Origin of the sequence: Petrimonas sp. (assembly GCF_963921705.1) — a bacterium.
GTDB classification, from domain to species: Bacteria; Bacteroidota; Bacteroidia; order Bacteroidales; family Dysgonomonadaceae; genus Petrimonas; species Petrimonas sulfuriphila.
In genome coordinates, this window is sequence record NZ_OY997410.1 from 3,460,075 (window position 1) to 3,517,745 (window position 57,671).

Annotated in this window: 46 protein-coding genes and 1 CRISPR repeat array (2 of these 47 only partly in view); of the genes, 26 read left to right on the forward strand and 20 right to left on the reverse strand. The window is 44.8% G+C overall.

The annotated features are described in order from the left end of the window. From AACM02_RS14585 to AACM02_RS14615, 7 genes are all read right to left on the reverse strand, one after another. Positions 1 to 339 carry the 5' portion of a Do family serine endopeptidase gene (locus tag AACM02_RS14585; RefSeq protein WP_214063808.1) on the reverse strand. It extends 1,185 nt beyond the left edge of the window, so 339 of the gene's 1,524 nt are visible here — the first part of the coding sequence; it begins with the start codon at positions 337 to 339; the stop codon falls past the left edge of the window. A 201-nt stretch (positions 340 to 540) separates the two neighbouring features. Then, positions 541 to 1,716 (reverse strand): glycosyltransferase, encoded by a 1,176-nt coding sequence (locus AACM02_RS14590; protein WP_339117383.1) that lies wholly within the window; start codon positions 1,714 to 1,716, stop codon positions 541 to 543. Between the two features lie 2 nt (positions 1,717 to 1,718). After that, positions 1,719 to 2,876, reverse strand: coding sequence for a diaminopimelate decarboxylase (gene lysA, locus AACM02_RS14595; RefSeq protein ID WP_339117384.1), 1,158 nt, complete (start codon positions 2,874 to 2,876; stop codon positions 1,719 to 1,721). An 86-nt stretch (positions 2,877 to 2,962) separates the two neighbouring features. Then, positions 2,963 to 3,877 carry a tRNA (adenosine(37)-N6)-dimethylallyltransferase MiaA gene (gene miaA / locus AACM02_RS14600; protein ID WP_339117385.1) on the reverse strand — a complete coding sequence of 305 codons (915 nt, stop codon included), beginning with the start codon at positions 3,875 to 3,877 and terminating at the stop codon, positions 2,963 to 2,965. Then, on the reverse strand, positions 3,877 to 4,644 hold the full coding sequence (locus AACM02_RS14605; RefSeq protein ID WP_339117386.1) for a TPM domain-containing protein: 768 nt from the start codon (positions 4,642 to 4,644) through the stop codon (positions 3,877 to 3,879). The genes miaA and AACM02_RS14605 overlap by 1 nt, the downstream gene beginning before the upstream one ends. Continuing rightward, the gene (locus AACM02_RS14610; RefSeq protein ID WP_214063345.1) at positions 4,634 to 5,059 is read right to left on the reverse strand and encodes a TPM domain-containing protein; all 426 of its coding nucleotides are present in this window, start codon (positions 5,057 to 5,059) and stop codon (positions 4,634 to 4,636) included. The genes AACM02_RS14605 and AACM02_RS14610 overlap by 11 nt, the downstream gene beginning before the upstream one ends. 16 nt (positions 5,060 to 5,075) lie before the next feature. Next, on the reverse strand, positions 5,076 to 5,654 hold the full coding sequence (locus AACM02_RS14615) for a LemA family protein (RefSeq protein WP_332457022.1): 579 nt from the start codon (positions 5,652 to 5,654) through the stop codon (positions 5,076 to 5,078). Positions 5,655 to 6,012: 358 nt separating this feature from the next. Between AACM02_RS14615 and rimP the strand changes: the two genes are divergently transcribed. From rimP to AACM02_RS14660, 9 genes are all read left to right on the forward strand, one after another. Further along, the gene (rimP, locus tag AACM02_RS14620) at positions 6,013 to 6,477 is read left to right on the forward strand and encodes a ribosome assembly cofactor RimP (protein WP_214063347.1); all 465 of its coding nucleotides are present in this window, start codon (positions 6,013 to 6,015) and stop codon (positions 6,475 to 6,477) included. An 83-nt stretch (positions 6,478 to 6,560) separates the two neighbouring features. Continuing rightward, the gene (nusA, locus tag AACM02_RS14625) at positions 6,561 to 7,844 is read left to right on the forward strand and encodes a transcription termination factor NusA (RefSeq protein ID WP_332457021.1); all 1,284 of its coding nucleotides are present in this window, start codon (positions 6,561 to 6,563) and stop codon (positions 7,842 to 7,844) included. 54 nt (positions 7,845 to 7,898) lie between these two features. Then, positions 7,899 to 10,880, forward strand: a complete 2,982-nt coding sequence (gene infB, locus AACM02_RS14630; RefSeq protein ID WP_339117387.1) for a translation initiation factor IF-2 — start codon at positions 7,899 to 7,901, stop codon at positions 10,878 to 10,880. A 147-nt stretch (positions 10,881 to 11,027) separates the two neighbouring features. Next, entirely contained in the window at positions 11,028 to 11,549 is a 522-nt protein-coding gene (locus AACM02_RS14635) for an OmpH family outer membrane protein (RefSeq protein WP_214062259.1), read from the forward strand. Between the two features lie 20 nt (positions 11,550 to 11,569). After that, positions 11,570 to 12,412, forward strand: coding sequence for a glutamate racemase (murI, locus tag AACM02_RS14640; protein WP_332457019.1), 843 nt, complete (start codon positions 11,570 to 11,572; stop codon positions 12,410 to 12,412). A gap of 3 nt (positions 12,413 to 12,415) precedes the next feature. Next, positions 12,416 to 13,033, forward strand: a complete 618-nt coding sequence (locus tag AACM02_RS14645; protein ID WP_332457018.1) for a CvpA family protein — start codon at positions 12,416 to 12,418, stop codon at positions 13,031 to 13,033. Positions 13,034 to 13,045: 12 nt separating this feature from the next. Then, on the forward strand, positions 13,046 to 13,738 hold the full coding sequence (locus AACM02_RS14650) for a phosphatidylserine decarboxylase family protein (protein ID WP_332457017.1): 693 nt from the start codon (positions 13,046 to 13,048) through the stop codon (positions 13,736 to 13,738). After that, positions 13,719 to 14,429, forward strand: a complete 711-nt coding sequence (gene pssA, locus AACM02_RS14655) for a CDP-diacylglycerol--serine O-phosphatidyltransferase (RefSeq protein ID WP_339117388.1) — start codon at positions 13,719 to 13,721, stop codon at positions 14,427 to 14,429. The genes AACM02_RS14650 and pssA overlap by 20 nt, the downstream gene beginning before the upstream one ends. A 75-nt stretch (positions 14,430 to 14,504) precedes the next feature. Further along, complete coding sequence (locus AACM02_RS14660) at positions 14,505 to 14,753, forward strand: hypothetical protein (RefSeq protein ID WP_214025220.1); 249 nt, start codon at positions 14,505 to 14,507, stop codon at positions 14,751 to 14,753. A gap of 75 nt (positions 14,754 to 14,828) precedes the next feature. Here AACM02_RS14660 and AACM02_RS14665 read toward each other — a convergent pair whose 3' ends face one another. After that, on the reverse strand, positions 14,829 to 16,133 hold the full coding sequence (locus AACM02_RS14665; protein WP_339117389.1) for an acetylxylan esterase: 1,305 nt from the start codon (positions 16,131 to 16,133) through the stop codon (positions 14,829 to 14,831). 312 nt (positions 16,134 to 16,445) lie between these two features. On the opposite strand from AACM02_RS14665, the gene AACM02_RS14670 reads away from it, so the two are divergent. The 9 genes from AACM02_RS14670 to gldN all read left to right on the forward strand — a co-directional run bounded on the left by AACM02_RS14670 (position 16,446) and on the right by gldN (position 26,710). Next, entirely contained in the window at positions 16,446 to 17,705 is a 1,260-nt protein-coding gene (locus AACM02_RS14670) for a pyridoxal phosphate-dependent aminotransferase family protein (RefSeq protein WP_214025222.1), read from the forward strand. A 5-nt stretch (positions 17,706 to 17,710) separates the two neighbouring features. Further along, positions 17,711 to 19,042 carry a pyridoxal-phosphate dependent enzyme gene (locus AACM02_RS14675; RefSeq protein ID WP_332457014.1) on the forward strand — a complete coding sequence of 444 codons (1,332 nt, stop codon included), beginning with the start codon at positions 17,711 to 17,713 and terminating at the stop codon, positions 19,040 to 19,042. A 52-nt stretch (positions 19,043 to 19,094) separates the two neighbouring features. Beyond that, positions 19,095 to 19,892, forward strand: a complete 798-nt coding sequence (locus AACM02_RS14680) for an SDR family oxidoreductase (protein ID WP_339117390.1) — start codon at positions 19,095 to 19,097, stop codon at positions 19,890 to 19,892. Positions 19,893 to 19,917: 25 nt separating this feature from the next. Continuing rightward, positions 19,918 to 21,006 (forward strand): VOC family protein, encoded by a 1,089-nt coding sequence (locus AACM02_RS14685; RefSeq protein ID WP_339117391.1) that lies wholly within the window; start codon positions 19,918 to 19,920, stop codon positions 21,004 to 21,006. Positions 21,007 to 21,076: 70 nt separating this feature from the next. After that, on the forward strand, positions 21,077 to 22,057 hold the full coding sequence (locus tag AACM02_RS14690; protein WP_339117392.1) for a PorP/SprF family type IX secretion system membrane protein: 981 nt from the start codon (positions 21,077 to 21,079) through the stop codon (positions 22,055 to 22,057). A gap of 62 nt (positions 22,058 to 22,119) precedes the next feature. Then, positions 22,120 to 23,532 (forward strand): SUMF1/EgtB/PvdO family nonheme iron enzyme, encoded by a 1,413-nt coding sequence (locus AACM02_RS14695; protein ID WP_339117469.1) that lies wholly within the window; start codon positions 22,120 to 22,122, stop codon positions 23,530 to 23,532. A 21-nt stretch (positions 23,533 to 23,553) separates the two neighbouring features. After that, positions 23,554 to 24,162, forward strand: coding sequence for a gliding motility protein GldL (gene gldL / locus AACM02_RS14700; protein WP_214062363.1), 609 nt, complete (start codon positions 23,554 to 23,556; stop codon positions 24,160 to 24,162). Then, entirely contained in the window at positions 24,159 to 25,715 is a 1,557-nt protein-coding gene (gldM, locus tag AACM02_RS14705; RefSeq protein WP_339117393.1) for a gliding motility protein GldM, read from the forward strand. The genes gldL and gldM overlap by 4 nt, the downstream gene beginning before the upstream one ends. Positions 25,716 to 25,762: 47 nt before the next feature. Continuing rightward, a complete protein-coding gene (gldN, locus tag AACM02_RS14710; RefSeq protein WP_339117394.1) occupies positions 25,763 to 26,710 on the forward strand; it encodes a gliding motility protein GldN in 948 nt (315 codons plus the stop codon). 10 nt (positions 26,711 to 26,720) lie between these two features. Here the strand turns inward: gldN and AACM02_RS14715 are convergent, their stop codons facing one another. The 8 genes from AACM02_RS14715 to nifJ form a co-directional block, all read right to left on the reverse strand. Continuing rightward, on the reverse strand, positions 26,721 to 27,347 hold the full coding sequence (locus AACM02_RS14715) for an NAD(P)H-dependent oxidoreductase (RefSeq protein ID WP_214062360.1): 627 nt from the start codon (positions 27,345 to 27,347) through the stop codon (positions 26,721 to 26,723). Between the two features lie 23 nt (positions 27,348 to 27,370). Continuing rightward, positions 27,371 to 28,687 (reverse strand): UDP-glucose/GDP-mannose dehydrogenase family protein, encoded by a 1,317-nt coding sequence (locus tag AACM02_RS14720; RefSeq protein WP_339117395.1) that lies wholly within the window; start codon positions 28,685 to 28,687, stop codon positions 27,371 to 27,373. Between the two features lie 33 nt (positions 28,688 to 28,720). Beyond that, on the reverse strand, positions 28,721 to 29,953 hold the full coding sequence (locus AACM02_RS14725) for an FtsX-like permease family protein (protein ID WP_214062358.1): 1,233 nt from the start codon (positions 29,951 to 29,953) through the stop codon (positions 28,721 to 28,723). 1 nt (position 29,954) lies between these two features. Further along, the gene (gene rbfA / locus AACM02_RS14730) at positions 29,955 to 30,287 is read right to left on the reverse strand and encodes a 30S ribosome-binding factor RbfA (RefSeq protein ID WP_214062357.1); all 333 of its coding nucleotides are present in this window, start codon (positions 30,285 to 30,287) and stop codon (positions 29,955 to 29,957) included. 6 nt (positions 30,288 to 30,293) lie between these two features. Then, positions 30,294 to 30,929: an O-methyltransferase gene (locus AACM02_RS14735; RefSeq protein WP_339117396.1), complete on the reverse strand. Its 636-nt coding sequence runs from the start codon at positions 30,927 to 30,929 to the stop codon at positions 30,294 to 30,296. A gap of 3 nt (positions 30,930 to 30,932) precedes the next feature. After that, positions 30,933 to 32,405 carry a pyruvate kinase gene (gene pyk, locus AACM02_RS14740; protein ID WP_339117397.1) on the reverse strand — a complete coding sequence of 491 codons (1,473 nt, stop codon included), beginning with the start codon at positions 32,403 to 32,405 and terminating at the stop codon, positions 30,933 to 30,935. A gap of 58 nt (positions 32,406 to 32,463) precedes the next feature. Further along, on the reverse strand, positions 32,464 to 32,895 hold the full coding sequence (aroQ, locus tag AACM02_RS14745) for a type II 3-dehydroquinate dehydratase (RefSeq protein ID WP_214062354.1): 432 nt from the start codon (positions 32,893 to 32,895) through the stop codon (positions 32,464 to 32,466). A 133-nt stretch (positions 32,896 to 33,028) separates the two neighbouring features. After that, complete coding sequence (nifJ, locus tag AACM02_RS14750; RefSeq protein WP_339117398.1) at positions 33,029 to 36,595, reverse strand: pyruvate:ferredoxin (flavodoxin) oxidoreductase; 3,567 nt, start codon at positions 36,593 to 36,595, stop codon at positions 33,029 to 33,031. Positions 36,596 to 36,933: 338 nt separating this feature from the next. On the opposite strand from nifJ, the gene AACM02_RS14755 reads away from it, so the two are divergent. Then, positions 36,934 to 39,102: a bifunctional alpha,alpha-trehalose-phosphate synthase (UDP-forming)/trehalose-phosphatase gene (locus AACM02_RS14755; protein ID WP_339117399.1), complete on the forward strand. Its 2,169-nt coding sequence runs from the start codon at positions 36,934 to 36,936 to the stop codon at positions 39,100 to 39,102. 24 nt (positions 39,103 to 39,126) lie between these two features. Then, positions 39,127 to 40,215 carry a mechanosensitive ion channel family protein gene (locus AACM02_RS14760; RefSeq protein ID WP_214062797.1) on the forward strand — a complete coding sequence of 363 codons (1,089 nt, stop codon included), beginning with the start codon at positions 39,127 to 39,129 and terminating at the stop codon, positions 40,213 to 40,215. Here AACM02_RS14760 and AACM02_RS14765 read toward each other — a convergent pair. Then, positions 40,202 to 41,995: a glycoside hydrolase family 15 protein gene (locus AACM02_RS14765; protein ID WP_339117400.1), complete on the reverse strand. Its 1,794-nt coding sequence runs from the start codon at positions 41,993 to 41,995 to the stop codon at positions 40,202 to 40,204. The genes AACM02_RS14760 and AACM02_RS14765 overlap by 14 nt on opposite strands. Positions 41,996 to 42,033: 38 nt before the next feature. Further along, positions 42,034 to 43,074 (reverse strand): asparaginase, encoded by a 1,041-nt coding sequence (locus AACM02_RS14770; protein ID WP_332456995.1) that lies wholly within the window; start codon positions 43,072 to 43,074, stop codon positions 42,034 to 42,036. Between the two features lie 191 nt (positions 43,075 to 43,265). Here AACM02_RS14770 and AACM02_RS14775 point away from each other — a divergent pair, with 191 nt between their 5' ends. The 6 genes from AACM02_RS14775 to AACM02_RS14800 all read left to right on the forward strand — a co-directional run bounded on the left by AACM02_RS14775 (position 43,266) and on the right by AACM02_RS14800 (position 50,109). Then, the gene (locus AACM02_RS14775) at positions 43,266 to 43,685 is read left to right on the forward strand and encodes an OsmC family protein (RefSeq protein ID WP_332456994.1); all 420 of its coding nucleotides are present in this window, start codon (positions 43,266 to 43,268) and stop codon (positions 43,683 to 43,685) included. 110 nt (positions 43,686 to 43,795) lie between these two features. After that, positions 43,796 to 45,055, forward strand: a complete 1,260-nt coding sequence (locus AACM02_RS14780) for a phosphoglycerate kinase (protein ID WP_339117401.1) — start codon at positions 43,796 to 43,798, stop codon at positions 45,053 to 45,055. A 99-nt stretch (positions 45,056 to 45,154) separates the two neighbouring features. After that, entirely contained in the window at positions 45,155 to 45,469 is a 315-nt protein-coding gene (locus AACM02_RS14785; protein WP_339117402.1) for a hypothetical protein, read from the forward strand. Between the two features lie 48 nt (positions 45,470 to 45,517). After that, positions 45,518 to 46,687 (forward strand): DUF418 domain-containing protein, encoded by a 1,170-nt coding sequence (locus AACM02_RS14790; protein ID WP_214062568.1) that lies wholly within the window; start codon positions 45,518 to 45,520, stop codon positions 46,685 to 46,687. 218 nt (positions 46,688 to 46,905) lie between these two features. Then, positions 46,906 to 49,368 (forward strand): phenylalanine--tRNA ligase subunit beta, encoded by a 2,463-nt coding sequence (gene pheT / locus AACM02_RS14795; RefSeq protein ID WP_339117403.1) that lies wholly within the window; start codon positions 46,906 to 46,908, stop codon positions 49,366 to 49,368. A gap of 30 nt (positions 49,369 to 49,398) precedes the next feature. Then, complete coding sequence (locus AACM02_RS14800) at positions 49,399 to 50,109, forward strand: YebC/PmpR family DNA-binding transcriptional regulator (protein WP_332456990.1); 711 nt, start codon at positions 49,399 to 49,401, stop codon at positions 50,107 to 50,109. A gap of 92 nt (positions 50,110 to 50,201) precedes the next feature. Then, a CRISPR array of direct repeats spans positions 50,202 to 56,821; the repeat unit is 37 nt; unit sequence GTTTCAATCCTTGTTGTGCTGGATGTAGTTCTGGAAG. A 195-nt stretch (positions 56,822 to 57,016) separates the two neighbouring features. Here AACM02_RS14800 and cas4 read toward each other — a convergent pair. Together cas4 and cas2 are read right to left on the reverse strand one after the other, a co-directional pair. Further along, a complete protein-coding gene (gene cas4, locus AACM02_RS14805; protein ID WP_321715543.1) occupies positions 57,017 to 57,589 on the reverse strand; it encodes a CRISPR-associated protein Cas4 in 573 nt (190 codons plus the stop codon). Next, a protein-coding gene (gene cas2, locus AACM02_RS14810) for a CRISPR-associated endonuclease Cas2 (protein WP_339117404.1) crosses the window boundary here: on the reverse strand, positions 57,589 to 57,671 show its end. Its footprint extends 208 nt past the window's final position; the window shows 83 of its 291 coding nt (coding positions 209–291); its start codon lies beyond the right edge, outside the window — the gene reads right to left on this strand; the stop codon is at positions 57,589 to 57,591. The genes cas4 and cas2 overlap by 1 nt, the downstream gene beginning before the upstream one ends.

Sequence of the window (57,671 nt, forward strand, 5' to 3'; positions counted from 1 at the left end):
GGTATTTCTTTCTCCAAAACCGAAGAAAAAATCAAACGGATTCATATATTGCTGTTGGCTGACGGATTTCACCTTTACGTGGACAACTCCATTCACCGACTTGGCAGCGGCTTCTGTAAAATCTGGATACCCTTGCTGGGTAGTCAAATTAGCCAATCTCACGTTTTTGTCCTGATCAAAAGAATCAGCGTATTCACTTTGTCTGACACTCCCGGAAGAATTTAAAATTCCTTTCGAATTATTTTTCGTAACAGTATTGTACCCAAAAAGAGTAATTACCGAACTGAGTATAGCGACAATAACAATTGTCACCATGTTTTTTACGTTTCCAGTATTCATATTCTTATTTATTAAGTTTGAATTTTAACACTTACACAAATGTAGAAACAAAAAGCGTACAAGAGTTTAACTCAAAGATTCTTTTTTGACACTTTTAACTAAAAGAAGAATCGATTAACCCGCTTTAACCGTAAAAAAAAACAATTTCAAAACTTTTAAATGTCAGATTGGCAGAAAATCGTCTGAAAGTCACAGCATCTCTTATTTTCTCAATCGGTTCCTTTTGTTGGCGTATTTCCTGAATTTGAAGTTATTGAAAGGTTGAAAAAGATCAAAAAAGAATAGGTTGACATGGTATTTTCCGGCATTAAAGAGCCGGCTGCTTTTACCGATTACGTATAACTGAACCACAAACCTGACAATCAGGAAAAAGACACTTAAAACGATGAGCGGGTAATTACCAAAGACCATTCCGTACGTAATTCCTGAAACAACAGAGAGATAGAACAAGTATTTCGAAAATGTTTCGAAACCAAAAACTAAAGACGATACTCCTTTATAAAACTGTTTGGTGTACAAATACTTGGACTTCAAAGCCCTCCAGGTAAAAAAATTGTTCACTACATCACTTTGCGTCATGCTTTCCGGCGATACCACCACCCCTACACTCTTCTTCCCGGCTATCTTATTAATGAACAAGTCATCTTCACCCTCGTCGATGTTCAAAACCGACGAGAATCCTTTCTCCTCGAAGAATATTTCCTTTCTGTAAGCCAGGTTCCTGCCGATCCCCATAAATGGCTTTCCGAGAACAGCGAGCGACAAATACTTCAACCCGTGGATCAGGTTGTCGTAAAGTATGAACTTTCTCATTGCAACCTTCTTCCCAACCTGTAATTTACAAAACCCCAATACAATATCCCTACCTTTAGAGAATTCACGGCCAAACTCCCGGATCCAATGATCCGAAGCCGGCACACAGTAAGCTTCCGTAAACAATAAGATATCGTTTTTTGCCGCCTTGATCCCTAAGGTCAATGCAAGTTTCTTCCCGTTCACATCCTCTGCTTCAGCCGGCACATAGGTATGGTAAAGATGGGGGTATTTTTGATTAAGGCCTTTGAGCAATACATCCGTCTCATCCGTCGACCCCATGTTTACCACGATTACCTCAAAATCAGGATAATCCTGTTCCAGTATAGCCGGAAGGTATTTCTCCAAATTTTCAGATTCATTTTTTGAAGCAATAACCACCGAAACGGAAGGTAGATTTTCTGAAAGCGGCAGAGATTTGTTCCTTTTCTGTTCGTAAACATACGGTTTTCTGTAAACCAACAAATAGTAAACCAATTGAATACTAAAAAAAAGCAAAACAGCTCCCGAAATAATCCAAAAGGGAAGTGGAAAATTGAAATTAAAAATGTACGGTAAATCCATAATTACAACGAGTCAGAAAAATAAGACCGGGGCAATGCGCGGCAATTGTACATCGACGCCATCGTCTCTCCGTAAGCACCGGCAGAACGGATAGCGATAAAATCTCCCCGCCGGGAATGATTCAACAACACAGCCTCCCCAAAAACATCACTCGACTCACAAACGGGGCCGACAACATCGTAAGTTTCGTACTCTTTGTCTGAACTGATGTTTTCGATATGATGGAATGCCTGATAGAGGGCAGGGCGGATCAAATCGGACATTCCGGCATCCGTGATCAGAAACTTTTTGGTGGTACCCTCTTTCACGTATGTGGTCCTCGCGATAAGAGACCCACACGGTGCGACGAAAGATCGCCCCAACTCAAAATGAAGTGTTTGATTTTCCTGAAGTTTCAAGTACTTGGCAAACAATCTGAAATAAGCTTCAAAATCAGCAACAGGACAATGATTGGGATGATGGTAATTAATTCCCAAACCACCCCCTACGTTAAGAACTTCGAAAGAAATACCCCGCTGAGAAAACCAGTTCTGTAATTCAACGGCTTTCACACACAAATCCTCAAACGACGATAAATCCGTAATCTGCGAACCGATGTGAAAATGCATCCCGATCAACTTCAAATGCTTGCTTTTCTCGATCAAATCAATAGCCTTCGGTAAATCCGGTTCGTTAAGCCCAAACTTATTTTCTTCCAGTCCGGTGGTGATATACCGGTGTGTGTGAGCATCCACATTCGGGTTGATTCGCAGCGCAACAGGAGCCACATTTCCTGTTTCAGAAGCCAGCCGATCGATGGCCTCCATTTCAGGCAATGACTCCACATTAAAGCAAAAAATACCATTATCCAACCCGATCTTGATCTCTTTGTCGGTTTTCCCTACTCCGGCAAAAGCTATTTTCGACGCGGGAAATCCGCAATCCAGGGCTTTAAGTATTTCGTTTCCGCTCACACAATCCGCTCCAAAACCATAAGACGCTATTTCGCGCAATATCCTCGGATTGGCGTTTGCTTTCAATGCGTAATGAACAATGTAATTCTTGCCTTCGACCTCCTTTTTTACCGCGTCAAGTGTTTGACGCAGCAAATCCATGTCGTAATAATAGAATGGCGTTTCCAAAGAATGAAATTTTTCGACGGGAAATTGACCTTTGATCATCGATTTTTATTTTATAGAATGTAAAAAATGGTGCCGGCAAAAATACATTTTTTTGCCGATATTTCGGGAATTTACACGGTTTAAATTCAGGAATTCCGGATAAGGACAAGCGCTTTTTCGATTTTTTCATCCACCGGCAGCAAAAAATCCAGCCAATGAATGGTAAAACCACGCCTCTCCATACCGCGGAACCAGGTCATCTGACGCTTGGCAAACTGATGAATGGCTATTTCGAGTTCCGAGAACATCTCCTCGAAATTAATTTTACCAGTTACGTACAGCGTTACAAACTTGTATTCAAGTCCGTAATAAATAAGATCATCGGGAGAAACACCCTTATTGAGCAGGGACTGTACCTCTGCAACCATTCCTTCATCCAACCTTTTTTTCAGGCGTGAAGATATTTTTTGCCTTCGGGATTCCCGGTCGATGTCCAGCCCGATGATAACACTCTCAACTGGAGGGTAATCAAGTTCCGAAGCCGGATGTTTACATTGGAAATCCGCAATTTCTATAGCGCGGATTGCCCGTTTTTTTGTGTCGGTATCGGTGGTATTGTGAAGCGGTTTGTATGAAGAGAGAATCCGCGTAAGTTCATCCAGCGATTTAGTTTCCAGCCTTTTCCTCAGGACGGCATTCTCGGGAACATCGGGCAGGCGGTACCCTTTCAGGACAGATTCAATATAAAGCCCGGTACCTCCGCACAGTATCGCTGTCTTGTTGCGCGATAAAACATCGCTGTAAACCTTATGGAAATCGTGCTGGTAATTGAACAACGTGTACTTGTCGCCCGCATCACGAATGTCGATAAGGTGGTAAGGGACCGGATTGTCTCCAATCCGGTAATCAGCCAAGTCTTTTCCCGTACCTATATCCATTCCGCGGTATACCTGACGCGAATCAGCACTGATAATTTCGCCGTCGAGCCGTGAGGCGAGATGAGCTGCAAACGTAGTTTTTCCACTGGCCGTAGGACCAAGAACGGTTATGAGTTTCTTCATCACCAGCTTCCTCCTGCTCCACCACCACCGAAACTTCCGCCGCCACCGCCACCAAAGCCACCGCCACCGAAGCCACCGCCCCAACCGGAACTTCGGCCTCCTGAAAACGGTGGAAAAAACAGAGGGCCTCCACCGGCCCTGTGATGTCCGTCACCGTCTATGTGCTGATCCCCACCCCGGGAGAAAAGAGAAAACAAGATAAAAACAACGACAAAAAGCAAAACAATTGCCCAAATAGGAACCCCTTCAGGTTCACCGGCATCTGCATCAAATTCCCCCGACAACCGGGCGATAATTGCATCAACTGCGGCGTTTACTCCTCCAAAATAGTCGTTCTCCTGAAAATAGGGAATCATGTTGTTGCGTACAATCCTACCGGCGAAAGCATCGTTGATGGAACCCTCCAGCCCATAACCGGTGGCAATAAACGCCTGCCCCCTGCTATCAGCGGTTTTAGGTTTTATGAGGATCAGCAACCCGTTATCTTTACCCTTTTGCCCGATACCCCACTTTTCACCCAGTACAAATGCGTAATCCGATGCCGGGTATCCGCCCAGATCGTTCACAGCCACCACGTAAATCTGAGTGGATGTAGAATCGTTGTATGTTAGTAACCGCTGTTCCAACGCCTGTTTTTCGGCAGCAGAAAAAATGTTGGCAAAATCATTTACCAGGCGGTACGGATAAATCGGATCAGGAACATCCTGTGCCGAAATTCCCAAGGACAGTAAAAAAAACAATACAATAAAGGCAAGCCTACTCTTCATCCCATATAACATCGTCGCACAATTCATTTACATCGTTCTCCGAAACCGGATAACGGGAATTTACCAACTCTCCAACTTTACCCACACCCCGACAGATCCCCTCGCAAATACGTCCGTTTTTAAAAAAAGAAAACATCTCTTCAAGCACCGAATCCCAGAAGCCTTCCTGAGCTGCCTCATCTATTCCTGAGTCACCTACAACGGCAGCCTTGTGATTGTCGGGGGCTACATAAATCAACACCGAATTACGCAATGCGGTAGTATCCATTTTTAGCTGTTTGAACTTCTTGTAAGCGGCATCCAGGGGATTCTCCTTACATTTTTTCGCAATGCAGACTCTAATCTCTGCAGAAGTCCTGCCCTCTGCGGCCCGAATGGATTCAACCACCCTGTTTAATTCTTCCGGAGTTAACATAATCGGGGCAAGGCGTTTAAAACTGAACCTGGGGAGCCGTTTCCGCTCCGGGAGAAGACTGGAAATACCCTTTTGGCTTGAAACCAAACCATCCGGCATAAATAACACGCGGGAACTGACGGATATAAGCATTAAAATCCTGAGCCGTTTGATTAAACTTGTTTCTCTCCACCGAGATGCGGTTTTCGGTACCTGCCAATTCGTCCTGAAGAGCCAAGAAGTTTTGATTTGCCTTCAGTTCGGGATAATTTTCCTGAATAAGTAGCAATCGTCCGATAGCAGAACCTAGCTGGCTTTGAGCTTGCTGGTACTGCTGAATACTTTCTTCGGTCAAACTTTCTGGATCAACTGTCATCTGCGTTGCTTTAGCGCGGGCTTCCGTTACTTGTGTAAAAGTTTCCTGCTCGTGCTCGGCATACCCTTTAACAGTTGCCACCAGGTTGGGGATTAGATCGGCACGGCGCTGATATGCGTTCTCCACATTTGCCCATTGTGAATTAACGCCTTCCTGTTTGCTTACCATCGTATTGTAACCACAACTCGAAAGAGCAACTCCCATAACGGCTAATACTAAAATGTACGTTAAATACTTCATCGTTTGTAATTTATTTTAGTTCTGTTTATATCTTCCAGGAGACCTGGCGCATTAACACTCCTAAATTCCCTCAAAAACCGCGCCAATTTTCCAGGCCGCCTGCATCCCTTTTAACCGTCCTTATGCTGGCAGGTTTTATCTTTTTAGAAGTTTTTTAAATCTTTTAATTAACGTTTAACTATCCGTTTTTGTTTTATTTCTCACACAACATCTACATATGAGCATCTTTGAATTAATCCGATCGACAACAGAAAAAAACCCAAACATTTTGTCAATCCATTAGAAAATAATATCTTTGTACCGGTAAATGACGAGGGGAGCACTGGAATGCTCCTTTTTTGTTTGTTTGCATGTGCACATGATGGAGAAAAACGAGATAAAAGCAATGGCTGAAGAGTTTTTAAAAGACTCTTCCGACTACCTTGTCGATGTTATTGTTGCCGCCGGCGGCACGATAACCGTCGAAATCGATAACGATAACGGTGTTAACATAGACGACTGTGTAAAACTGAGCCGCTACCTCGAATCGAAACTCGACCGAGACGTTGAAGATTTCGAGTTGACAGTTACTTCTGCCGGATTGACATCTCCGTTTAAAACCCCTCGTCAATATAAAAAATACGAAGGAAAAGAGATTGAAGTGCTTACCCGGAAAGGTGAAAAACTCAAGGGAACCCTAAAATCCTCAACAGAGAAGAACTTCTCCGTTGAGGTCGCCAGAATGGTCAAGCCGGAAGGAGCAAAGCGAAAAACTGAGATAAAAGAAGAACTGATCTTCCCTTACGACGAAGTAAAATACACAAAATACATCATTAAGTTTTAGCGACTGTTTCTTACAACAAAAAGAAGTTAGAAATCAGAAGCAGGAATAAAAAACTCGAAACCCAAAACAAAAAATTATAGAATATGGGCAAAAAGAAGGAAACAATCAGCCTGATAGATACATTTTCAGAATTCAACGAACTGAAGAATATTGACAAAGCCACCATGATAAGTGTGCTAGAAGAGTCATTCAGAAGCGTGATTGCCAAATCGGTGGGTACGGATGAAAATTTTGACATCATCATCAATCCCGACAAGGGAGACCTGGAGATATGGCGCAACCGGGTTATCGTTGAAGACAACGAGCTCCAGAATCCCAACATGGAAATCAGCCTGACCGAAGCGCACAAAATCGATGAAGATTTTGAAGTGGGTGAAGAGGTTACCGACGAACTTCAACTGGAAGACTTTGGCCGAAGAACCATATTAAATCTTCGTCAAACCCTGGCTTCAAAAATCCTTGAACTCGAAAAAGACAATCTTTACAACAAATACAAAGAAAAGGTAGGAGAGATCGTATCGGGTGAAGTTTATCAGGTCTGGAAAAAAGAACTGCTCCTTCTCGACGACGAGCATAACGAACTTATTCTGCCCAAAACCGAACAGATCCCCAGCGATTTTTTCCGTAAGGGAGAACATGTTCGCGCTATAGTTGCCCGGGTTGAAAATAAGAATAACAACCCGAAGATTATCCTTTCGCGTACATCGCCCATATTTCTCGAAAGATTGTTCGAAATGGAAATTCCTGAGATTAACGACGGACTTATCACCATCAAAGGTATTGCCCGTATCCCGGGAGAACGGGCCAAAGTGGCTGTTGAGGCCTACGACGACCGCATTGATCCGGTTGGAGCCTGTGTGGGGATGAAAGGGTTCCGTATTCACGGAATTGTACGTGAGCTTCGCAACGAGAATATTGATGTTATCAACTATACGAACAACACCAATCTGTTTATTCAGCGAGCACTTAGCCCTGCAAAGATCAACTCTATCTCCGTTAAGGAAGAAGAACGCCGTGCCGAGGTATTTCTCTATCCCGATGAAGTTTCACTGGCAATCGGTAAAGGCGGGGCAAATATTAAACTGGCATCTATGCTGACAGGATACAACATAGAAGTTTTCAGGGAAATCGATGATTTCGACGAAGAGGATATCTACCTGGACGAATTCCGCGATGAAATTGACGGATGGGTAATCGATCAGCTCAAACGAATCGGTTGCTCAACGGCCAAAAACGTGTTGGCAATGCCGCGTGAAAGGCTCATCAAGGAAGCCGACCTGGAAGAGAACACCGTGGACGAGGTATTGAAGATTCTTCGTTACGAATTTGAAGATGAAGATACTACCGACGAAGAGCCGGAGATTTAAGACTGTTAAACTGTTCACAAAACCAATAAATTAAGAAAGGACAAACTCAACTATATGGCTGAAAGATTAAGTAAAGTTGCTAGGAATTTAAATGTAGGGATCAACACGTTGGTTGAATTTTTGCACAAGAAAGGAATTACTGTTGAAGCAAATCCTAATACAAAGATTGAGGAAGAACAGTATAATTTGTTGGTGGCCGAATTCAGCAAAGACAAGAAAATTAAAAAAGAGGCCATTGAAAATCTCGAAAGGATGCACCGGAAGGATGATAAACGGGAAACAATTGCCATCGAAGGGTACGAAATAGAGGAAAAACCCAAGAAGAAAATAGAAAAAGAGACCATAAAAGCTGAAATCCCGGATGACTTGAAACCAAAATTCAATGTCGTAGGAAGCATCGATTTAGACGAGCACAAGAAACTGAAAAAAGAAACCGAAGCTAAACAAGAAGAAGTTGAGGTTGAAGTTGAAGTTGAGGTTGAAGTTGAGGTAAAAGAAGTAAAACCGGAAGAGCCTGTACAAAAAGTTGAAGAGGTTGAAACAGTTACACCGAAACCGGTGGAGCCGAAGGAAATTGAAGTCCCCCACGATGAAGCACCTGTTGTAACGGAGGCCCCTTCATCTGAAGCCGAAGAAACCCCGGAAGAAGTGGTGAATGAAACGGCAAATAAGGAACGGGAAGACTACTCCCCCCAGGAACAAGAGACAGAAGCAGAAGAAGATATAACTCTGCACGAGAAGGAGAAGGGCCCGGACGAAATATTTCGGATACGTAAAGAACTGAAAGAACCCAATATCGTGGTGAAAGGCTCCATCGATCTGGAGTCTATAAACGACAGGACCCGTCCACCCCGGAAATCAAGGGCACAACGCAAGAAAGAACGCCTGGAGCGTGAAAAAGAGCAAAATGCCAAGAAAGCGAAAGAAGAAGCCGTAAAAAGCCTGAAAAAAGAATCGATCGAAGAAAAAGAAAAGAAGAAAGGGGCGGTAATCAATACAGCGGAGGAAGACAGTAAAAAGAAAAAACGCAAACGCATAGATAAAGGCAAAGTCAATATAGAAAAAGCCGGAGCTCACGGAGAAAGCACCCGTCGGGATAAAAAAGTTCTCCGAAAACCGATAAAAGCCGAAGTAAGCGAAGAAGACGTTCAAAAACAAATAAAGGAAACACTTGCCCGGTTGACCGAAAAACGCGGGGGAAAAGGCGGAGCAAGGTATCGCCGCGAAAAACGGGAGGCCGTTTCTCAGCGACAACGCGAAGAAATCAAACAACAGGAACGCGAAAGCAAGATATTGCAGCTTACCGAGTTTGTTACGGCAAATGACCTGGCAAACATGATGGACGTCCCCGTTACCAGCGTTATCGCTACCTGCATGAACCTGGGCGTTATGGTGGCTATCAACCAACGCCTGGATGCAGAAACAATCAATATTGTTGCCGATGAATTCGGCTACAAAACCAAATTCGTGAGCGCTGACGTTATCGAAGCCATAGCTGAAGAAGAGGATAATCTCGAAGATTTGCTACCACGCCCGCCAATCGTTACCGTTATGGGACATGTTGACCACGGCAAGACATCCCTGCTCGACAGCATCCGCAACACCAACGTTATTGAAGGGGAAGCCGGAGGAATCACCCAGCATATTGGCGCGTACAACGTGAAACTGCCTGACGGCAGAAAAATCACGTTCCTGGATACTCCCGGCCACGAGGCATTTACCGCTATGCGTGCCCGCGGGGCTAAAGTAACGGACGTAGCTATCATCATTGTAGCTGCCGACGACAATGTGATGCCCCAAACCGTTGAGGCCATTAACCACGCCGGGGCCGCAGGTGTCCCCATTGTTTTTGCCATCAATAAAGTGGATAAGCCGGGAGCAAATCCTGAAAAAATAAAAGAGCGACTGGCTGAGATGAATTACCTGGTAGAAGATTGGGGCGGAAAATACCAGTCACAAGACATCTCTGCCAAAAAAGGAACAGGCATCAACGAATTGCTCGAAAAAGTGCTGCTCGAAGCAGACTTGTTGGAACTTAAAGCAAACCCCAACCGGAAAGCATCGGGCTCCATTGTGGAATCGTCACTCGACAAAGGCCGGGGCTACGTGGCAACTGTCTTGGTTGAAAACGGAACGCTCAAGCAAGGCGATGTGTTATTGGCCGGATCATACTACGGACGCGTAAAAGCGATGTTCAACGAGCGGAACCAGAAAATCAACGAAGCAGGGCCGTCAGAGCCGGCGCTGGTGCTCGGGCTGAACGGCGCACCGCAGGCCGGAGATACGTTCAACGTCATGGAGAGCGACCAGGATGCGCGCAACGTTGCCGCACGCCGTGAACAGTTACAGCGCGAACAATCGCTGCGTACGCAGAAAATGCTTACCCTGGATGACATCGGCCGCAGGATAGCTATCGGAAACTTCCAGCAGCTGAACATCATTGTAAAAGGTGATGTGGACGGTTCGGTAGAAGCACTTTCAGATTCGCTCATCCGCTTGTCTACCGAAGAAATTCAGGTTAACGTGATTCACAAAGCTGTAGGCCAAATCTCTGAATCGGACGTTACCCTCGCGGCAGCATCAGACGGAGTTATTATTGGATTCCAGGTCCGTCCTTCTTTGGGAGCAAGGCGTGAAGCGGAGAAACAAGGTATCGATATCCGTTTGTACTCCATTATCTACGACGCAATCGAAGAGGTCAAGGCCGCCATGGAAGGTATGCTTTCCCCCGATATTAAAGAAGAAATTACAGCAAACGTAGAGGTGCTTGATGTCTTTAAAATCACTAAAGTAGGTACTGTAGCCGGTTCAATGGTGCGGGACGGAAAAATAAAACGTACCCATAAAATTCGTCTTATTCGGGACGGAATTGTTATCTTTACCGGCGAATTGGATTCACTGAAACGATTCAAAGAAGATGTCAGGGAAGTTGCGTCCGGGTACGAATGCGGTATCAGTATCAAAAACTTCAACGACATAAAAGTGGGCGACATCATTGAATCTTACGAACAGATAGAAGTAAAAAAGACTTTATAACCAGTTGACATTGTAATTTTAATTCCTTTACTTAGCCGCATCCCGCCGGAAGCGGGGTGCGGCTAAAACACACAAGGAGGAAATTACAATTGCCAACTCAGGTTACGGTATAAAACAAAATTTATTTACATCTAAAATAGGATTATTATGAACAAAACAAAGTTGATAAGCTTGGGTGTTCTATTTTTAATACTGAGCGCCACCCTTTCGGCCCAAAATCCACAGGTAGCGGTTGCTTATGTGAATACAACCGATCTTCTGAGTGCTTTCCCGGCAAAGGAAGAAGCCACACAAAAACTCGTAGCATTGAGTGAAAACTATAAAAAAGAACTCGAGCTGATGCAAAACGAATACAACAAAAAATATTCAGATTACATCACCTATCAGGGTTCATTGGCCGAAAACATCAAATTACGCAGGATGCAGGAGTTGACTGAACTGGAAAACAAGATGCAACAGTTTATGCAATTGGCTCAAAAAGACATCGAGCAGCAGGAAAAAGCTATGCTTGAACCGTTAAAGAAACAAATTTCCGATGCCATCCGTCAGGTAGGTGTCGAACATAATTTCACGGTTATCTACGACCTTGCCAATCCGGGAATTGCTTTTGTGAACCCGGTAGCAGTGGATGCCAATCCTTTGGTAAAGGCAAAACTGGGAATCAACTAAACTTATTATCGCCAAAAAGTGTGATAGCGGGTACTGAACAACAACAATCGCCTATCGGTATTTTTGATTCCGGGTATGGCGGGCTTACCGTATTGTCCGAAATCAAATCGTTACTTCCTCAATACGATTACATGTATCTGGGTGATAATGCCCGGGCACCCTATGGGAACCGCTCCTTCGAGATCGTGTATCAATTTACAAAAGATGCCGTAAAATGGTTCTTCGGGCAGAACTGCCACCTGGTTATTTTAGCCTGCAACACCGCATCGGCAAAAGCGTTGCGGACCATCCAACAGGTCGACTTACCCGCAATGGATCCATCGAGAAGGGTGCTGGGCGTCATTCGCCCTACGGTCGAATCCGTTGCCGGTTTCACAAAGACAGGCCATATCGGTGTGTTCGGGACATCAGGCACCATAAATTCCCAATCGTACGATATCGAAATTACCAAACTGCATCCCCACCTGAAAGTGACGGGTGAAGCCTGTCCCATATGGGTCCCACTGGTGGAAAACAATGAATTTGATAAACCCGGAGCCGATTATTTTGTAAAACAACACATCCACAACCTGCTCAAAAAGGATGATAAAATCGACACCATTATCCTGGGTTGCACACATTACCCACTCTTGATCACTAAAATAAAACAGTTTTTACCCCAGGGTATTCAAGTTATATCGCAAGGGAAATACGTGGCGGAAAGCCTGAAAGAGTACCTTCAACGTCACCCGGAAATGGAGAAAAGATGCTCCAAAGACGGCACAGTTAGATATTTCACGACCGACCTACCCGGGAAATTTGCAGATATGGCGTCCTTATTTCTGAAAGAGAACATTGAAGCTCAAAAAATAAACATCGATTGAATTATGTTAAACGGGTTTGATCTCATCATACTTATTTTTCTGCTTGTCGCATTCGTAAACGGATATAGGAAAGGGCTGGTTATGATGCTCGTTGGGTTGGCAACCGTCATTCTCGCTGCCGTTTTCGCCGGCAAGCTGGCTGTTACCGTTCTGCCTTACCTCCAAAAAACGTTCGATTTCTCTCCACAGGTTACCCATGTACTCTCCTACGTGGCTGCTTTCCTAGCCATAGCGGCTGTTGTCTCATTAATCGGTTTTCTCGTACAAAAAGTGTTCGAATCGGTAAACCTCAACTTTATCAACCGGATTCTCGGAGGTGTGGTTTCCATGGGGACAACCGTTGTTGTTCTAAGTATTCTGCTCAATCTTATTCTTATGCTCGACGGAGAAGAAAAAATCATTAAACCCAATATAAAACAGAAATCCTTTTTTTACGAAAAGGTCCGTGTTGCAGTACCTGCCATCGTTCCCTACCTGAATAAGGAAGTGTGGGAAGAATTTGTTCCGGAGAAATACAGAAAACAAATCGAGAACTCAGGCAGCATAAACTACGATACGGAAAACGGACAACCCATTGATTCCGCTTTTCAGAAAAAATATTTCGAAACCGATTCTATTTAAAAACCTTACATCATGCTAATTCACAAGGAAGGGAGAAAAACGCTGTTTGTCACAACCGTTATTTTGGTATTATTAAACGGATTTATGTTCCGTTTTTTCCCGGAAAGTCCCTTTTCTTTTATCCTGTTGTTTATTTCAGTAGTGGTTTTTGCCCTGATGATGAATTTCTTCAAAAAGCCAAGCCGCGTTTACGAAGGGGACTTGCTGGATTATGTGAATGCACCTACCGACGGGAAAATCGTAGTGATTGAAAAGATTTTTGAAAAAAAATACTTTAACGAAGAGCGGATACAAATTTCCATCTTTATGTCATTTTTTAATGCACACTCAAACTGGATACCCGTCACGGGAAAAGTAGTGCATTATTCACACGAAAAAGGTAATTTCCACGCAGCATACTTGCCTAAATCAAGTCACGAGAACGAGAGAAGCAACATCATCATTGAGACACCCGACGGGCACCGTGTACTTACCCGGCAAATCGCCGGTGCGGTGGCGCGTCGAATTGTCACCTACGTCAGGGAAGGCGAATATTATCATATCGGAGACCGCCTGGGTTTTATCAAACTGGGCTCCAGGATGGATGTCTTTCTGCCCATCGACAGCGAGATCCTGGTTCAAATAGGCGATGAGGTCAGAGCCAACGAAACACTGCTGGCACGGTTACCGCAAAGACTAAAAGGGGATGAAAAAACAAATTCCTAATATAATTACCTTGCTGAACCTGTTTTCAGGTTGTATTGCCATGGTCATGGCATTCAAGGGAAATTTCTCAGCGGTCGTCATGTGGGTCATACTGGCAGCCGCCTTCGATTTTTTCGACGGATGGACCGCACGGTCACTGGGGGTCTCTTCCAAGATCGGAGTAGAATTGGACTCCTTGGCCGACATAGTCAGTTTCGGGGTTGCACCTGCGTCTGCCGTCTTTATGCTGTTGGAGGAATTTACACTTTTCCCCTCTTTTCTTGCCCAACCGGAACCGATCATCCCCTACCTGGCTTTCCTGATCCCGGTTTTCTCGGCCTACAGGCTGGCAAAATTCAACATCGACGATCGCCAGACAACTTCATTTCTCGGCCTTCCTACACCCGCCAACGGATTATTTTGGATCAGCTACGTGTACGGTACGCATCAGGCGGCTGTCACCAACGGATTTTATTTCTACCTGACTGTAGTTTTTATTCTGGTTCTCTCAATACTGATGGTTTCCGAGATCCCCATGTTTTCACTCAAAATAAAAAGCTTGAAGATCAGAGGAAATGAGAGACAGCTATTGCTCGTTGTTGTGATAGTTGCGTTTGTTTTACTTTGGGGGATTACGGGGGTAGCTTGGGGAATTCTGGTGTACATTGTTATGTCAATTGCCACAATGAGAAAAAACAAACTCATTCGTTAATTTTTTAAAAGCGTTGAAATACATTTAATTATTCCTCTTATCTTTACACATATTTTTGAATTAAATGACTAGAACATGGGATTTTTAATTAAGGTCTTACTGGTATTTGCAGTTATTTACATGGTAATCAATTTTTTGGGGCGTGCCCTTTTCGGAACCAGACGAAAACCTCAAGCCAACCCCCACAGCCGTCATTCGCAACAACAACAGAATGAACCGGAAACACAGGAAGCACGGATCCTCGATTATCAGAAAAAAAGTTTTGAAACTACCGATGCCATTGATGTGGAGTTTGAAGAGATCAAACAGAAAGAGCGGAGGTAACATCCATTCTTGTTATATAGAGTACAGCCGTTTGATAAATATCAGGCGGCTCTTTTATTTTACAGATGGGTTTGATTATTTCCCAAGTATGTTAAGAGCAAATTCATAAGCCATCCCCCACTGCTCAGGGTATGTCCAGTGCCCTGTTTCTTCAACAAGGAAAAGGGTTTTCGGAGCCGTGATCACGTTGTAAGCAGCATACATGGAGGTAGGCGGACAGGTTACATCATTGTATCCCCATGAATAAAATCCGGGTACTTTCAAATGACGCGCAAAATTAACAACATCATAATATTTGCTGGTTTCAATTTTCTGCGGTGAATTGTTGAACGAAAGGTTAGCTGCATTGAAAAAATGAGGCCATCCTCCCGCACGATTGTGCAAATAACCTGTAACATCGGAAAGAGCAGGGTAAAAAGCGACCAGCCCTTTTATCCGGTTATCCAAAGCAGCGGTAACGATAGACAAAGCACCGCCCTGACTTCCACCCAGCACGACAATATTATTTCCATCGAATTCAGGTAAACTGAAGATATAATCCACTGCACGTACACAACCTAAATAAACACGTTTATAATAGTAACGATCTTTGTCATCCAGGTTATAATTCTGATAACCATCGAGCGATGCCGTTCTGATGTTATCGTACACGGATGCATCCATTGTTACCGGAATGCCATGAATACCGATCTCAAAAGTAATAACACCTTTTTCTGCGTTACCTGTATCTCCATTGTAGGGGCGCACTCCCGCTCCAGGTACACGCAAAATAGCCGGATATTTTCCTGCTGCCTTGGGAACGCACAAAATACCAAACAAACGGGTGCCTGACTTATAGTTTTGTATGTTTACCTCATACACATTTATTTTTTCCGTGCAACGCTCGGGTAACAACCTCACCTTTGCATCCATGGGTATTTTTGCATTCGCAGCCTTTGCTTCATCCCAAAATCCGATAAAATCCTTTGGTTCATCCGTTGTCGGACGAATCCCTTCAGGATTAAAAGCAGCCGTTGCCAATCCTGCATATTCTTTTCCCTCGTATGTGGCCACCACTCTACAACGTAAAAATCCAGCCTCTTTCAGGGTGCCGCCATCAATGGTCGCTGTCCCGTTTTTCAACACGATATTTTCTTTCTTTAAAGGAGGCATCATCTCGGGGCCGACTTCGTACCAAACAGATACATTCTGCACGGGGATATTGTTCTTGGTGACGGACAGGTTAAATTTGGCCTTTTCATTGGGCTTATATACCCAGTCACTCTTTTCAGGCGCTATATTCACGTCAATCAGGGTTTGTGCAGGTTGCGCCAAAAGACTTGAAACGAAAACGATAATGAAAATTGAGGATGCAACAATTTGCTTTGAGAACTTCTTCATGTTATTTATTTTTTGATGGAGCCTGAAAGTTTTCTACAGTTATTTTTACCGAATTCAAGACTGTTTTGAATCTTTTCAGCTCGTCCTGGAAACTGTTTTGTTTTTTCACAAAACAAAAGTAATAAATTATGATCAGTAAAATAATCAGGGACAAACAAAAAAGACGGAAATTTCACAAATTCAGAAAGAAAGATTATTTTTGTACAAGAAATCAAGAAGTCGTAAGTCAAGGATTCTAATCCTATAGCATAAATTAGTCTTGGTTCTTGATTTTCAAAGTCTAATTTTTTTTAATCAAACATTTAAAATTTTATGTTAGATATTTTTGACCGGCTAAAAGGTATGGAAGGTCCGCTGGAGCAGTATCGCCAAAAAGCAGAAGGCTATTTTATGTTTCCTGAACTCGAAGGAGAGATTGGACCCAGAATGAAGTTTCACGGACGTGAAGTAATAACCTGGAGTTTAAACAATTATCTCGGACTAGCCAATCATCCCGAAGTAAGGAAAGCGGATGCGGAAGCTGCAGCAACATGGGGAATGGCTTATCCTATGGGTGCCCGAATGATGTCCGGTCAAACAAAATACCACAAAGAACTGGAAGAACGCCTCGCCAAATTCGAGAAAAAGGAGGCTGCTTATCTTCTCAATTACGGATATCAGGGAATGGTCTCCATCATCGATTCGCTTTGTACACGTCACGATGTGATTGTATACGACTCCGAGTCGCACGCCTGCATCATGGACGGCATATTCCTTCACAAAGCCAAAGGCGGAAAGAGTTTCGTTTTCCCGCACAACGATATGGAGCGTGCCGAAAAGATGCTCCGCTTCGCCACCAAACAGGCCGAAGAAAATAACGGTGGAATCTTGTTAATCACCGAAGGGGTTTTCGGAATGTCAGGTGATCTGGGCAACCTGCCGGGAATTGTAGCGTTGAAAAAACAATTCAACTTCCGGTTAATGATCGATGACGCACACGGATTCGGAACGATGGGAAAAACGGGAGCAGGAGCGAGTGAACATTTCGGATTGATGAACGAAGTGGATATTTACTTCGCCACATTTGCCAAATCGATGGCAGGTATTGGGGCTTTTGTAGCCTCGGATAAAGCCGTTGTCGATTCGCTGAAGTACAACATGCGTTCCCAGATTTTCGCCAAATCTCTCCCGATGCCTATGGTAATCGGCGCGCTCAAACGGTTGGATATTCTCCAAAATCGACCCGAAATAAGAGAAAATCTATGGAAAATAGCCAAAGCACTCCAGGATGGCCTTGTGGCCGAAGGGTTTAACATCGGGAATACGCAATCCCCGGTCACCCCTGTCTATTTCAGTGGATCGGTACCCGAAGGGACAAATATTGTGATTGATCTGCGTGAAAACCACAATGTTTTCTGCTCCATCGTTGTCTATCCGGTAGTGCCGAAGGGTGTTTTAATGCTCCGCCTTATACCTACGGCATCACACACGATGAAGGAAGTAAACGAAACCATAGACGTTTTCAAAAAGATAAAAGTCAACCTCGAAGCAGGAAAATATATTTCTGACGAAATGCGGTCGATGACCATGTAATAGAAATGAGACTACGCGTAAAAAGGCAAAAAAAGTACTACCTGAAATGTGCCGGATGCGGTTTTGTGACACCCAGTTTCAAAGCATGGTTCGATCAGTTTCAGAAGTGCCCCAATTGCGGCAGTAAGCACTCCGAAGTTTGGTATAACACCTCTTACAAACGATTACCCCGTTTTATCAAAGGGAATCCGCAAAATTTCTGGCACTACTTTCCTTATTTGCCGTTGGTGCTAAAAAGGCACATCATTACCCGGTACGAAGGGACCGTTCCTATCGAACGGTGGCATTTTTTGGAAGAGTTTGCCAAAAAAGAATACGGGTTAACCCTTGAGGTCCACGCTTACCGCAACGATTTGAACGGGGGAACAGGTACATTCAAAGATGTTGCCGCAGCACTTGCAGCGAGCATATTCAAAGAAAATAACCTGAAACAATACTGCATTGCTTCCACCGGAAACTCGGCTACCGCATACGCTAAGTACCTGTCCATTGCCGGAGTGAACTGTTCGGTTTTTATGCCAGAAGACGCTATCCGGGCCTCGGAGGCCACCATCAGTTCTTTCGGGCAACAGGTCTTCCGCGTAATGGGTGATTATGCCAAGGCCAAGGAAGTGGCCGCCGAATACGCCCGGCGTCACCACATACAGATGTCCACCGGGAACATCGATCCCATCCGGATCGAAGCCAAAAAGACAATGGTTTTTGAATGGTTGCGTCAACTCGGGAAAGCACCCGATGTATATATTCAGGCCATCAGTGGAGGTACAGGTCCATTAGCGATTGATAAAGGAATACGTGAGATCGGTCACCTCTATCCTGATCTTCAGAATCCACGCTTTATCATGGTGCAATCCGACGGTTGCGACCCGATGGTTCAAGCGTGGGAAAAAGCAGAAGCCGAAGGCTTTCCTGAAGGTTTCGAGAAAAATTATCCCGTCATCGACAATCCAAAAACCAATGTTCCCACGCTGGCGACCGGAAATCCGGCTACCTACCCTATCATTTCGAAATTAGTCCGGAAAACCGGCGGTTCATTCGTCAGGATGCGCGAATCGAAGCTGATTCCGCTGGGGAAACTGATCGCTTACGAGCAGAAAATGGTTCCGGGGCCTGCATCAACTGTTTGTGTGGCCGGCTTTTTTAATGCATTGAAAAAAAACCTGATCAACGACGGAGAGACGGTAATGGTTAACATCGGGGAAGGGGCTGTTCGTGCACCCTATTTCCTGGAGCAGATGATCTACACCACACAGGAAGTCACCAATGCCGATGAGTGTGCACCCCACGAAATCGACGGTTACCGGGATCAGCTTTGGAAAGATGTATTAAATGATTAATTTTCACAATAACCTGACGATCTAGTGTCTTTCTCTCGTTGTTCCTAAAACTATGCAAAAAAGTACAAATAAAATTATATGGATCACTGGCGCTTCGTCGGGTATCGGCGAAGCCTGCGCGTATATATTCGCAGCTGAAGGGAACAAGTTGATTCTGACAGGCACCCGTGAGGGCCAATTGAAAAAAGTACAGCAAAAGTGCATCGATTTGGGTGCGGAGTGTGAGATTTTGCCTGCCGACCTATCCCAAACAGAACAATTGGATACCCTTACCGACCGGGCACTGTCCTTCTTTGGCAAAATTGATGTGATGTTCCATAACGCAGGAATCAGTCAACGTGGCAAATCGGTGGACACTGATTTCTCGGTGGACAAGAAAATCATGGACATTAATTTTTTTGCTCCCGTAAAGATTACCAAACGATTGCTTCCGGCAATGATTGCCGGTGGAGGCGGAACCCTGGCAGTAACCACAAGCATCTCCGGCAAGTTTGGATTTCCGTTGCGTTCTGCGTACGCCTCGTCAAAGTTCGCGCTCTATGGATTTTTTGAGACCGTGCAGGGCGAGTATTACGATCAGGACATCCGCGTAGTGATGGTTTGTCCGGGACGGGTGAAAACCAACATCTCCTGCAACGCCCTCGAAGCCGACGGCACCAGACATGCCCAAATGGATACCGGACAAGCGGAGGGTATACCGGCAGAAAAAGCCGCCCGAAAAATTGTGAAGGCCATCTGGAAGCAGAAACCGGAAGTGCTGGTCGGCGGAAAAGAGTTGCTGATGGTTTATATCAAACGGTTTTTTCCGGGATTGGCAAGAAAAATAGTGCGGAAAATCAGGACAACGTAACCCTTTCACTTTTTGTAAAACAACTATGGAGAATAAGTATATTATTTCAGGCATTCAGCAAGTCGGTATCGGTGTGGAAAACCTCCACGAAGCGTGGAAATATTACATCGACGTGTTTCATATGGATATCCGCATCCTGGAAGACAACAAGGTAGCGGAACTGATGCTTCCATATACCGGAGGGGTACCCCAGCGCCGTCACGCGGTAATCGCTGTGAATCTGCAGGGTGGTGGCGGTTTTGAAGTATGGCAGTATGCCGGAAGAAAACCAAAACGGCTCGGTTTTGAATTGAATATGGGCGATCTGGGTGTACTGGCGTGCAAAATAAAAAGTAGGGATGTGGCGAAAACCTTCGGGGAGTTTTCCCGGGATCCAAAAGTCAATATCGTCACCAAACTGAGTCAGGACATAGACGGTAAACAAACTTTCTACGTGAAGGACCCTTACGGGAATTTGTTCCAGATTGTTCAAGACGAATATATTTTCAAAAACGAAGGCCGGTCTACCGGAGGTGCAGTAGGTGCTCTAATCGGTGTAACCGATATCGAGAAGGCAATGGTTGTCTACAAAGACATCCTGGGCTACGACAGGGTCATCGCCGACGAAACCGGTGTTTTCGCGGATTTTGAAGGATTGCCTTCGGGCAGTCAGCGGTTCCACCGCCGGCTGCTCACCCACTCCCAACCTCGAAAAGGGAGTTTCAGTGAACTGTTCGGGCCGTCATACATCGAGCTGGTACAACCCCTGGAACGTTCGCCGCGCAAACTCTATGAAGGACGTTTCTGGGGCGATCCGGGATTTATCCAGATCTGCTTCGACATCCGGAACATGGATGCATTGGGGAAACACTGTGCCGAACTGGGGCATCCATTTACCGTAGATACCACCCAAAAGTTCAAAGAAGGTGCTTCGTTTGATATGGGCGATGCCGCCGGGCAATTCGCTTACATCGAGGATCCGGACGGGACACTGATCGAGTTTGTGGAGACACACAAAGTTCCGGTGATGAAGAAACTAGGATTGAGCATCAACCTGAAAAACCGTAATCCCGAAAAACCGCTTCCAAAATGGATGCTGAAAATGCTACGGTTCGGGCGTGTAAAAGGTGATTAATCCCTACGAAAGTGAAATAAACCCGTGATGAACCGCACAATTTTTTCGCCGGTTTTCCGTTATACTTTCAATGGAAAACCGGCGATTAATTTTTTTGTCTGCATTTTTCCTGTTCTGCATTGCTCAAATGCAAGCGCAATGGGATGTTCCGTTCAATCAATTCTGGACGGCAAAGACTTATTACAACCCGTCTTTTGCCGGCGAAACCGGTAAAATCCAGATTTCGGGAATCTATAATTACCGGTGGACAAACATTAAAGATGCGCCCAAACATCTTTTTCTTTCGATGGATATGCCGGTTGAGTTTTTGGGCCTACAACACGGCATCGGTATTCAAACGCTTTCAAACGTCACCGGAAATAAACAAAACACCCTCTTTGCCGCCCAATACACGTTTAACCAAAAATTCGGAAAGGGAATACTCCGTATCGGCGTTCAGGCGGGAATGCTGAATCTCAATTTCGATGCAGCTTCTCTACAGCTGACCACCGACTCTGCGAAAAACTACCGGAAAATCATCAGGGCCCAGCCTACGGATAGAAAATCCCTCGACCTGAATGCCGGAATTTCGTGGACAACCCGGAATTTTCACGCCGGTCTGGCAGCTATGCACCTTAACCAACCGTCGTTTTACCCACTGCGAAGTCCCGGCCCACCGGAAAACGCGAAGGCCGATTCAATCCATTCAAGAATTCCCCTTTCGTATAATTTCATGGCCGGATGCAATATAAACGTTTTTCATCCGTTAGTTGAAATACAGCCAATGGCTCTTCTGATGACGAGCTTAACCGACACCCGGTTGCATACAGCCGTACGTATGGTATATGGCAAGAAGTACTCGGCAGGTGTGTCTCGAAACGGTAAAGAAGGATGTTCCTTATTCGCCGGGGCTATTATAAAGAATATTGAAATGGGTTATGCTTACAGCATGTATACATCTGGCATAGGAAAAGGAAGCGGTGGTAGTCACGAAGTGAGCTTCAGGTACCGGTTCCCGATAGATTTGTTCAGGAGAGAACCGATGCCTTACAAAAGTATCCGGCTTCTTTAAGATCTAACGTTTAAAGTTTTATCCTAACTCTTGGCTCTAATGTCTTTTTAAACTGTATGACAATAAAAAAATTAATTGTTCCGATCCTGATTCTCATTGTGCTGGCCTCCTGCGGCCGGCGGGGTATTGGAATAAGCACGGGAGGTGAACTGACTGGGGTTCCCGTAGGAAAAGTCTGGAATGAACCTACACCCTACAATATGGTACTGGTCACACGGGGCTCTTATCGAATGGGTCCCGGAGAGATCGATTCGTTGTGGGGGATGACTGTTCCTACCCGCGGCGTATCCGTAGATAACTTCTGGATGGACGAAGCTGAGATTACCAATTCGCAGTATAAACAGTTTGTCTTCTGGGTACGTGACTCCATCATCCGCGAACGTCTTGCCGACCCTGCTTATGCCGGAGACGACTTTTTCAGGATTACCGAAGACGAATACGGCGAACCCGTACAACCTCGTCTCAACTGGAGTATTCCCATTCCCTGGACAAGAAATACCGAAGAAGAGGAAGCGGCCATCAACAGCGTGTACATTACCCATCCGATTACCAAAAAGAAAATGCTGGATGCCCGTCAGATGAATTTCCGCTACGAATGGTTTGATGCTGCCGAAGCGGCAAAACGACAAAACAGGCTTGATCCGCAGGAGAGAGTTTTAAATACCGATATCGCCGCAAATCCGGATGAGGTGATCATGATATCAAAAGATACAGCATATATCGACGAAGAAGGACGTATCGTGAACGAAACCATTACGCGTCCGTTAAACAGTTTATACGATTTTGTACACACCCGGATAGTAAACATCTATCCCGACACCACCTGTTGGGTAAACGACTTTAGCAACGCCAACAATGAATACTACATGCGCAACTATTTTTCTCACCCCGGCTACGCACATCATCCTGTAGTTGGTGTTTCGTGGGAGGCCGCAACCGCGTTCTGCGAATGGCGCACCCTGTTTCTTCGCCGGGGATTGCAGCGCCGGGATGTAAAGGTTGAAAAATACCGCCTTCCCACCGAAGCAGAATGGGAAATGGCCGCCCGAAGTGGAAAAACAGAAAACAGATACCCTTGGGGGCCAACCGCGGCGCAAGCCGAGGAAGATTGTTACCAGGCAAACTTCAAACCGGGAGAAGGTGCATATGCTGCCGACCGCAACCTGATTCCCGCCAAGACGAAAAGCTACCGCCCCAACAGCTTCGGTTTGTACGATATGGCAGGCAATGTAGCCGAATGGACCTCAACGGCCTACACCGAATCCGGAAATCAACTCATGAGTGACATGAACCCCGAATACCGGTATAATGCCGCTGCCGAGGACCCCTATCCGTTGAAGAAAAAAGTGGTGAAAGGCGGTTCGTGGAAAGACATCTCCACCTTTATCCGCTCGGATATGCGTGATTCGGAATATCAGAACCACGGACGGTCCTACATTGGATTTCGGTGCGTAAGGACTCCGATAGGAAATTAACAATACGGAAAAAGGTAGAAAATGAACAAAATAATCAGAAAAATAGAAAACAGCCTTCAAACCGATAACGGACAACGGTTTCTGCAATACGCCTATAGCTTTGGCGCAGCCATCGTTATTTTTGGGGCTATGGTCAAGGTATTGCATTGGTGGGGTATTTGGGGAAATATCATTTTCGGAACAGGAATGGCCATAGAGTGTATTGTTTTTATTCTCTACGGGTTAGACCGTCCACCAAAGGCTGTTCCGGCTGAAAAAGAAGCTCCGGCAATCCAGGCAGCACAGGATCTCCCCGTCACTTCCCGGTATCCGAAGGAGCAACCCGGAGAGGTTTCAGAAAACGTGATGAAGTTTGAACAAGAATATGTTCAGCAAATGAAAGCACTCAACCGGAATATATCGGGACTGAACACCATTTACGAAATACATCTGAAAGGCATCAGCGGGCAACTCGATACGCTCGACCAGATCAATAAAGGCTTAATCAGAATCAAGGAGATGTATGAAGGGAGCGTACCTGACAGTTCTATTTTCAGCAGGGAAACCGAGAAAATGACCCGGCAAATCCAGGAACTAAACCAAATTTACGGACGCTTGATTCATGCAATGACAAACACGCAGCCCAAATGATTATCAATAATCCCAACTCTCCCCGCCAGAAAATGATAAACCTGATGTACCTGGTGTTTATCGCCATGCTGGCGCTTAACGTGTCGGCAGAGGTGCTCACCGGATTCGATATTGTTGGTGACAGCCTGAGCAATTCATCGGAAAATATGCACACCAGGAACCGGTTGATTATGGATGAGCTTGAGGGGTACAACTCTCAAAACAGGGAAAAGGCCGGTGAATGGTACGACAAAGGGGTGCAAGTGAAACAAATGAGCGACTCGCTAGTGAGCTATATAGAAGACCTGAAAATAAGAATTGTAAAGGAGTCGGACGGCAAAAAAGGAGACATAAACAATATCCGGAATAAAGACAACCTGGATGCAGCCTCTTCTGTCCTGTTATCCCCTCCGGCCCGACAAGGACACCGGTTGCGCACAGCTGTTGACCACTTCCGACAAACCGTAACCGGTCTTATCCAGGACGACAACCGACGAAAAATCATTGAAAACAACCTCAGCACGACCCCTTCTGAGAGGAACGACTCCCATAAAAACTGGGAGGAGTCGCTCTTTGAAAAAATGCCCGTGTCTGCAGCCGTTGCTATCCTTTCCAAAATCCAGAACGATGTCCGCCTGTCGGAAGGCGAAGCGTTGGGCAGCCTGCTCAACAGCATCGACGTAAGCGATTTCAGGGTAAATGAACTCAATGCATACGTCATCCCCGAATCAAAAGTTATCATTCAAGGTGGTACTTACAATGCCCGGGTCATCCTTTCGGCGGAAGACTCCACGCTATCTCCCGACATAATCGTAAACGGCCAATCTCTCGACCCCTCGGCAAAAGGGTTCTTCTCCACAGCAAGCTCCGCTGTGGGAACTTTTCCGGTGGAAGGCTATATCGAAACGAGGGGAAGCGATGGCAGTACGGTACGCAGAAGCTTTTCGGACAACTATACCGTTATAGAACCCGCGGCCACCATTGCACCAACGCTGATGAACGTCCTTTATGCGGGGATCGGGAACGAGATCAGTATCTCCGTACCGGGAATTGCACCGCAAGACGTCTCGGCAACCATGACCAACGGTTCACTCGTCCGAAAAGGCAACTTATGGGAAGCCAAACCTGTTGCCGCCGGCCGGGATGCCACCGTCTCGATATCCGCGAGAACGGGCAGTCAGGTACGGCAACTGGCGTCAAAAAATTTTCGTGTCCGCTCTCTACCCGACCCCAGCCCCTATATCGAATATGCTGATGCCAACGGAAACCCGGTTGTTTTTAAAGGCGGCAACCTGGCCAAAGCCGTGCTGGTAAATACTCAGGGGATAAAAGCCGCCATTGACGACGGCATTTTAAATATTCCCTTCCGGGTAACCGGCTTTCGCACCCTGTTTTTCGACTCCATGGGAAATGCTATTCCCGAAGTGTCTGAAGGAAGTCGGTTTTCAGAAAGGCAAAAAGAACAAATCCGCCGGTTACAACGCGGCAAATACTTCTATATTTCGGGCGTGAAAGCCATCGGCCCCGATGGGTTGGAAAGGGAAATAGCAGTGATTGAGGTGAGGGTGAACTGATTTACGCATTGAAGTCCCGGACTGGAAATTTAAAAAATTATACGACAATGAAATTTAAGCCAATATTTATTTCGTTCTTTATTTTCTGTTGTATCGGAAACTGTTTCTCCCAGGAGACTGCGCGGGAAAGGCTGCAACGCCGGAATCAAGGCCAATCCAATACAAACAGCACCGTGGAATTAACCAGCCGCGCCACACAGATGAACCGTACACAATCCACGGATATCAACGATGCCAAATGGTTGCGTGAAATTTACCGTTATCTCGATCTGTCAAAGGAAGGCAACGCGCCGCTCTACTATCCGGTATTGCCGGAACAAGGTCGGATGAACCTGTTCACCCTGATTTTCAACCTGCTTTCCGAAAACAAAATTACGGCTTACGAGTACCTGGACGGCAGGGAGGTCTTCACGGATGAATATAAAATCGATTTCAAGGAATTTCTCGACAGGTTCGGAATTTTCCACGAGACTCAAAACGGAAACATCGTCGTCAGCGAGGTGGATATTCCCAGTCACGAAGTACTGGGGTATTACCTGAAAGAAGCCTATTATTTTGAAACCGGGACATCGAAATACGGGGTTAAAACAGTTGCCGTTTGTCCCATTATCTATCGTCAGGCCGACTACGAATCCCAAACCGTCCGCTATCCGCTCTTCTGGATCGTGTATGATGAACTCCGCCCCTATACTCTGCGTATGCCCATCATGACTTCAAGCCTCAACAACACCATGACGGGAACGATCGATGATTTTTTCCGCATGAAACACTACGACGGTGAAATTTACAAGGCCACCAACCCACGCAACCTGGCCATTTCACAATACACTTCCACCCCCGAGGAAATGAAGGCGGAACAAGAACGAGTTGAGCAACAGCTCAGGGATTTTGAAGAGAGATTGTGGAAAGGGGACACCGATACAACACGGGTTCTGCCCTATCGTCAGAAACAGAGGGCTGGAGGTTCAACTACCATGCGAAACAGAAGGTATTAACCTTTTATAGCTAAATCTTCTCCACCAGTAGATCCATCGGTTTTCTGATTTTCGGCAAATAAATCAGTTTATCCTCTTTCTCGTCCCGGTAACCCAACGCCAGCATCACTACAGCCTCCTCTTTCTCCGTATCGAGACGAAGGACCTCATTGAGCGACTGCGCATCAAACCCTTCAATTGGAGTAGCGTCGATTCCCGACGCTGCCGCTGCAACAGTGGCGTACCCTAGCGCGATATACGTTTGCCTGATCATCCAGCTGAATTTGTTGATCTGCGGATCGTCAATCACCCTTAAAATCTTGGAACGATAACCGTCTATGTATTCATCCGTGGAGTTTCTCTGGCGCTTCATCTCTTTCAGATAACCCTCCAGGTATTCGGAGTCGAGCTTTTTCCTTGCTTTAAAAACAAGCAGGTGAGAGCATTGCCTGATCACAATTTGCGGGCAAGACTTCCTGTAAATCTCACCGATAAGGTCTTCATTTCGGGTAACAACCACTTTAAAAGGCTGTAAACCATATGCTGTGGGCGTTAAACGAATGGCTTCCAAGATGATGTTGAGGTCGCTTTCCGCGATCTTTTCCCCTGTCATCCGTTTTGTCGCATAACGCCAGTTAAGCGCTTCTATTAAATCCATTTTTTGATAACCTGAACTTCGTTTTATAAACCTATTCCCCGGTATCCGAATCCGTAGGAAAAGAGGTCTTCCTTGTTGTAAATGTTCCGCCCGTCGATAACCAGGTGCGTACGCATAATTTTTTTCAGAATCTCCCAGTTGGGAAGACGAAACTCTTTCCATTCCGTAGGGACAATGAGAGCATCAGCATTGTTCGCAGCGTCGTAAATATCTTTAGCGTAGTATATTTTATCGTTCAACCGTTTTCTGGCTTCATCCATAGCTGCCGGATCATATGCGCGAACATTTACATTTGATTCCAGCAAACTGTCTATCAGTTGCAGAGCAGGTGCATCCCGCACATCGTCAGTTTCGGGTTTAAAAGACAACCCCCAGACAGCAACGGTTTTGCCCTCTACTACACCGTTGAAAAACTCACTGAATTTTTGGAAAAGAATCTTCTTTTGATTTTCATTTACCTGCTCTACTGCCTTAAGCACACTCATCTCATAGCCTGCATTTTCGGCCACCTTGATGATCGCTTTTACATCTTTGGGAAAACAACTTCCGCCGTAACCGCAACCCGGGTAAAGAAAGTTCTTTCCGATACGCGTGTCACTGCCGATCCCCCGCCGCACCATATTCACATCTGCACCTACCCGTTCGCACAGGTTGGCAATATCGTTCATAAAGCTGATCCGTGTTGCGAGCATAGCGTTAGAGGCATATTTGGTCATCTCCGAAGAAAGAATATCCATGAAAATTACACGGAAATTGTTAAGCAGAAACGGGCGGTAAAGCCGGGTCATCAACTCCTTGGCACGTTCCGACTCCACACCCACCACTACACGGTCGGGACTCATAAAATCATCAACAGCAGCGCCTTCCTTGAGGAATTCCGGATTGGAGGCTACATCAAATCCCAGGTTGCTGAGGCCGCGTCTATCCAATCGTTTCTGCACCCGTTCCTTGATCCGGTGTGAAGTACCCACCGGGACAGTACTTTTGGTAACGATCAGCAGCGGTTTATCAATGTGGTCGCCAATGGTTTCTGTAACCTTCCAGACGTACTTCATCTCAGCATTTCCGTCTTCGTCCGAGGGGGTTCCGACAGCGATAAAAACCATATCCATATCGTTCAAAACCGACGGTAAATCGGTAGTAAAGTGCAACCTACCGGCATCGTGATTGCGAACCACAATATTTTTCAACCCGGGTTCGTAAATCGGGATAATACCTTGCTTCAATCCTTCGATTTTTGCTTCGTCAATGTCAACACAAGTTACATCCACTCCCATTTCGGAAAAGCATGCGCCCGAAACCAATCCTACATATCCTGTTCCAACTACTGCAATCTTCATAATTAATATAGTTTTGAGCGAAAAGTATAGTTATTATACCTCCGCAAATTTCAATTTCTTCTTCAAGTTATTGATGGGATAAAATACAGTAAGCAGCGAAATGATGCTAACTACTACAAAGACGGTTACAATATCCCAGAACCGCACAATAACAGGATAAGCATCCACCACATAAGCTCCGGGAACATTACTCAGGCGGAGCAGTCCGAAATGTTGCTGCAACAAACACAAGGTCAATCCGGCAACAATTCCTGAAACGATTCCAAAAAAAGTGATTAACCAGCCCTCGTACAGGAAAATGCGGGAAATAAGGTTGTTGTTAGCTCCCATATTTTTTAAGCTTTTGATATCTATCGTCTTTTCCACAATCAACATCGAAAGTGATCCAACCACATTAAAAACAGCAATTAAAAGGATGAAAGCCAGAATAAGGAACGTCACCCATTTTTCAATCTGCAACATCCTGAAAGACTCAATCTGCTGCTCGAACCGGTTTTCCACCAGAAAATCGTCGCCCAATATCTTTTCAATTTCAGATTTTACCTTCTTCACTGACGCATCGGGATGAAGTTTGATATCGAGGGAGGAGACTTCATTATCATACCTGAACAGTTCACGCGCCAAACGGATGGGAATAATGGCCACCTGATCATCCACATCGGGTTGATTGAGGCTGAAAACACCACCTATCTGTATGTCTTCGCGCGTGAATGCTGCCGAGGGGTTTGCCAAGTTAACGTTTACGTCGCGCTTCGGGGCGTAAATTTCAATCGGGTTTATGAATCCGGCCCGAGCACCCAGCGTGATGGCCAGGCCTGTTCCCAGGGTAGTGTAATTCACGACGTCTTCGGTAAGGCGGAAGCTGCCGTCTACCATCAGTTTATCCATATCGGTCATCAGCCGGAACTCTTCCGATACACCTTTCACGAGGACCGGCACCTGGCGGTCCTCAAACTTATACAACGCATTCTCTTCCAGCGACTCCGATATCATTTGAATGCCATCAATCCGTAAAGCTTTATCAAAGTCGGGCGTGTGATAATCAAATACCTTTCCGGCTTTGGCCGTAATTTTCAGGTCCGGGTCGAAAGCGCTGAACATCCCTTCCACAATTCCGCCAAATCCGTTGAAGACCGACAAAACGCAAACCATTGCCATCGTTGCAATAGCAATTCCACAAACCGAAATAAGCGAAATGACGTTAATGGCGTTGTGTGATTTCTTAGAGAAAAGATATCGGCGAGCGATGAATAGTGAAAGATTCACGTTATTTCAACAATTTATCAATATTTTCGATGTAGTCGAGCGAGTCGTCCAGGTAAAAAATCAGTTCAGGTACAACACGTAACTGTTTTCCGACTCGTTTTCCCAAATTGTATCGGATCGATTTCACGTTATCGTTTATGTTCCGCACCATTTCGCTTCCTTTTTCCGAAGGGAATATGCTCAGGTACGAGTGGGCAATTCCCAGGTCGGGAGTTACCCGTACATGCGTAACCGATACCAGTACGCCCGGCATCTTTTTGGTTTCCACCAGAAAGATCTCTCCGAGCTCTTTCTGAATCAGCCGATTCACTTTTTGTTGTCTGTTTGTTTCCATTCTTCTCTATTTTTTTCGAACAACCGTAATCCCGTCACGTACGGGGAGGATTACCTTTTCTACCCTGTCGTCGTTAGCCAGTTTTTCGTTGAAATTCAAAATACCCTGGGTCGCCCGGTCACTGCTCTCCACCTTTTCTACAACTTTTCCGTACCAGAGCGTATTGTCAACAAGAATGAAACCGCCTTTTCTGATTTTCGGAAGCGTAGCCTCGAAATATTTCCAATACAACTCCTTGTCGGCATCGATAAAGGCAAGGCCAAAACTTTCGTCTTCAAATTCCGGAATGATTTGTGTAGCATCTCCGATATGCAGTTTTATCTTGTTTGCTAGTTCAGACTTCGCAAAATTCGAACGAATAAAATCTTCCAGTTCATCATCGATTTCTATCGTATGTACCTCGCCATTCTCTTCCAGCCCTTCAGCAAAACACAAGGTGGAATACCCTACAAAAGTCCCGATTTCAAGCACCCGTTCCGGACGGATCATCCGGGTTAGCATCTTCAGAAGCCGGCCTTGCAAATGGCCAGACATCATGCTCGCATGGAGCAGCTTAACGTGGACCTCCCTGTCAATTTCCTTCAGTAATTCCGGCTCCGGATCGATATGCGATAATATATACTCTTCCAGTCTATTGTCCATCTTTTATTGCGTATAATCCGGCAAATTATATTTGTCTTTCGCTTCCAAAATTCTCCACGCTTCTGCTATTTCAAGATAAGTGGTTCCACCGGTTTCACCGAAACTGCCGCCCATGTACGCCACGCGATCCTCAGGCTTGATCATCTTATTCTCAATCAGTTTTGTTATCGCACCCACAAAATAGGCCCGGCGGCTTTCTTTGGTGTTTCCATCTCCTTTGCCACTCTGATGGTGTGCCCATACTCCGTAAGACAGGGCCAGTTCGCGTGCCAGCCTCTCGGTTGTGGTAATGGCATAAACAGGACTTTTACCCCGGAAAGCAGCCAAAACCCGGGCTGTTCTACCCGTATGGCTGTCGGTAACGATAGCCTTTGTTTCTAACCGGTCGCTCGATTTAACGGCTTGTTTGGCGAGGAACGAAGTAACTTCGTTATCGTCCAAAGGTTGGTATGGAACGGCGATATCGTTTTGTGGCAGTTTTGTTTTTTCGGTTTCAAAAGCCACTTTTGTCATGGTTCTCACCGCCTCCACCGGATATTTTCCGTAAGCTGTTTCACCGCTTAACATAATAGCGTCGGTCCGGTAATAAATGGCATTGGCAACATCGGTTATTTCGGCACGCGTCGGGCGGGGATATTCAATCATGGTGTGCAACATTTGCGTTGCGACAATAACCGGTTTTTTATGATGGATAGCTTTCCGGATAAGTGTCCGCTGAATAGCCGGAATTTTCTCCTGAGCCACCTCCACTCCCAAATCACCACGCGCAATCATAATCCCATAGGCATGGCGTAATATTTCATCGATGTTGTCCACACCTTCTTGATTCTCAATTTTCGCGATAATTTTTATTGGACTGTTCAGTTCATTCAAAATTTTCTGGACTTCCAATACATCTTCTTTGTTTCGCACAAACGAATGTGCAATAAAATCGACATCGTGCTTTGCCGATAGGGCAATAAATTTTCTATCGCGTTCGGTTATACTCGGCAGGTTGATACGGACTCCGGGAATATTCACGCTTTTCCGGCTTCCGACCGTCCCGTCATTTTGCACACTACAAAGCAGGTAACCAGCATCTTTATCGATCACCTTCAGGTCAATTTCTCCGTCATCAATCAGAATATCGTCACCCACGTTCATCTCATCGACAATGTTCGGGTAAGAGACATAAATAGCCTCCTTGGATGAAACGCTCCCGGGATTACCGATAACCTTCACCCGGTCGCCAGTGGTGAGTTCGATGGGTTCGGAAGCTACAGTTGTCCTTATTTCCGGGCCTTTCGTATCAACCAGAATGGCAATTCTGTCCGACACTGCACGAACGTTGTTTATAATTTTCAGAAATCCTTCCTGGTCAAGGTGAGCCGAATTTAACCTGACAACATCCATTCCTTCTGCAAAAAGCTGCTGAATGAAAGGGACATCGCAACGTTTATCCGAAATTGTGGCTACAATTTTAGTATGTTTTAGCATTGTTAATTTAGTTGAGAATTTTTTAGATCTCAGATGTCATCTGACCATTAAACACTTTTTAATCCGTTTTGTTTGCCATTATCAAGGCTTCCACAGCTAAACGATAGGAGTTCAGTCCAAACCCACCGATCACCCCTGCACAAACTGCCGAGATCATGGATTGATGACGGAACTCTTCCCGGGCATATACGTTGGAGATATGTACTTCGATCACCGGGGTCCTCACCGATTTAATCGCATCGCGAATAGCAACCGAGGTGTGGGTATACCCCCCGGCATTGAGGATGATGCCGTCATAATCAAACCCCGTCTCATGAATCTTATTGATGATTTCCCCTTCAACATTCGATTGATAATGGTCCAGCCTGATTTCGGGAAACACCTCCTTCAACCTTTCGAAAAAGGCCGAGAAAGATTGATCTCCGTAAACACTGGGCTCCCTCATCCCCAACAAGTTAAGATTAGGTCCGTTGATAATTTGGATTTTCATTGTTGTATATGTTTGTGGTTGCAAAGATACGATTTTAACGCAGTCCGACGATTAAAAAAATCAAAGCAAACCGGCAAAAAAAGCGAAACGCCGACCGACGTATCGCTTTTTTATGTTCATGAATATGCAATTGTTATCCTTCTGCTTTCGCAGTTTCAGCATCCACTGAGCCAAAGTGGGCATTGGCCATACGTTGGTATGAACGATAACGCCACTGGGCATTTTCCTTGGCCGCTTCAAAAAGTTCATCGGCTTCGTGCGGGAAAGATTTCACCAGCTGCGTGTAACGCACTTCACCCATCAGGAAATCCCTGAACTTACTCCAGTCGGGTTCCTTACTGTCGAGTACAAACGAATTTTTGCCCTCTTCTTCCAGTTTCGGGTTGTAACGCCACAAGCTCCAATAACCGCATTCAACGGCTTTTTTCTGCTCGGTCTGAGCCATACCCATACCGCTTCTTAACCCATGGCTGATACAAGGCGAATAAGCAATAATAAGCGACGGGCCGTTGTATTCCTCGGCTTCTTTCAATGCCTTGAGGTAATGAGCCTGATTGGCGCCCATAGCTACCTGAGCCACGTATACATAACCGTAAGTCGCCGCAATCATACCCAGGTCTTTTTTGCGGATACGTTTCCCTGCAGCGGCAAATTTGGCAACGGCAGCTGTAGGGGTTGATTTCGAGGATTGTCCGCCGGTATTGGAATATACTTCGGTATCGAGCACCAGCACATTGATATCCTGCCCCATAGCCAACACGTGGTCGAGGCCGCCAAAGCCGATATCGTATGCCCAGCCGTCACCACCAAACACCCAGATGGATTTCTTGGTCAGGTACTTTTCGAGCGAAAGGATCTCTTTGGCAATTTCGTTTTCCATACCGGTTAGCACGCCCACAATCTGAGCCGAAATCTCTTTTATGGCTTCTCCGTTGTCCTTGTTTTCGATCCACTGGGCAAACAGCTCCTTCTGTGAATCAGAAAAGTCAGCCGATTTACGGGCTTTCTGCATCAAATCCCCTACGCGGTTACGCATGCTTGCCTGAGCAATTACAAATCCAAAACCAAACTCGGCATTATCCTCGAACAACGAGTTAGCCCACGACGGCCCTTTGCCTTCTTCGTTTTTGGTATATGGGGTTGACGGAGCCGACGCACCGTAAATGGAAGAACATCCGGTAGCATTGGCAATCATCATACGGTCGCCATACAGTTGCGTAATAAGCTTGATGTACGGAGTCTCACCGCAACCCGAGCAGGCGCCGGAGAACTCAAACAACGGTTTTGCGAACTGGGAGTTTTTTACGTTCAGCCTGGTATCCACCAGGTGGGCTTTACTGCTGACGTGTTGAACCATATAATCCCAGTTCTTCTGGTTATCGTATTGTGTGGTAATGGGAACCATTTCTAGAGCGCTCTGCCCTTTCTTGCCCGGACAAACATCCACGCAATTTCCACAACCCAGACAATCCAGCACATCCACTTGAATCCGGAAAGCGGTTCCCTCGAACTGTTTTCCCTGTGTTTTCAATAGCGCCACCTCTTCTCCCAGCCCTTTCTGTTCTTTCTCATCGAGCACGAACGGACGGATAGTAGCGTGCGGACAAACGTAGGCACACTGGTTACACTGGATGCAGTTGTCGGGATTCCAAACAGGAACCGAAGCAGCCACACCGCGTTTTTCGTAAGTAGCCGTACCGTGTTCCCATGTTCCGTCTTCACGGCCCACAAAAACCGAAACCGGCAAATCATATCCGCGCTGGGCATTTACAGGACGAACCACTTTTTGAATAAATTCCGGAGCATCGTCTTTTTGTACCGTATCCACATTCAGGTCCGCCCATTCCCGAAGAACTTCAACCTGTTCAACTTCTCCTCCGCGGTCAACAGCCGCATAGTTCATTTTTATAATTTCTTCTCCTTTTCTACCGTACGATTTTACAATGAATTTTTTCATCTGTTCCACCGCCAGTTCATAAGGAATTACGTTGGATATTTTAAAAAATGCCGACTGGAGAATGGTATTGGTCCTGTTGCCCAACCCTATCTCATCCGCTATGTTTGTAGCATTTATGATGTACAACTTAATGTTGTTTTTGGCCAGGTATTTCTTCACATTGTCCGGCAGATGATTGCCAACTTCTTCTTTCGGCCACAATGAATTGAGCAGGAAGGTTCCTCCCCTTTTCAGTCCAGCGGTAACATCGTAAAGATGCAGGTATGCCGGAACGTGACAGGCTACGAAGTTGGGGGTATTCACCAGATAAGTGGAGCGGATACGGTTATCTCCAAAACGGAGATGGGAACAGGTAAATCCTCCCGATTTCTTGGAGTCGTAAGCAAAATAGGCCTGCACATACTTATCGGTATTATCCCCGATAATCTTGATGGAGTTTTTATTGGCTCCAACCGTTCCGTCGGATCCCAGGCCGTAAAACTTGGCTTCGTAGGTTGTTTCATCCATCGAGACCTCCTCAACTTTCGGCAACGATTTAAATGTCACATCGTCCACAATTCCGATGGTGAAATCGTTTTTCGGCATGTTCATCGCCAGGTTGTCGTAAACCGAGATAATCTGTCCCGGGGTAGTATCTTTAGAGGATAAACCGTAAATACCTCCGACAATCACCGGGGCATTCTCTTTTCCGTAGAAACTGTCTTTCACGTCCAGATAAAGAGGCTGTCCGGTAGCACCGGGTTCTTTTGTCCTATCGAGAACAGCAATCCTACGGGCTGTTTTCGGGATGACCGACAGAAATGCTTCGGCTTTAAAAGGACGGTACAGGTGAACGGCTACCATACCCACTTTTTCGCCGTTGGCGTTTTTGTGGTCAACCACTTCACGAATAGCTTCAGTAACGGAACCCATAGCAATAATCACTCTTTCCGCTTCAGGATCACCGTAATAATCAAACAATCCGTACTTACGGCCGGTTACAGCTGCCAGTTTTTCCAGGTATTTCTCAACAATACCCGGAACAGCGTTGTAAAAAGGATTAGCCGCTTCACGGGACTGAAAATAAATATCATCGTTTTGAGCCGTTCCTCGTGTAACAGGTGCATCAGGACTCAACGCTCTCTGCCGGAAACCGGCTAATGCCTCCTGATTGATTAACGGAGCCAGATCATCGTTTGTCAACGCTTCAATCTTCTGAATTTCGTGTGAAGTGCGGAATCCATCAAAAAAATGCAAAAACGGTACCCTGCTCTCTATTGCCGCCAAATGGGCAACAGCTGCCAAATCCATCACTTCCTGTACAGATCCCGTAGCGAACGATGCAAAACCGGTTGGGCGTGCTGCCATAACGTCCTGGTGGTCACCAAAAATAGACAATGCCTGTGCAGCAATGGCCCGTGCCGATACATGGAATACTCCGGGGAGCAACTCTCCTGCAATTTTATACATGTTGGGCAACATCAACAACAAACCCTGTGATGCGGTAAATGTGGATGTTAATGCCCCCGCCTGCAACGAACCGTGAACAGCGCCTGCGGCTCCAGCTTCGGATTGCATCTCCTGTACCAGTACAGGCTGCCCGAAAATGTTTTTTCTTCCCGCAGCGGCCCATTCATCGATGTATTCTGCCATCGTCGACGAAGGTGTAATCGGGTAAATAGCAGCTACCTCACTAAACATATAGGCGATATGTGCTGCAGCCTGATTACCGTCACAGGTTAAATAGTTCTTCTTTTTTGTCATGACAATATGATTATTTTATTGATTTGATTTTACGAAAGTCTTGAAGAATATAAGCATTGTGAAATCTGAGTACGAAATTACTATAAAAATATGGAACAGGCAAAAGATTGCATTTTTTTTAGATTCCTGACAGAAGTTCAACACCAATTCCTCCCTTATATTATAAAAATATGTTAAAAATTGATCTTTCCTGGAACGGGACTGTTATATTTTTAAACCGATTGGAAAAAAATTGATTGAACTGCTCGCCAATTATCCAGGTTCAATGCTGTATATCAACGCAGGACACCTTATATCCTGCGGGAACCAATAACAAAAGTGAATAAAAATAGAATCGCATGAAAATCCTTATTATAGCCAACAGGCTTCCTGTCAAAATTGAAAGAACCGAAGACTCCTTTGTCGTAAAACGCAGCGAAGGAGGGCTGGCCACAGGATTGGGGTCTTTGGAAACCGATGCGGAAATGCATTGGGTGGGGTGGCCTGGAGTCCATGTGGATGATGAAAATGAAAAGCAGGAGATTACCGAAAAGCTGAATGAGTTGAATTATCATCCGGTTTTTCTGTCCGGAGAACAGATTGAAAATTATTACGAAGGTTACAGCAACAGCACCATATGGCCGCTATGTCATTACTTTTTCGCATACATACAGTACAAAACCGAGTACTGGGAAGCGTACCGGCAGGTGAATACACTGTTCTGTGAAGAAGCGCTGCCCTTTATAGAAGACGATGATATTGTCTGGATACAAGATTATCAACTGATGTTGCTGCCGAAAAAAATCCGCGACAAAAAGCCCAAAGTAAACATCGGGTATTTCCACCACATACCCTTTCCGTCTTACGAACTATTTCGTGTGCTCCCGGAAAGGGAACAAGTACTGGAAGGGTTGCTTGGAGCCGATTTAATCGGATTTCACACGCACGACTACATGCGTCATTTTATCAGTGCCATCTACCGGGTTCTCGACCTTAACTGCAACCTCGACGAGATCAGCCTGAAAGACCGTATCGTACATGTGGATGCATTCCCTATGGGTATAAATTATGAACAGTATCATCGGGCGCCCTCACTCCCGGAGGTAAAGAAAATATCAAAAAGGCTGATAGAAGAACTAGGTAATCAAACCATTGTTTTGTCGGTCGACCGGCTCGACTACAGCAAGGGAATTCTGCACCGGTTGAACGGGTTCGCCAATTTTCTTGAAAATCATCCCGAATACCACAAAAAGGTATCGCTGGCAATGATAGTCGTACCTTCCCGCGATGCAGTGGACAGGTATGCCGACCTGAAAACCCGGATAGACCAATATATTGGTAAAATAAACGGCATGTATTCTACCCTCGGCTGGACCCCTGTGTACTATTTTTACCAGAGTTTCCCCTTCAATGAACTGGTAGCACTTTACGACATTGCAGACATCGCTATGGTTACTCCGCTACGCGACGGAATGAACCTGGTAGCCAAAGAATATCTTGCCACCAAACGGGGAAAACCCGGCGTATTGATACTCAGCGAGATGGCGGGGGCAGCCATTGAACTGACCGATGCCATCATTATCAATCCGAACGATACACAGGAAATTGAAGCGGCTATTCTCCAGGCATTGACCATGCCGAAAAAGGAACAACGTATCCGGCTCAACAACATGCAAAAACGGATATCCACCCAAACCGTAAAAAAATGGGCGAATGATTTCGTGAAGGAACTTCTCTACATAAGTAAGCAAAACAACGAAATTTTTCAGAAAATCGTAGGTAAACGACAGCTCTCACAAATAAAAAAGGAGTACGACCAGGCTTACACAAGATTAATCTTGCTCGATTACGACGGGACCTTGTCGCCCTTCGTGAAAAACCCCGAAGATGCAGTCCCTTCCAAAGAATTGTTGAACTTATTAAAAAAGATGACCGCCGACAAAAAGAACAAAGTAGTCATCAACAGCGGAAGGAATCGTCAGGTGCTGGACAAGTGGTTCAAGGGGATCGATTTGGACTTTGCCGCTGAGCACGGCGCATTTTTCAAGGAAAACCACAAATGGCATAAAAATGTTCAGGAAAAAATAACGTGGGACGATGAGATCCTTCGAATCATAGAGCACACCATCGACAAAACTCCCCGCTCACGTATGGAAATAAAGGATGCCTCGCTGGTCTGGCATTACAGGAACGTGGATGTATGGCTAGCCGAACTACGCCAGAAGCAGCTTATAAATGCACTGATGGGGCCGGCTTCACGCCTGAACTTGCAGATCGTTCCCGGAAATAAAATCGTGGAAATCAAATCTCCGGACTTTAACAAAGGCAGCGAAGTGAAACGACTGTTGGGGAAAAATAATTACGACTTTATCCTTGCCATCGGCGACGACACCACCGACGAAGATATGTTCCACGCACTTCCGCCCGGCGGGGTAAGCATAAAAGTAGGGCATTTTTCGCCTACTGCTAAATACCGGATTCCGGTTCAATCCTCGGTAATTCCTTTTTTTGAAAACCTGATTAAATAAGAGACTTTTTTGACTTTTTATCTTATGAACGATATAACTGACCTGATAACGGAAAATAAGTGGCGCCACATTTTTGTTTCTCTTATCTTCATCATCCTGTTTATTTTGCTCACTTTGGCTTCCAACTTCATTTTTAAAAAATTGCGCAATCGTGCACTGAGAAGCCAAAGCCTGATAGATGATTTTATCGTGCGGCTTTTTAAAGTCCCGTCTGCGTGGATCATTTTCTCCATTCTACTGAATATTTTCAGTTCATTACTCGATAAGAATACCCGGGTTTACGATATCATACAGAAAACAGGACAGGTATTGCTGATTCTTTCCATCGGGTGGCTGATAGTCCAGGCAGTCCGTGCCGTATTCCGGTACTTCCAGAACAAACTTGATGTTAATCAATCCGATAACCTGACCGCACGCAGGCGGCTCACCCAGCTGAATATGATTGAGAAGGTACTCATCGTAACCGTAGTGATCGTTTTCACCGGAATTGCATTAATGACTTTCGAAACCGTAAAGGGATTGGGCATGAGCTTACTGGCCTCAGCCGGTGTACTGGGAATTGTGGTCGGACTGGCAGCACAACGGAGTGTCGGACAAATTTTGTCGGGTGTACAAATAGCTATAACGCAACCCATCCGCCTGGACGATGTGGTAGTCATTCAAGGTGAATGGGGGCGCATCGAGGAGATAAACATCACCTATGCGGTTGTAAAAATCTGGGACGAGAGACGGCTCATTGTACCCATCGATTATTTCCTGAATAACCCCGTACAAAACTGGACAAGAACCAGCTCCAATATTCTGGGGACAGTATTCCTGTACGTTTCTTACGGCCTGCCAGTAGCACCGCTTCGTAAAAAGCTTGCCGGTTTAGTGAAGAACGACCCCAACTGGGACGGGCGCGTACAAAACATTCAAGTTACTGACAGCAAACAGTGGTATAAGGAAATCCGTGTACTGGTAAGCAGCGAAGATTCCTCTAAAAACTGGGATTTACGCGTGTCAGTCCGCGAAAAACTTATCGATTTTATCAACGAGAATTATCCGGGGTCGTTCGCAAGGATTTCCACAACAGGTGAAGAAAAACAACGACACACTGCTACGGACGGATAAACCTCGACAGCTTCTTCTCTTCAGAAAGTAGCGTGGCCGTATTGATGAACGCCAGGTGAGAGTATGCCTGCGGGAAATTCCCGAGCTGGCGCTTGGTCTCAAAATCCAGGTCTTCGCTGTACAACCCCACGTGATTGGAATAAGTGATCATCGATTCGAAAATTTCACGAGCCTGATCCGTCTCTCCGATTACAAAAAGCGCTTCTATCAGCCAAAACGTGCAGATGGTGAACGATGAGGTGGGTTTTCCAAAATCGTCTTCAGCTTTATACCTGTACATCAACCCGTTGTGAAACAAGTTCTCTTTGATTGCCTTCACGGTTTTCACGTAACGCTCATCGCGGGCGTCAATAAAGTCATAAAACTGCATCAGCAGAAGCGAAGAGTCGTGATCGGTATTCTCATAAGCCTGCGTAAAGCATTGCAATTCTTCGTTCCAGCCCTTTTCGTGTATCTCCTCCTTAATACCGTTTGCTTCTTTTCGCCACAATTCCGCGTAATTGTCTTTGTGCAGCAGCTCTGCAATCAGAGACGCCCTGTCAAGTGCCACCCAGCTCATCACTTTGGAAAACACAAAATTCAATTCACGTGTGCGGAACTCCCAAATGCTCTGATCGGGAGAGCGCCACGATTTCAGCACCATCCGCACCATGTTTCTCACGACTTCCCAGATCTCCTCCACTTCGTCGAGCGTCCCCGGAAAGTACAGGTAGTATTTGTATATTACATCCATCAGGTATCCCAGTGAATCGTTCTGCAACTGGTTATAAGCAGCGTTTCCGATACGGACGGGATAAGAATTCTCATATCCGGCCAGGTGGGATAAAATTTCTTCGGTCAATTCCCTCTCACCCCGGATCCCGTACATTATCTGAAAAGTATCCTCACGCGACTTCAGAATACGTTTTATGAACCCTATAAATCGTTCGGCCGTGCCCTGATGTTTCATGTGCAGCAAGGTATCGATAGACATGGAAGCATCACGAAGCCAGCAGAAGCGATAATCCCAGTTACGGGTTTCCCCGATGCTTTCGGGCAGACTGGTTGTAACGGCTGCCAACATGGCACCGGAATGCTGGTACGACATCAGCTTCAACACCAGCATACTGCGGTTAACCATATCTCCGTATTGACGGTACTCGCGTGAACGGTTAATCCAGTTTAGCCAATACACTTTGGTACGCTCGTAGTCCAGCAAAATACGGCTCTCGTCTACCGTGACAAGCTTTTGGTTATACGAAAGCAGGAAAAAATGATGACCCGTAAGCGTGAACTCTTCACCGCTCAGGATAACGTCGAAATTCACGCTCGAGTAGAGGTAAATCTTGTCCTCGGCATCTGCGGCCGACGATGTTCTTATGTAGTTGGAGAAAACCGTGTGCACGGCCTCTTCTCCGGCATAATTCATTTTCGGATCATACAGGATGCGCATCTTGGGCTTACCGTGCAAAACACGCAGGTACCTGTGCACCTCAGGCGGCAAGTAATGCTTTTGTTCGCTTGTCCTGTACCGGGGCATATAGTCCAGCACGGCAAATGCTCCCTCAGGTGCTTCAAACCGCGTGGAAAGGATATTGGTGTTACCCAGATATGTTTGCGTTACAACATACTCACCCGACACTAGAAAAGCGAAGCTCCCTCCTTTTTCCTCATCCAACAGACGGGTAAAAACCGAAGGAGAATCGAAATCGGGCAAACAAAGCCAATCGATACTCCCTTCTTTGGACACTAATGCCGCCGTTCGGCAATTTCCTATCACTCCGTAATCTAAATTCTTCATTTGTTTTCTTATGTATGTTGAAAACAAAGATAAGAATTTTACCTTTCCGTCAGCTCTCCTCGTAGCGAAACCGACATCAACCTCCTTACCTGATCGGGGGTTTTGCCGTTGCCCTGCAAAATCATTAACTTGGCCAAAGCAGCCTCCGTGGTGATGTCGTGCCCCGAAACAACCCCTAATTTTTCCAAATGCTGACCCGTTTCATACCGGTGCATTTCCACGTTTCCGTAAAGGCATTGCGTCACGTTAACAATAACAATTCCTTGGTCTATCGCCTCCTGCAACGCATCAATAAACCACTGATCGGTAGGCGCATTACCCGAACCGTAAGTTTCCAGCACAACACCTCTCAGTGCAGGAACCGAAAGGATTGACCTCACCACACTTTCCTGAATACCGGGGAATAATTTCAGGATAGCAACGTTGTGATCGAGCCTGAAATTAAATATGACAGGCTTATCATAATCCGGCTGTAAAATAAACTTATCGTGGTAACGAATATCTACCCCCACCTCAGCCAGGTACGGATAATTAGGACTGTTAAAAGCACTGAAGTTCTCCGAGTTTACTTTCGTTGTGCGGTTCCCGCGCATCAGCAGGTTTTGCATATAAATACACAATTCAGGCACGACTGGCCTTCCCGATTTATCTTTATCGGCAGCAATCTCAAGAGCAGTAATCAGGTTTTCCTTCCCATCTGTGCGGAGTTTACCGATAGGCAACTGTGATCCGGTGAATATAACGGGTTTTGTCAGGTTCTCGAACATCAAACTCAGTACCGATGCCGTATAAGACATCGTATCGGTGCCGTGCAAAATCACAAAACCGTCGTAATCGTTGTAGTTATCTTCCACTACCGTGGCCATATCCTGCCAGTTTTGAGGACTGACTTCCGATGAATCAATCGGTGGATCAAACAAGTAGGTGTCTACATTGAAATTTAAACGCTTCATCTCAGGCACGTTTGACTTCAAATGACTGAAATTAAAGGCTTCCAGGGCTCCGGTTTCCAGGTTCTCAACCATCCCGATGGTTCCACCCGTGTAAATGAGCAAAACTCGTGCGTTTTTGTCAATCATAATAGCCTAAATTTTCACAAAAATACAAAAACAATTGACACTTTGATACGAAATACTGACTTTTTTCAAAGAACAAAAGTATCTTTTTTTTGTTTAATCAAAAAGCGGAAACTGAACGGATGACAGGCATCGGAAAAATCGGCCATCTATCAGTGAAGAGGTCTAAAAATCAACCATCAAACATTACATTTATGACACATTCAATTAAAACCATTTGGAAAGATAACAACATTTTTGAAACCGACGTTGACGGACACAACGTGGTAATTGACCTGGCGGAAGATGCCGGAGGCAATGATGCAGGGCCACGGCCTAAAAAACTGCTTCTGGTAGCCGCAGCAGGTTGTACAGGGCTTGATGTGGTAGAAATCCTGAAAAAAATGCGCATCGACATTAAAGGATTTAACGTTCAAATAGAATCCGGCATGACAGACGAATATCCCAAACAATATACCGACCTGAAGGTAGTATACGAATTCGAGGGTAAAGATTTACCAAAAGATAAATTGGAGCGTGCATGCCAATTATCGTTCGATAAATATTGCGGCGTGTTGGCGATGTATAAAAAAGCGGTTCCGGTTTCGTACGAGGTGAAAATCACGGATGTGTAACTTTTTTTGCGTAATTAAAGAAAAAATTCTGTATTTTCCTTATCTTTGTGATCCAATTGCAAAGATTGTTTATACACTCCAATGAATATATTCTCATAAAATAAAAAATTATGCAAACAATTGACACTTTCAATTTTGCCGGTAAAAAGGCATTCGTTCGTGTGGATTTCAACGTGCCGCTCGATGAAAACTTCAAGATTACTGACGACACCCGCATTCGTGCAGCTATCCCCACGTTGAAAAAAATCCTCAAGGACGGGGGGAGCGTGATCATTGGCTCACACTTGGGCCGGCCGAAAGGTCCTACCGAAAAATATTCGTTGAAACATATCCTTCCGCGGGTTTCCGAATTACTGGGTGTTGATGTTCATTTTGCCAACGATTGCATTGGTGAAGAAACCGAAGCAAAAGCAGCCGCTTTACGTCCGGGAGAAGCCTTATTGCTCGAAAACCTTCGTTTCTACGCTGAGGAAGAAGGAAAACCCCGGCTACCGGAAGGGGCTACGGAAGAAGAAACGGCAGCAGCAAAAAAAGCAGTAAAAGAATCGCAAAAAGAATTTACCAAGAAATTGGCTTCTTATGCCGATGTTTATGTAAACGATGCCTTTGGTACCGCACACCGGGCACACGCCTCAACCGCACTTATTGCTGATTATTTCGATGCAGGAAACAAGATGTTCGGCTATTTGATGCAGAATGAGGTTAATGCCGTAGAAAAAGTGATGTCCGACACGGAGAGGCCATTCACAGCCATTATGGGTGGATCAAAGGTTTCCACGAAAATTGAACTTATTAAAAACCTGCTCGACAAAGTAGACAACCTGATCCTTGCCGGCGGAATGACCTATACATTTGCAAAAGCCGGCGGTGGAAAAATCGGGGACTCTATCGTTGAAAATGACAAGCTTGACCTGGCTAACGAAATCGTTGATCTGGCCAAGGAGAAAGGCGTAAACCTGGTACTGGCAACCGACGCAAAACTTGCCGACAGCTTCAGTAATGATGCCAAGACCGATTTTGGGTCTGTAAAAGAAATCCCCAACGGCTGGGAAGGGCTGGACATTGGTCCCGAAACGGAAAAAGTATTCGCCGAAGTGATCAAGAACTCCAAGACCATTTTATGGAATGGTCCCGTGGGCGTATTTGAATTTGACAATTTCGACAAAGGCTCACGCGCAGTGGCTGACGCCATCGTGGAAGCTACTCAAAAAGGAGCTTTCTCCCTTATAGGAGGAGGCGATTCGGTAGCCTGTATCAATAAATTCGGACTTGCTGACGATGTCTCGTATGTCTCCACCGGTGGAGGAGCGCTGCTTGAAATGATCGAAGGCAAGGTACTTCCGGGAATCAAAGCGATAAGGGGGTATTGATAAAAATGCAGGTGTACACTTCGTGACACCTTAAGATATTAACCGTACGGACAGCTATTGTTCGTGCGGTTTTTTTATCTTTGTAAAAACTTGCCGAATATGGAAATAGTAAAAATTTGCCCAAACTGCCGGGCTGAAGTTATTGATAACTTTCAACTTTGCTGGAATTGCAATTACAGTTTTATAGAAAACCGGATCGTTGAGATTGCCGAACAGGATCAACTGAAAAGGCAAATCACCTGTTTAAGGTGTAAGGGCGTTCCGATGCGATTCTCCGGGAATTACAAGTTCCACGAGGGTTCCCGGTTGGGTGCCGTGGGAAAAAGGAACCGGCAATTCACCTGTTACCTTGCGATAATACGTGATCCGGACGTGCGGCAAAAGATTTTTTTAATCCGGATGATTTTTTTTTAAAGAAATGCTTATGTTTGCAAATTCATTTTAAAAATCACAAGGTTAATTATGGAAATCTCAACAGGCAAGACAAGTCGTATAGAAGTAGTGGATTCCTTACGCGGATTTGCAATAATGGCGATCCTCCTGGTACACAATGTCGACCATTTCTTTTTCCCGGAATTTCCTACCCATTCGCCTCACTGGCTTACTATTCTGGACCAGCTCTCCGTGAAAATTATTTTCACTCTTTTTAGCGGAAAAACGTATGCCATCTTCACCATGCTTTTCGGCTTTACGTTTTATATCCAGCACAACAATCAAAAGAAAAAAGGGAAAGATTTCGGGTACCGTTTTTTGTGGCGAATGGCCCTTCTTGCCGTCTTTGCCGTCCTTAATGCGGCCTTCTTTCCTGCGGGAGATGTGCTCATGCTGTTCGTCTACGTTTCACTCGTCCTGTTTATTTGCCGCAACTGGCCGGACAGAGCCGTTCTGGTATTCATCATTGTCTTGCTGCTTCAACCGGTAGAATGGATACATTTTATTTTATCCCGGTTTAACCCGGCGTACCAATTGCCCGATTTTGGCGCGGTTTCGCTGCACCAGCAAGTTGTCGAGAACACGAAAAACGGCAGTTTTCTTGATTTTATCCGTGTCAACGTAACGCTTGGCCAGAAAGTAAGCCTTATGTGGGCCCTCGGTTCGGGCCGTTTTCTGCAAGCTGCCGGATTGTTCCTGTTGGGGTTTTATATCGGAAGAAAACAGTTCTTCATCAACACTCCCGATAATTTACGTTTCTGGAAAAGGGTTTTGATAATTTCATCCGTTTCCTTTATCCTGTTTAACATAATCAAAAAACTGCTGTTGCAGTCCGACCCCATGGCCCAACAAACCGTGGGCCTTATATTCGATATCTGGTATAAATTAGCGCTTACTTTTGTTCTGATAGCATCGTTTGTGTTGCTTTACGAAAAGCGTTTTTTTAGAAAAAGATTGTCCGGCTTACGTTTTTATGGGAAAATGAGCCTTACCAATTATGTCTCCCAGTCCATCTTCGGGGCACTGATCTATTTCCCCATCGGACTGTACCTGGCTCCGTATTGCGGGCGTACATTCAGCCTGGTGATAGGGATAGCTGTTTTTTCCCTGCAGATGATGTTTTCCAGGTTCTGGCTGGGGAAACACAAGCAAGGCCCTCTGGAAGGGATTTGGCACAAATGGACATGGATAAATAGTTAACCACTTCCCATCCGCATTAAAAGGGCATGTATGCCCCGTAAATCAGGATTTATACTTGAGGATTATTCTTCAGGATCTACAAAGTTTCAGAACTTTGACGGAGGCTATCGTATTTTTTTGTAATTTTGAACACTTTTTCTTGAAGCAAAACCCATATTAGCTATTCTGAGTAAAAACGAAGAATCTGAGCCTGGGTTGTCAAAATAAACGACTTTAGAATGAACATCTCTTACAATTGGCTGAAAGATTACCTGCAATTCGATCTTTCACCACAAGAAACAGCAGCAGCACTCACCTCCATTGGATTGGAAACAGGTAGTGTGGAGGAAATTCAAACCGTCAAGGGTGGTCTTGAAGGATTAGTTATCGGCGAAGTGCTGACCTGCACCCATCATCCCAACTCCGACCACCTGCACCTGACAACTGTAAACATCGGAAATGGAGAAGAACCGTTAAAAATAGTCTGCGGAGCCCCCAACGTGGCTGCCGGACAAAAAGTGGTGGTAGCTACAGTCGGCACTAAAATCTATTTTGGTGATGAACCAGTAACCATTAAACGCTCCAAAATCCGGGGAGAAGAATCTTTTGGAATGATCTGTGCCGAAGATGAAATAGGCATTGGAACATCACACGAGGGAATTATCGTTCTTCCCGACGATGCTGAGGTTGGCATGCTTGCCAAGGATTATTACAACGTGAAAAGCGATTTCGTCCTCGAAGTCGACATCACCCCCAACCGCATAGATGCCGCATCGCATTACGGAGTGGCGCGCGATCTGGCCGCCTATTTAAAACAAAGTGGAAAGCCGTTTTCCCTGACAAAACCCTCTGTTGACGGTTTCAAGACAGATAAATCGGAAGGTGGGATAGACGTGGTGGTTGAAAATAGTGCCGCCTGTCCAAGATATTCCGGGTTGACCGTTCGTGGTGTTACCGTAAAGGAAAGTCCCGATTGGTTAAAAAACAAACTGTTGGTTATCGGGCTGCGGCCAATCAACAACATTGTGGATATCACAAACTTCATCCTTCATGAAACCGGCCATCCGATGCACGCATTTGATGTAAATTATATCGAAGGCAACACGGTTGTTGTTCGCACATTGCCTGGGAAAAGCAAGTTCCTTACACTCGACGAACAGGAACGCGAATTGAACGAAAACGACCTGATGATCTGCAACACCAAGGAAGGGATGTGTATTGCGGGAGTTTTCGGCGGACTGAAGTCTGGGGTAACCGAGAGCACAACAGATGTGTTTCTGGAATCGGCATATTTTAATCCTACCTGGGTGCGCAAAACCGCTCGTCGTCACGGATTGAACACCGATTCATCGTTCCGCTTCGAACGGGGTGCCGACCCCGGAAACACGGTGTACGTACTGAAACGTGCCGCCATGCTTATCAAGGAGATTGCCGGAGGTGAAATTGAAGGCGAAATACGCGATATCTATCCGGTGAAAATAAACAATGCACAAGTAGTTTTGCCGTTCCGGAAGGTGAACTCACTTATCGGAAAAGAGATTCCGAAGGAAACGATTAAGAACATTCTCCAAAGCCTGGACATTGAAACGGAAAACGAGTCGGAAGAGGCACTGACACTTAGCATCCCCACTTACAGAGTAGATGTGACCCGCGATGTGGATGTGATCGAAGAGATCCTTCGCATCTACGGATACAACAACGTGGATTTCAGCGATTCGTTAAGGGCCAACCTGTCTTATCAAACCCCTACAGACCGCAAACACAAACTACAGACACTTATTTCGGAACAACTTACTGCAAGTGGCTTCAGCGAAATAATGAATAACTCGCTCACCCGGAAATCCTATTACGAAAACAACACAACCTTCCCGGGAGAAAACGGGGTAAAGCTGCTCAACCCCCTGAGTAACGACCTGGGAGTAATGCGCCAGACGCTTCTTTACGGAGGCCTGGAGAGCATCGCTTATAACCGGAACAGGAAGCATTACGACCTGCATTTTTACGAATTTGGGAACTGCTACTTTTTTGATACTGACAGGAAGCAGGAAGGCAATATATTATCGGGGTATTCCGAAGAAACCCATCTCGGCCTTTGGATTTGCGGCGACAGCAACCCCAAAAACTGGGCAGCCCCTCAAACTGAAACTTCTGTTTTTCAACTAAAAGCGCATATCGAAAATATATTGAACCGGTTGGGCTTTACTCAGAATCAGGTGACGTTTGAGTCGACTCAATCCGGAATCTACGCTTCAGGAATGAATATACGTACTTTCAACCGGCAGATCGGAAGTTTTGGAATTATCTCAGGCAACATCTTGAAGAAGTTCGATATCGACACCGACGTCTTTTTTGCCGAAATGAACTGGGATGCTCTGTTGAAGGAAACATCAGCAAGCGAAGTACATTTTTCTGAAATCTCCAGGTTCCCCTCAGTAAGCCGCGACCTGGCACTACTTGTCGATAAAAGCGTCACCTTTGCAGCCATTGAGCAAACAGCAAAAAAAGCGGAGAGGAAACTGCTTCAAGAACTGTCTCTGTTCGATGTTTACGAAGGAAAGAACCTACCTGAAGGGAAAAAGTCGTACGCGGTAAATTTCGTATTGCAGGACAAAGAAAAAACACTCAATGATAAACAGATTGACGCCGTCATGCAAAAAATTCAGCAGAATTTGGAGAAAGAACTGGGAGCATTGTTAAGATAATAATTTTTAAAGAAAGCCAATTGCAAAAATATGGGAAGAGCATTTGAATACAGAAAAGCCACAAAGCTAAAACGGTGGGGCAATATGGCCCGCGTATTTACGAAATTAGGAAAACAGATAACCATCGCCACGCGCGACGGCGGTCCCGATCCGGAAAACAATCCACGATTGCGTGTACTGATACAGCAGGCAAAAAAAGAAAATATGCCAAAGGAAAACGTTGAACGCGCTATCAAAAAAGCGACGGACAAGGACGTTTCGGATTACAAGGAAATGGTTTACGAAGGTTACGGCCCGTACGGCGTTGCCATCGTAGTGGAAACCGCAACCGACAATCCTACCCGAACGGTGGCGAACGTCCGGAGTTACTTCAACAAGCACGGTGGATCACTGGGGACCTCGGGAAGTCTGGAGTTTCTTTTCGACCACAAATGCGTCTTTAAAATCTCTCCAAAAGAAGGGGTTTCATTGGAAGACCTGGAACTGGAACTTATCGATTACGGTGTTGATGAAGTAGAGGAAGACGAAGGAGACATTATCCTTTACGGTGAATTTAAATCGTACTCAGATATCCAGTCGTACCTCGAAGAAAACGATTTCGAAATTCATTCGGCGGAGTTTGAACGTATTCCGCACGACACTAAATCGCTTAGCGACGAACAACGCACGCAGATTGAAAAACTGCTTGAGAAGTTTGAAGAGGACGACGATGTGCAAAACGTTTTTCACAATATGGAATAAACGGCAAAGAGCAAGGAACTAAGACGGGGAACTAAGATTGATTTTCAGTTCCCCGTTTTGTTTTTTTGTCTTTTCTCCCCAAAAGTTTAATCGCCTTATGCCTTATTATGCTGGATGTAGTTCTGGAAGATTTGACAATTCACGAATGGAGTGTTTGCGATTGCGTTAGTCCGTTTCAATCCTTGTTGTGCTGGATGTAGTTCTGGAAGTCTTTCTGATTCTGATAAGTAGGGTTAGGGTCAAAGTTTCAATCCTTGTTGTGCTGGATGTAGTTCTGGAAGTGATAGCATCATCCTCATCAACCACTTCATGGCTTTGTTTCAATCCTTGTTGTGCTGGATGTAGTTCTGGAAGAACATCCCCGAAGCTCCCCGAATTAGGTATTGTGTTGTTTCAATCCTTGTTGTGCTGGATGTAGTTCTGGAAGCGGTTGATTGTTTAAATACAGCGCCCTCTTTATTTGAGTTTCAATCCTTGTTGTGCTGGATGTAGTTCTGGAAGATCCTCTACTGTTACGTAAGCTGTTACGTTTTCATTGTTTCAATCCTTGTTGTGCTGGATGTAGTTCTGGAAGCAATTGCCCATTTAGTGTATCCAATCAGTTTAATGGTTTCAATCCTTGTTGTGCTGGATGTAGTTCTGGAAGCGTGAAATTTTTCTTTTTTCATAATTTTGTTTTTTGTTTCAATCCTTGTTGTGCTGGATGTAGTTCTGGAAGTTGATAAGTTAGTCGAGATTGGCGAGATTGCTGAGGTGTTTCAATCCTTGTTGTGCTGGATGTAGTTCTGGAAGCCGTCTACTATTCGGTATTGTGACGGTATCAGCTCAGTTTCAATCCTTGTTGTGCTGGATGTAGTTCTGGAAGTATCATCGTCTTTAGGTATTAGGTTTTCTATTGCGCGTTTCAATCCTTGTTGTGCTGGATGTAGTTCTGGAAGACCGGAATGCAAAAAGCTATCAACAGCGAGATAGCGTTTCAATCCTTGTTGTGCTGGATGTAGTTCTGGAAGCGGCGTGTTGTATCTAAATCTTGGCAGTCTTTCTGTTGGTTTCAATCCTTGTTGTGCTGGATGTAGTTCTGGAAGACCTATACCGACTTCACGCCAGAACAGATAGCGGAGTGTTTCAATCCTTGTTGTGCTGGATGTAGTTCTGGAAGAGGTATATCAAGACGGGCAATTGGAAAGTATTTCGAGTTTCAATCCTTGTTGTGCTGGATGTAGTTCTGGAAGTTACCGTATGGTTCTATACTATCCTTGTTAATAACGTTTCAATCCTTGTTGTGCTGGATGTAGTTCTGGAAGTTACCGTATGGTTCTATACTATCCTTGTTAATAACGTTTCAATCCTTGTTGTGCTGGATGTAGTTCTGGAAGTTTTGGAATTCAAAACAGTAGCATACTTGAGCTGAAGTTTCAATCCTTGTTGTGCTGGATGTAGTTCTGGAAGTTTTGGAATTCAAAACAGTAGCATACTTGAGCTGAAGTTTCAATCCTTGTTGTGCTGGATGTAGTTCTGGAAGCTTTTTTTAAAAAGCAGTACGCCGTTCCCTTGATAAGTTTCAATCCTTGTTGTGCTGGATGTAGTTCTGGAAGCTGTTCACCAGGGGGGACACCGTGTACCTGCAATCGAGTTTCAATCCTTGTTGTGCTGGATGTAGTTCTGGAAGTTACACCTCATAATTGTAAGTATGTGATATTCAATAGTTTCAATCCTTGTTGTGCTGGATGTAGTTCTGGAAGCGAGTTAAACACTAAACTTCAACAATCAACAGAGAGTTTCAATCCTTGTTGTGCTGGATGTAGTTCTGGAAGACCACGTCTGGTATGACGAATCCCCCTTGTCTCCCTGTTTCAATCCTTGTTGTGCTGGATGTAGTTCTGGAAGCTGGCAACGTTTTAAGCGTTACTGGAAATAACCTATAGTTTCAATCCTTGTTGTGCTGGATGTAGTTCTGGAAGTCTATCGAAGAATTTCTCTAATTTTCTTTGTAGGTTGTTTCAATCCTTGTTGTGCTGGATGTAGTTCTGGAAGTTATGTGAGTGTAATTGATTTGGGTGATGGATGTAGTTTCAATCCTTGTTGTGCTGGATGTAGTTCTGGAAGTAACGTCGCAGTGCTTGATTTCTATTTTGACAACATGTTTCAATCCTTGTTGTGCTGGATGTAGTTCTGGAAGCGTCAAGAACGGCAGAAAGGCTCAAACTCGTTGCGGGTTTCAATCCTTGTTGTGCTGGATGTAGTTCTGGAAGTGGTTGAAAAGTCTAACAAAGATTATGGCTTTGATTGTTTCAATCCTTGTTGTGCTGGATGTAGTTCTGGAAGCATGTCCATTCCGATTCCTAACTTGTTGTTATGCAAGTTTCAATCCTTGTTGTGCTGGATGTAGTTCTGGAAGCTCTGTTGGTTCATTGCCAGCGCCGAAAGTTTCGGTGTTTCAATCCTTGTTGTGCTGGATGTAGTTCTGGAAGTCGCTCTCTAATTGAACCAAATCAGCTTGGTCTGCTTTGTTTCAATCCTTGTTGTGCTGGATGTAGTTCTGGAAGTTTGTCTTTTCAGCGGTAAACCATAGTTCGTTTCCGGTTTCAATCCTTGTTGTGCTGGATGTAGTTCTGGAAGTTCGTAATCTTACCGTTTTCTTTCCTTGCCATTTAAAGTTTCAATCCTTGTTGTGCTGGATGTAGTTCTGGAAGCAGGGACAAGACCAACAAGGCATGGGGCGGTCTGTGGTTTCAATCCTTGTTGTGCTGGATGTAGTTCTGGAAGCTTTGACAGTGTCACAATCAGCCCGATTATGCTGAAGTTTCAATCCTTGTTGTGCTGGATGTAGTTCTGGAAGTACGTACAGATAGTCAAGATCTGAATTATCTTCATGTTTCAATCCTTGTTGTGCTGGATGTAGTTCTGGAAGAGGTATCTAATTGATGAGACATAATTTAATAACAATGTTTCAATCCTTGTTGTGCTGGATGTAGTTCTGGAAGACGCAAGCGAAAACGGTTTCTATCATATCAAAAAAGAGTTTCAATCCTTGTTGTGCTGGATGTAGTTCTGGAAGGAAAACGAAGAAAAAGAATTATTTTGACATGAAAATGTTTCAATCCTTGTTGTGCTGGATGTAGTTCTGGAAGATTTTTGGAGAAGATTGTTTTGCTTCTGTGAAGGTATGTTTCAATCCTTGTTGTGCTGGATGTAGTTCTGGAAGAGAACAAGAGGAACTAGAAAAAGTAGAGAAAGTCTTGTTTCAATCCTTGTTGTGCTGGATGTAGTTCTGGAAGGGTTCTCATTGCATAATACTCTAACCGACAACATATGTTTCAATCCTTGTTGTGCTGGATGTAGTTCTGGAAGCAAGAACTATATCAAGGACCGAACTTGGTCTAGTGAGTTTCAATCCTTGTTGTGCTGGATGTAGTTCTGGAAGAGAGAGCCTGCTGCCTGATAGCAATGTGCAGCGTAGTTTCAATCCTTGTTGTGCTGGATGTAGTTCTGGAAGATGAAAACACTTCATTATTCGTGTACCACCTTAGCAGTTTCAATCCTTGTTGTGCTGGATGTAGTTCTGGAAGACAAAGCTTTCATTATTTACACTTGTTATCCACTGTTTCAATCCTTGTTGTGCTGGATGTAGTTCTGGAAGTTCGTCACCATCCCGGATGCCACGCTTCCGATCTGGTGTTTCAATCCTTGTTGTGCTGGATGTAGTTCTGGAAGAGTGAAGAAGATCAATAATCGGATAGAGGAGCTTAAGTTTCAATCCTTGTTGTGCTGGATGTAGTTCTGGAAGTTAGCGGGCGATGTGGAGCAATTGGCATATGTGAAAAGTTTCAATCCTTGTTGTGCTGGATGTAGTTCTGGAAGTTAACGCCGTCTGTGCTTATCTCTGTTTTTGTGCCGGTTTCAATCCTTGTTGTGCTGGATGTAGTTCTGGAAGTGATACGTACCTGATCCATATATCCGAACCTTGACGTGTTTCAATCCTTGTTGTGCTGGATGTAGTTCTGGAAGATTTTGTGAACAATGAAAAGAATATTATGGATAAGTTTCAATCCTTGTTGTGCTGGATGTAGTTCTGGAAGTCCACGAAGTCAATACATACATATAGGAGATTATCTGGTTTCAATCCTTGTTGTGCTGGATGTAGTTCTGGAAGTAATTGCTTTCATTGTTGTAATCTTTAATTATTTCAGTTTCAATCCTTGTTGTGCTGGATGTAGTTCTGGAAGAGCCCAGGAGTGGTTATCTCCAGCCTAGCTACATCGTTTCAATCCTTGTTGTGCTGGATGTAGTTCTGGAAGAATATACAACTATTTTCGTGCAAATCGGCTAAATTGTTTCAATCCTTGTTGTGCTGGATGTAGTTCTGGAAGGATGCTGCCGGAAACCTTACTGTAGAGGGTACGAGTTTCAATCCTTGTTGTGCTGGATGTAGTTCTGGAAGTACATAAGTTTGACCTACCTCTAATTTGGTTTCATGTTTCAATCCTTGTTGTGCTGGATGTAGTTCTGGAAGGGCTATCCGTGCTGTCCATTGTCTCTATAATTCTGTGTTTCAATCCTTGTTGTGCTGGATGTAGTTCTGGAAGCTCTGCGCCGCCCCGTTGTGTTAATCTACCCGAATCAGTTTCAATCCTTGTTGTGCTGGATGTAGTTCTGGAAGTGATGACCGAGTTTGGAAGCATCCTGCCGGTAGCGGGTTTCAATCCTTGTTGTGCTGGATGTAGTTCTGGAAGCAAGCGTCATGTGCTGTATTATTCCTGAAGTGGTTGGTTTCAATCCTTGTTGTGCTGGATGTAGTTCTGGAAGTCCTGCATCGGTTGCGGGGGCTTGTTGTGTGTTGGGTTTCAATCCTTGTTGTGCTGGATGTAGTTCTGGAAGTGTATTCCAATGAGTTCATACATATCCCAAACCCTCTGTTTCAATCCTTGTTGTGCTGGATGTAGTTCTGGAAGAAATAGAGATGTTGTTATGCCTGTATATTCAAGCTAGTTTCAATCCTTGTTGTGCTGGATGTAGTTCTGGAAGCCACATGTCGCCAAGTTTATACGAAGTTGGCTGAATGTTTCAATCCTTGTTGTGCTGGATGTAGTTCTGGAAGCTTCCTGCTGCGAGACATGCTATTCGCTTTTCATTCGTTTCAATCCTTGTTGTGCTGGATGTAGTTCTGGAAGACCGCCAAAGCCGGGAACATGTGAGAGTTTATCCCGGTTTCAATCCTTGTTGTGCTGGATGTAGTTCTGGAAGCGTCCATAGGTTGGTTGCAGAAGCGTTTATTCCAAAGTTTCAATCCTTGTTGTGCTGGATGTAGTTCTGGAAGGAAGCACCTCAAACAATAATAATATATGGGGTGAAAGTTTCAATCCTTGTTGTGCTGGATGTAGTTCTGGAAGTGTTGCAACCACAGCTATACGTATAACTGGCAGTAGTTTCAATCCTTGTTGTGCTGGATGTAGTTCTGGAAGCATTTGTAGAAAATAATATGACCTATGGAGAAAGAACGTTTCAATCCTTGTTGTGCTGGATGTAGTTCTGGAAGTTATTATACCTTGTGCTGTATCGTCATTTCTTTTCGAGTTTCAATCCTTGTTGTGCTGGATGTAGTTCTGGAAGATGCTTACTGGTGGTGGCGTTTCGTGGTTATTCAAGCGTTTCAATCCTTGTTGTGCTGGATGTAGTTCTGGAAGCTGGAATTGCTTCAAAAGCACTTCGGAAAGGTGATATTGTTTCAATCCTTGTTGTGCTGGATGTAGTTCTGGAAGTAACGCCGTCTGTGCTTATCTCTGTTTTTGTGCCGGTTTCAATCCTTGTTGTGCTGGATGTAGTTCTGGAAGCGTCAGGCAGCCCGGTTAGATCGTGCGCCATCTTCGGTTTCAATCCTTGTTGTGCTGGATGTAGTTCTGGAAGATTTTTTTTAAGTGAATAATTTTGTTACAAATGTAGGTTTCAATCCTTGTTGTGCTGGATGTAGTTCTGGAAGCCTCTGCCCGGATGTTGATGTTAATCTACCCGAATCAGTTTCAATCCTTGTTGTGCTGGATGTAGTTCTGGAAGTTTTTAATGCAATAATTGAATGCGTCCATATATTCAAGTTTCAATCCTTGTTGTGCTGGATGTAGTTCTGGAAGACGAATTAGAGTTAAGGCATTAATGGCGGCCTAATTGTGTTTCAATCCTTGTTGTGCTGGATGTAGTTCTGGAAGCGGAGATGTGTATGTTCTAATACACAAATATGTGGGTTTCAATCCTTGTTGTGCTGGATGTAGTTCTGGAAGATTCGGGTCAACGGGGAAATCGGAGTACCTGTTCGGTTTCAATCCTTGTTGTGCTGGATGTAGTTCTGGAAGATCAATACTTTTGCCGTCAATCATGTTGATAATTTCGTTTCAATCCTTGTTGTGCTGGATGTAGTTCTGGAAGTGGCAAGCCTGTACTCGTCGCTCATCATCAACCTATGTTTCAATCCTTGTTGTGCTGGATGTAGTTCTGGAAGTTTGTCGGCTCGTCCGGAACGTGGTTTCCGCTTGGGAGTTTCAATCCTTGTTGTGCTGGATGTAGTTCTGGAAGTTTTTCTTTGTGGACAATTAGGTCATACTTTCTGCAAGTTTCAATCCTTGTTGTGCTGGATGTAGTTCTGGAAGAATCAATACTTTTGCCGTCAATCATGTTGATAATTTCGTTTCAATCCTTGTTGTGCTGGATGTAGTTCTGGAAGTCGTCTATTGAGTTATCAATATGATGTTCAGAACTGTACGGTTGTTTTTTGGAATCATTATTTTCTGTTTTCAAAATGTCAAAGAACGCAAAAAACACGATTTTTTTAATGATTTCCGAGAATGTAATTTTCTCTTTCTTAGTGGAATATATCATGTTTTTTGATGTCTCAAAATAAATTTACTCCCGGAAAGCTTTATTTGATACAAATATTTCTATATGTACAGCCAATACATCTTTTTTTAGATTTCGTTGCTTTCGGAAAAAAATTATTAAAAATAATTTCGTTCACTTGTTCACAAATATTTCGTATCTCTTGTTTCGCAGTCTCGCTTATTACTATTTCAACCAATTTGTTCGCAGAGCGAGTGTAAACCAAAAAGCCTTTATCTACGCGTCGATGAAAATTGTCTTCAATTAGTACTGCATAACACTCTAATTGAGTCTGATATGTATTATAAATTCGTTCCTCAAATTTAGCAAATTTATAATCAAGTGGAGCCATTGTGCCATCTTTTAACACTAAAATTTCATCAACAACTCCTCGTAGTAACTCGTTGGTCAAATATTGATCAAGATATTTATCCACGGCCCCGATTCTTTTGCGTAAATAATCCCTGTTCCGTTCCAGTTTCAAGTCGTGTAGGTTGCGCCCCTTTTCCACTTTGTAGTGGCGCTCTTCAAATTGTGGGATACAAAGCACGTGTTCGTAATATGTGAACCGGGGACAATAAAGGTACTCTATGATATGTGATGGTGTGATAGACATCAGAAAAACAAGGCTTTTACATCGTCTGTTACTAACTTCTTATCAAATGCTTGCCCGAGCAAAACTGTTTGACGAAGTTCAT

What these genes read in the sequence shown, in the direction of transcription:
- AACM02_RS14685 (WP_339117391.1), top strand. Translation starts at nt 19,918, where the DNA reads ATGGAGAATAAGTATATTATTTCAGGCATTCAGCAAGTCGGTATCGGT.
- AACM02_RS14670 (WP_214025222.1), top strand. Translation starts at nt 16,446, where the DNA reads ATGTTAGATATTTTTGACCGGCTAAAAGGTATGGAAGGTCCGCTGGAG.
- infB (WP_339117387.1), top strand. Translation starts at nt 7,899, where the DNA reads ATGGCTGAAAGATTAAGTAAAGTTGCTAGGAATTTAAATGTAGGGATC.
- AACM02_RS14590 (WP_339117383.1), bottom strand. Translation starts at nt 1,716, where the DNA reads ATGGATTTACCGTACATTTTTAATTTCAATTTTCCACTTCCCTTTTGG.
- gldM (WP_339117393.1), top strand. Translation starts at nt 24,159, where the DNA reads ATGATTATCAATAATCCCAACTCTCCCCGCCAGAAAATGATAAACCTG.
- AACM02_RS14800 (WP_332456990.1), top strand. Translation starts at nt 49,399, where the DNA reads ATGGGAAGAGCATTTGAATACAGAAAAGCCACAAAGCTAAAACGGTGG.
- aroQ (WP_214062354.1), bottom strand. Translation starts at nt 32,895, where the DNA reads ATGAAAATCCAAATTATCAACGGACCTAATCTTAACTTGTTGGGGATG.
- AACM02_RS14650 (WP_332457017.1), top strand. Translation starts at nt 13,046, where the DNA reads ATGCTAATTCACAAGGAAGGGAGAAAAACGCTGTTTGTCACAACCGTT.
- nifJ (WP_339117398.1), bottom strand. Translation starts at nt 36,595, where the DNA reads ATGACAAAAAAGAAGAACTATTTAACCTGTGACGGTAATCAGGCTGCA.
- nusA (WP_332457021.1), top strand. Translation starts at nt 6,561, where the DNA reads ATGGGCAAAAAGAAGGAAACAATCAGCCTGATAGATACATTTTCAGAA.
- lysA (WP_339117384.1), bottom strand. Translation starts at nt 2,876, where the DNA reads ATGATCAAAGGTCAATTTCCCGTCGAAAAATTTCATTCTTTGGAAACG.
- rbfA (WP_214062357.1), bottom strand. Translation starts at nt 30,287, where the DNA reads ATGGAAACAAACAGACAACAAAAAGTGAATCGGCTGATTCAGAAAGAG.
- miaA (WP_339117385.1), bottom strand. Translation starts at nt 3,877, where the DNA reads ATGAAGAAACTCATAACCGTTCTTGGTCCTACGGCCAGTGGAAAAACT.
- AACM02_RS14605 (WP_339117386.1), bottom strand. Translation starts at nt 4,644, where the DNA reads ATGAAGAGTAGGCTTGCCTTTATTGTATTGTTTTTTTTACTGTCCTTG.
- AACM02_RS14790 (WP_214062568.1), top strand. Translation starts at nt 45,518, where the DNA reads ATGGAAATCTCAACAGGCAAGACAAGTCGTATAGAAGTAGTGGATTCC.
- rimP (WP_214063347.1), top strand. Translation starts at nt 6,013, where the DNA reads ATGATGGAGAAAAACGAGATAAAAGCAATGGCTGAAGAGTTTTTAAAA.
- pyk (WP_339117397.1), bottom strand. Translation starts at nt 32,405, where the DNA reads ATGCTAAAACATACTAAAATTGTAGCCACAATTTCGGATAAACGTTGC.
- AACM02_RS14785 (WP_339117402.1), top strand. Translation starts at nt 45,155, where the DNA reads ATGGAAATAGTAAAAATTTGCCCAAACTGCCGGGCTGAAGTTATTGAT.
- AACM02_RS14775 (WP_332456994.1), top strand. Translation starts at nt 43,266, where the DNA reads ATGACACATTCAATTAAAACCATTTGGAAAGATAACAACATTTTTGAA.
- AACM02_RS14780 (WP_339117401.1), top strand. Translation starts at nt 43,796, where the DNA reads ATGCAAACAATTGACACTTTCAATTTTGCCGGTAAAAAGGCATTCGTT.
- pssA (WP_339117388.1), top strand. Translation starts at nt 13,719, where the DNA reads ATGAAAAAACAAATTCCTAATATAATTACCTTGCTGAACCTGTTTTCA.
- AACM02_RS14760 (WP_214062797.1), top strand. Translation starts at nt 39,127, where the DNA reads ATGAACGATATAACTGACCTGATAACGGAAAATAAGTGGCGCCACATT.
- AACM02_RS14675 (WP_332457014.1), top strand. Translation starts at nt 17,711, where the DNA reads ATGAGACTACGCGTAAAAAGGCAAAAAAAGTACTACCTGAAATGTGCC.
- AACM02_RS14770 (WP_332456995.1), bottom strand. Translation starts at nt 43,074, where the DNA reads ATGATTGACAAAAACGCACGAGTTTTGCTCATTTACACGGGTGGAACC.
- AACM02_RS14615 (WP_332457022.1), bottom strand. Translation starts at nt 5,654, where the DNA reads ATGAAGTATTTAACGTACATTTTAGTATTAGCCGTTATGGGAGTTGCT.
- AACM02_RS14665 (WP_339117389.1), bottom strand. Translation starts at nt 16,133, where the DNA reads ATGAAGAAGTTCTCAAAGCAAATTGTTGCATCCTCAATTTTCATTATC.
- AACM02_RS14690 (WP_339117392.1), top strand. Translation starts at nt 21,077, where the DNA reads ATGGAAAACCGGCGATTAATTTTTTTGTCTGCATTTTTCCTGTTCTGC.
- AACM02_RS14765 (WP_339117400.1), bottom strand. Translation starts at nt 41,995, where the DNA reads ATGAAGAATTTAGATTACGGAGTGATAGGAAATTGCCGAACGGCGGCA.
- AACM02_RS14610 (WP_214063345.1), bottom strand. Translation starts at nt 5,059, where the DNA reads ATGTTAACTCCGGAAGAATTAAACAGGGTGGTTGAATCCATTCGGGCC.
- AACM02_RS14720 (WP_339117395.1), bottom strand. Translation starts at nt 28,687, where the DNA reads ATGAAGATTGCAGTAGTTGGAACAGGATATGTAGGATTGGTTTCGGGC.
- AACM02_RS14660 (WP_214025220.1), top strand. Translation starts at nt 14,505, where the DNA reads ATGGGATTTTTAATTAAGGTCTTACTGGTATTTGCAGTTATTTACATG.
- AACM02_RS14715 (WP_214062360.1), bottom strand. Translation starts at nt 27,347, where the DNA reads ATGGATTTAATAGAAGCGCTTAACTGGCGTTATGCGACAAAACGGATG.
- pheT (WP_339117403.1), top strand. Translation starts at nt 46,906, where the DNA reads ATGAACATCTCTTACAATTGGCTGAAAGATTACCTGCAATTCGATCTT.
- cas4 (WP_321715543.1), bottom strand. Translation starts at nt 57,589, where the DNA reads ATGTCTATCACACCATCACATATCATAGAGTACCTTTATTGTCCCCGG.
- gldL (WP_214062363.1), top strand. Translation starts at nt 23,554, where the DNA reads ATGAACAAAATAATCAGAAAAATAGAAAACAGCCTTCAAACCGATAAC.
- AACM02_RS14635 (WP_214062259.1), top strand. Translation starts at nt 11,028, where the DNA reads ATGAACAAAACAAAGTTGATAAGCTTGGGTGTTCTATTTTTAATACTG.
- AACM02_RS14680 (WP_339117390.1), top strand. Translation starts at nt 19,095, where the DNA reads ATGCAAAAAAGTACAAATAAAATTATATGGATCACTGGCGCTTCGTCG.
- AACM02_RS14735 (WP_339117396.1), bottom strand. Translation starts at nt 30,929, where the DNA reads ATGGACAATAGACTGGAAGAGTATATATTATCGCATATCGATCCGGAG.
- AACM02_RS14755 (WP_339117399.1), top strand. Translation starts at nt 36,934, where the DNA reads ATGAAAATCCTTATTATAGCCAACAGGCTTCCTGTCAAAATTGAAAGA.
- AACM02_RS14645 (WP_332457018.1), top strand. Translation starts at nt 12,416, where the DNA reads ATGTTAAACGGGTTTGATCTCATCATACTTATTTTTCTGCTTGTCGCA.
- gldN (WP_339117394.1), top strand. Translation starts at nt 25,763, where the DNA reads ATGAAATTTAAGCCAATATTTATTTCGTTCTTTATTTTCTGTTGTATC.